Source organism: Bradyrhizobium acaciae (assembly GCF_020889785.1).
GTDB classification, from domain to species: Bacteria; Pseudomonadota; Alphaproteobacteria; order Rhizobiales; family Xanthobacteraceae; genus Bradyrhizobium; species Bradyrhizobium acaciae.
In genome coordinates, this window is record NZ_JACMYK010000063.1 from 1 (window position 1) to 40,851 (window position 40,851).

General features: G+C 64.9%; 39 protein-coding genes and 2 pseudogenes. 27 read left to right on the forward strand and 14 right to left on the reverse strand.

Annotated features, from left to right (window positions below; all coding sequences use genetic code 11):
• On the forward strand, positions 1 to 601 hold a 601-nt coding region (locus H8A92_RS22650), incomplete at its 5' end, for an alanine dehydrogenase (RefSeq protein ID WP_229197818.1).
• Positions 602 to 936: 335 nt separating this feature from the next.
• Here the strand turns inward: H8A92_RS22650 and H8A92_RS22655 are convergent.
• Positions 937 to 1,725 (reverse strand): IclR family transcriptional regulator, encoded by a 789-nt coding sequence (locus H8A92_RS22655; RefSeq protein ID WP_229197819.1) that lies wholly within the window; start codon positions 1,723 to 1,725, stop codon positions 937 to 939.
• A 145-nt stretch (positions 1,726 to 1,870) separates the two neighbouring features.
• On the opposite strand from H8A92_RS22655, the pseudogene leuC reads away from it, so the two are divergent.
• From leuC to H8A92_RS22685, 6 genes and pseudogenes are all read left to right on the forward strand, one after another.
• Positions 1,871 to 3,273 (forward strand): annotated as a pseudogene (gene leuC / locus H8A92_RS22660) (3-isopropylmalate dehydratase large subunit).
• Between the two features lie 2 nt (positions 3,274 to 3,275).
• Positions 3,276 to 3,911, forward strand: a complete 636-nt coding sequence (gene leuD / locus H8A92_RS22665; RefSeq protein ID WP_229197820.1) for a 3-isopropylmalate dehydratase small subunit — start codon at positions 3,276 to 3,278, stop codon at positions 3,909 to 3,911.
• Complete coding sequence (gene leuB / locus H8A92_RS22670; RefSeq protein WP_229197821.1) at positions 3,908 to 5,041, forward strand: 3-isopropylmalate dehydrogenase; 1,134 nt, start codon at positions 3,908 to 3,910, stop codon at positions 5,039 to 5,041. Before leuD ends, leuB begins: the two co-directional genes overlap by 4 nt.
• Positions 5,041 to 6,102, forward strand: coding sequence for an ABC transporter substrate-binding protein (locus H8A92_RS22675; protein WP_229197822.1), 1,062 nt, complete (start codon positions 5,041 to 5,043; stop codon positions 6,100 to 6,102). The genes leuB and H8A92_RS22675 overlap by 1 nt, the downstream gene beginning before the upstream one ends.
• Positions 6,099 to 6,932 carry an ABC transporter ATP-binding protein gene (locus tag H8A92_RS22680; RefSeq protein ID WP_229197823.1) on the forward strand — a complete coding sequence of 278 codons (834 nt, stop codon included), beginning with the start codon at positions 6,099 to 6,101 and terminating at the stop codon, positions 6,930 to 6,932. The genes H8A92_RS22675 and H8A92_RS22680 overlap by 4 nt, the downstream gene beginning before the upstream one ends.
• Positions 6,929 to 7,801 carry an ABC transporter permease gene (locus tag H8A92_RS22685; RefSeq protein WP_229197824.1) on the forward strand — a complete coding sequence of 291 codons (873 nt, stop codon included), beginning with the start codon at positions 6,929 to 6,931 and terminating at the stop codon, positions 7,799 to 7,801. The genes H8A92_RS22680 and H8A92_RS22685 overlap by 4 nt, the downstream gene beginning before the upstream one ends.
• A gap of 44 nt (positions 7,802 to 7,845) precedes the next feature.
• Here H8A92_RS22685 and H8A92_RS22690 read toward each other — a convergent pair whose 3' ends face one another.
• A complete protein-coding gene (locus H8A92_RS22690; RefSeq protein WP_229197825.1) occupies positions 7,846 to 8,022 on the reverse strand; it encodes a hypothetical protein in 177 nt (58 codons plus the stop codon).
• Between the two features lie 218 nt (positions 8,023 to 8,240).
• Here H8A92_RS22690 and H8A92_RS22695 point away from each other — a divergent pair, with 218 nt between their 5' ends.
• Positions 8,241 to 8,501, forward strand: coding sequence for a hypothetical protein (locus tag H8A92_RS22695; protein ID WP_229197826.1), 261 nt, complete (start codon positions 8,241 to 8,243; stop codon positions 8,499 to 8,501).
• Between the two features lie 96 nt (positions 8,502 to 8,597).
• Positions 8,598 to 10,103, forward strand: a complete 1,506-nt coding sequence (locus tag H8A92_RS22700; RefSeq protein ID WP_229197827.1) for a CYTH and CHAD domain-containing protein — start codon at positions 8,598 to 8,600, stop codon at positions 10,101 to 10,103.
• Between the two features lie 28 nt (positions 10,104 to 10,131).
• Here H8A92_RS22700 and H8A92_RS22705 read toward each other — a convergent pair whose 3' ends face one another.
• The 7 genes from H8A92_RS22705 to H8A92_RS22735 all read right to left on the reverse strand — a co-directional run bounded on the left by H8A92_RS22705 (position 10,132) and on the right by H8A92_RS22735 (position 18,658).
• On the reverse strand, positions 10,132 to 10,305 hold the full coding sequence (locus H8A92_RS22705) for a hypothetical protein (RefSeq protein ID WP_229197828.1): 174 nt from the start codon (positions 10,303 to 10,305) through the stop codon (positions 10,132 to 10,134).
• 98 nt (positions 10,306 to 10,403) lie between these two features.
• A complete protein-coding gene (gene garD, locus H8A92_RS22710; RefSeq protein ID WP_229197829.1) occupies positions 10,404 to 11,945 on the reverse strand; it encodes a galactarate dehydratase in 1,542 nt (513 codons plus the stop codon).
• Positions 11,946 to 12,169: 224 nt separating this feature from the next.
• Complete coding sequence (locus tag H8A92_RS22715; RefSeq protein WP_229197830.1) at positions 12,170 to 13,618, reverse strand: aldehyde dehydrogenase family protein; 1,449 nt, start codon at positions 13,616 to 13,618, stop codon at positions 12,170 to 12,172.
• 25 nt (positions 13,619 to 13,643) lie between these two features.
• Positions 13,644 to 14,999: a glucarate dehydratase gene (gene gudD, locus H8A92_RS22720; protein ID WP_229197831.1), complete on the reverse strand. Its 1,356-nt coding sequence runs from the start codon at positions 14,997 to 14,999 to the stop codon at positions 13,644 to 13,646.
• Between the two features lie 31 nt (positions 15,000 to 15,030).
• On the reverse strand, positions 15,031 to 15,972 hold the full coding sequence (kdgD, locus tag H8A92_RS22725) for a 5-dehydro-4-deoxyglucarate dehydratase (protein ID WP_229197832.1): 942 nt from the start codon (positions 15,970 to 15,972) through the stop codon (positions 15,031 to 15,033).
• A 127-nt stretch (positions 15,973 to 16,099) separates the two neighbouring features.
• On the reverse strand, positions 16,100 to 17,005 hold the full coding sequence (locus H8A92_RS22730; RefSeq protein WP_229197855.1) for a LysR family transcriptional regulator: 906 nt from the start codon (positions 17,003 to 17,005) through the stop codon (positions 16,100 to 16,102).
• Between the two features lie 315 nt (positions 17,006 to 17,320).
• Positions 17,321 to 18,658, reverse strand: a complete 1,338-nt coding sequence (locus H8A92_RS22735) for an MFS transporter (protein ID WP_229197833.1) — start codon at positions 18,656 to 18,658, stop codon at positions 17,321 to 17,323.
• A 213-nt stretch (positions 18,659 to 18,871) separates the two neighbouring features.
• On the opposite strand from H8A92_RS22735, the gene H8A92_RS22740 reads away from it, so the two are divergent.
• Both H8A92_RS22740 and H8A92_RS22745 read left to right on the forward strand, forming a co-directional pair.
• Positions 18,872 to 19,903: an alpha/beta fold hydrolase gene (locus H8A92_RS22740; protein WP_229197834.1), complete on the forward strand. Its 1,032-nt coding sequence runs from the start codon at positions 18,872 to 18,874 to the stop codon at positions 19,901 to 19,903.
• Positions 19,904 to 19,917: 14 nt separating this feature from the next.
• Complete coding sequence (locus tag H8A92_RS22745) at positions 19,918 to 20,865, forward strand: fatty acid desaturase (protein WP_229197835.1); 948 nt, start codon at positions 19,918 to 19,920, stop codon at positions 20,863 to 20,865.
• Between the two features lie 4 nt (positions 20,866 to 20,869).
• Here H8A92_RS22745 and H8A92_RS22750 read toward each other — a convergent pair whose 3' ends face one another.
• On the reverse strand, positions 20,870 to 21,481 hold the full coding sequence (locus tag H8A92_RS22750) for a TetR/AcrR family transcriptional regulator (protein WP_229197836.1): 612 nt from the start codon (positions 21,479 to 21,481) through the stop codon (positions 20,870 to 20,872).
• 151 nt (positions 21,482 to 21,632) lie between these two features.
• Here H8A92_RS22750 and H8A92_RS22755 point away from each other — a divergent pair, with 151 nt between their 5' ends.
• The 8 genes and pseudogenes from H8A92_RS22755 (at position 21,633) to H8A92_RS22790 (ending at position 27,988) form a co-directional block, all read left to right on the forward strand.
• Positions 21,633 to 22,658 carry a histone deacetylase family protein gene (locus H8A92_RS22755; RefSeq protein ID WP_229197837.1) on the forward strand — a complete coding sequence of 342 codons (1,026 nt, stop codon included), beginning with the start codon at positions 21,633 to 21,635 and terminating at the stop codon, positions 22,656 to 22,658.
• Between the two features lie 18 nt (positions 22,659 to 22,676).
• Positions 22,677 to 22,844 (forward strand): hypothetical protein, encoded by a 168-nt coding sequence (locus H8A92_RS22760; protein WP_229197838.1) that lies wholly within the window; start codon positions 22,677 to 22,679, stop codon positions 22,842 to 22,844.
• A 51-nt stretch (positions 22,845 to 22,895) separates the two neighbouring features.
• Positions 22,896 to 23,825, forward strand: a complete 930-nt coding sequence (locus tag H8A92_RS22765; protein ID WP_229197839.1) for a Gfo/Idh/MocA family protein — start codon at positions 22,896 to 22,898, stop codon at positions 23,823 to 23,825.
• Between the two features lie 2 nt (positions 23,826 to 23,827).
• Positions 23,828 to 24,898 (forward strand): aldose epimerase family protein, encoded by a 1,071-nt coding sequence (locus H8A92_RS22770; RefSeq protein WP_229197840.1) that lies wholly within the window; start codon positions 23,828 to 23,830, stop codon positions 24,896 to 24,898.
• Between the two features lie 35 nt (positions 24,899 to 24,933).
• The gene (locus H8A92_RS22775) at positions 24,934 to 25,812 is read left to right on the forward strand and encodes an SMP-30/gluconolactonase/LRE family protein (RefSeq protein WP_229197856.1); all 879 of its coding nucleotides are present in this window, start codon (positions 24,934 to 24,936) and stop codon (positions 25,810 to 25,812) included.
• Between the two features lie 57 nt (positions 25,813 to 25,869).
• Positions 25,870 to 26,619 (forward strand): TetR/AcrR family transcriptional regulator, encoded by a 750-nt coding sequence (locus tag H8A92_RS22780; protein WP_229197841.1) that lies wholly within the window; start codon positions 25,870 to 25,872, stop codon positions 26,617 to 26,619.
• A 179-nt stretch (positions 26,620 to 26,798) separates the two neighbouring features.
• A pseudogene (locus tag H8A92_RS22785) lies at positions 26,799 to 27,119 on the forward strand (DUF1932 domain-containing protein); the annotation flags it as partial.
• A gap of 86 nt (positions 27,120 to 27,205) precedes the next feature.
• A complete protein-coding gene (locus H8A92_RS22790; protein WP_229197842.1) occupies positions 27,206 to 27,988 on the forward strand; it encodes an SDR family NAD(P)-dependent oxidoreductase in 783 nt (260 codons plus the stop codon).
• Positions 27,989 to 28,358: 370 nt separating this feature from the next.
• Here the strand turns inward: H8A92_RS22790 and H8A92_RS22795 are convergent, their stop codons facing one another.
• Positions 28,359 to 29,171 carry an enoyl-CoA hydratase gene (locus tag H8A92_RS22795; protein WP_229197843.1) on the reverse strand — a complete coding sequence of 271 codons (813 nt, stop codon included), beginning with the start codon at positions 29,169 to 29,171 and terminating at the stop codon, positions 28,359 to 28,361.
• Between the two features lie 380 nt (positions 29,172 to 29,551).
• Here H8A92_RS22795 and H8A92_RS22800 point away from each other — a divergent pair, with 380 nt between their 5' ends.
• On the forward strand, positions 29,552 to 30,205 hold the full coding sequence (locus H8A92_RS22800; protein WP_229197844.1) for a PilZ domain-containing protein: 654 nt from the start codon (positions 29,552 to 29,554) through the stop codon (positions 30,203 to 30,205).
• 124 nt (positions 30,206 to 30,329) lie between these two features.
• On the opposite strand, the gene H8A92_RS22805 is transcribed toward H8A92_RS22800, so the two are convergent.
• From H8A92_RS22805 to H8A92_RS22815, 3 genes are all read right to left on the reverse strand, one after another.
• Positions 30,330 to 30,605, reverse strand: a complete 276-nt coding sequence (locus tag H8A92_RS22805) for a cupin domain-containing protein (protein ID WP_229197845.1) — start codon at positions 30,603 to 30,605, stop codon at positions 30,330 to 30,332.
• 16 nt (positions 30,606 to 30,621) lie between these two features.
• Entirely contained in the window at positions 30,622 to 31,329 is a 708-nt protein-coding gene (locus H8A92_RS22810; RefSeq protein WP_229197846.1) for a lipocalin-like domain-containing protein, read from the reverse strand.
• A 567-nt stretch (positions 31,330 to 31,896) separates the two neighbouring features.
• A complete protein-coding gene (locus tag H8A92_RS22815) occupies positions 31,897 to 32,601 on the reverse strand; it encodes a hypothetical protein (RefSeq protein ID WP_229197847.1) in 705 nt (234 codons plus the stop codon).
• A gap of 185 nt (positions 32,602 to 32,786) precedes the next feature.
• Between H8A92_RS22815 and H8A92_RS22820 the strand changes: the two genes are divergently transcribed.
• The 7 genes from H8A92_RS22820 to H8A92_RS22850 all read left to right on the forward strand — a co-directional run bounded on the left by H8A92_RS22820 (position 32,787) and on the right by H8A92_RS22850 (position 40,671).
• Positions 32,787 to 33,407 carry a class I SAM-dependent methyltransferase gene (locus H8A92_RS22820; protein ID WP_229197848.1) on the forward strand — a complete coding sequence of 207 codons (621 nt, stop codon included), beginning with the start codon at positions 32,787 to 32,789 and terminating at the stop codon, positions 33,405 to 33,407.
• Between the two features lie 23 nt (positions 33,408 to 33,430).
• Complete coding sequence (locus H8A92_RS22825) at positions 33,431 to 33,841, forward strand: DOPA 4,5-dioxygenase family protein (RefSeq protein ID WP_229197849.1); 411 nt, start codon at positions 33,431 to 33,433, stop codon at positions 33,839 to 33,841.
• A 186-nt stretch (positions 33,842 to 34,027) separates the two neighbouring features.
• Positions 34,028 to 36,370 carry a putative bifunctional diguanylate cyclase/phosphodiesterase gene (locus H8A92_RS22830; RefSeq protein WP_229197850.1) on the forward strand — a complete coding sequence of 781 codons (2,343 nt, stop codon included), beginning with the start codon at positions 34,028 to 34,030 and terminating at the stop codon, positions 36,368 to 36,370.
• A 272-nt stretch (positions 36,371 to 36,642) separates the two neighbouring features.
• Positions 36,643 to 37,635 carry a DUF2778 domain-containing protein gene (locus H8A92_RS22835; protein ID WP_229197851.1) on the forward strand — a complete coding sequence of 331 codons (993 nt, stop codon included), beginning with the start codon at positions 36,643 to 36,645 and terminating at the stop codon, positions 37,633 to 37,635.
• Positions 37,636 to 37,876: 241 nt separating this feature from the next.
• On the forward strand, positions 37,877 to 38,926 hold the full coding sequence (locus H8A92_RS22840) for an aromatic ring-hydroxylating dioxygenase subunit alpha (protein WP_229197852.1): 1,050 nt from the start codon (positions 37,877 to 37,879) through the stop codon (positions 38,924 to 38,926).
• A gap of 5 nt (positions 38,927 to 38,931) precedes the next feature.
• A complete protein-coding gene (locus H8A92_RS22845) occupies positions 38,932 to 39,678 on the forward strand; it encodes a GntR family transcriptional regulator (RefSeq protein ID WP_229197853.1) in 747 nt (248 codons plus the stop codon).
• Between the two features lie 12 nt (positions 39,679 to 39,690).
• Positions 39,691 to 40,671 (forward strand): PDR/VanB family oxidoreductase, encoded by a 981-nt coding sequence (locus tag H8A92_RS22850; protein WP_229197854.1) that lies wholly within the window; start codon positions 39,691 to 39,693, stop codon positions 40,669 to 40,671.
• The last annotated feature ends 180 nt before the right edge of the window (positions 40,672 to 40,851 follow it).

The following is a 40,851-nucleotide window of genomic DNA, read 5'->3' on the forward strand; positions in this document are numbered from 1 at the left end:
GCCCGGCGTGCCGCCGGCGCGGGTTGCGATCATCGGCGGCGGCGTCGTCGGCACCCACGCGGCGCGGATGGCCGCCGGGCTCGGCAGCGACGTCACCATCCTCGATCGATCATTGCCGCGGCTGCGCGCGCTCGACGATCTCTTCATCGGCCGCGTCCGCACCCGCTACGCCACGCTGGAGGCGATCGAGCAGGAAGTCTTTGCGGCTGACGTCGTGATCGGCGCGGTGCTGGTGCCTGGCGCCGCCGCACCAAAGCTGGTGTCGCGCGCACAACTCGCAGGCATGAAGCGCCGTGCGGTGCTGGTCGACGTCGCGATCGACCAGGGCGGCTGCTTCGAGACCTCGAAGGCGACCACGCACCAGGCGCCGACCTACCTGGTCGACGAGGTCGTGCATTATTGCGTCGCCAACATGCCGGGCGCGGTGCCGGTCACTTCGAGCCACGCGCTCAACCATGCGACGCTGCCGTTCGGCCTGGCGTTGGCCTCCAGGGGACTGCGCGCGCTGGTCGAGGATCCGCATCTGCGCGCCGGCCTCAACGTCCATCGCGGCCGCATCACCAACCGCGCGTCGCCGAGAGCCAGCATCTGTCGGCCGTGATGCCGGAGGAAGCGCTGGCGTCGTAGCATTTGCGACCCTTCGCAGCCTTTCCCACCGTCGTCCCGGCGAAAGCCGGGACCCATAGTCCGCGGCGGATGTTGTAGAGGATTCGTCGACACAGCTGAGCAAGACAATAGGCGTTCGTGGTTATGGGTCCCGGCTTTCGCCGGGACGACATTGAGCGTGTTGTGCCGTCGCGTAATCTGGATTGCGCGAAGTCTGTAGCCCGGAAGCAGCGAAGTGAAATCCGGGGCCGCCCTTTATGCTGAGGGACTGGCCCCGGATTGCGCTTCGCTCCATCCGAGCTACGGCTGTGTCATCCGCACGATGGGAAGTCACTTCTTAATGAATCCCGATCCGCCTTCATCGGTCAGTCCCTTCAGCCGGCTCTGCATGACTTCAATGATCTGCGCGCGCTTTGCCGCAATTCGCTCGATGGGGCCGCCGATGCCGATCGCGAGCGGAGCGCGTCGCTTCGGCAGGGGAACGAGCATGCCTATCGTGTTTGCGCCCGGCGTCGTGCGGCCGCCTGTCTCCGAGAAGCCGCGGCGGCGAATGCGCTCGACCTCCTCAAGAAAGACCGCTTCGCGAACGCGCGCCGGCTGACTGGGCTCCTCGGCGTTGTTGCGACGAATGATGCCGCGAATCTTGGTGTTCGGCATTTGGCTCAGCAGCACGTGTCCGAGCGCGGTCCGAACCATCGGTCGTATTTGACCGGCATGTGCGGTGTACTGAAGCTGGGAGCCGCCGGGGACAACGTGCAGATATCGCATCCCGGCCGCGCCGGCTTGTTGCCCGAGCATGACGGTTTCGCCGCCCGTTGCGGTCCAGAGCTCTTCCATCAGATCGGTGAGCTTTTTGTCACGGAACGGAGAACGACGGATCCAGTCACCCAGCAGATTGACCCGGTAGCTCGGCATGAAGCGCCGGGTCTTTCGCTCGTATTCGAGGTAGTTCAATTCAACGAGGCTGCGCAGCAACACGGACGTGCTCGATTGCGGCATCTCCAGCGCGGAAGATATTTCAGTCACGGAAGCGGCGCGCTTCGTTTCCCGAAAGAACTCCAGAACTGCAAACACCCGCATGGCCGATTTGACAATGGCCGTCTTATTCGCGTTCGGCATGGCTGTCTCCGCGGCGGGTCAGGTACCGGGCCTCCATCACATATGTGATGTTAGGCCGAAACTGCTTCACTTGACGACAACTTTGGCACAGATTGGTGTCAATAAGATCAAGTCGCATGGAAACGCAGAGAGCAGGGGAAGGCGGATGCCCGGCCGAAGTTTGCTCGAGAAGATCTGGGACCAGCACGTCATTGCCCGTTTGAGCGATGACACTGACCTCCTTCATATCGATCGCCATCTGCTGCACGATCTCGGCGGCTCGCGCGGCCTGCTCGATCTCAAGAGCCGTGGCCTCAAGGTTCACAATCCCGAGCTGACATTCGCGACGCCGGACCACGCGCTCTCGACGGCGCCCGGCCGCGCCGGAACCAGCAAGATCGGAATGGAATTGCTCGCCGCGCTGCGCGTCGAGACAGCGGCGAGCGGCATCAAATTGTTCGATGTCGATCAGCCCGGCCAGGGCATCGTCCATGTCATCGGGCCCGAGCTCGGCCTCAGCCTGCCGGGCGCGACCATCGTCTGCGGTGACAGCCACACCTGCACCCATGGCGGGCTCGGTGCGCTGGCGTTCGGCATCGGGTCGAGTGAGCTCACCCATGTGCTGGCGACGCAGGCGTTGATCCAGAAGCGTCCGAAGACGCTGCGCGTCCGCTTCGAGGGCAAGCTGCCGCTCGGCGTCACGGCCAAGGACATGATTCTGGCGCTGATCGGGCGCGTCGGCGCGCCGGCGGCACCGGATACGCAGTCGAATATGCCGGCAGTGCAATCCGCGCGCTACCGATCGAGGGAAGGCTGACGATCTGCAACCTCTCGATCGAACTCGGCGCCAAGATCGGCATGGTGGCGCCCGACGAAATGACCTTCGAATTCCTGCGCGGCCGTCCCTATGCGCCGCAAGGCGAGATGTGGGATCTGGCGGTCAAGGCTTGGCGCGATCTGCCGAGCGATCCCGACGCGGTGTTCGACCGCGAGGTCGTGATCGACGTCGAAAAGATCATCCCCCAGGTGACGTGGGGCATCAGCCCCGAGCACGTCGTCGGCGTCGATGGCATCATTCCCGATCCGAAGGCGGTGGATGATCCCGCACGCCGCGCCGCGATCGAGACCGCGCTCGAATATATGGGCCTGCAAGGCGGCGCGCCGATCGCCGGCACGCCGGTCGATTGGGTGTTCATCGGCTCCTGCACCAACAGCCGCTTAAGCGATCTCCGCGCCGCGGCCGAGGTCGCGCGCGGCCGCAAGGTCGCGGCCGGGGTCCGCGCCTGGGTGGTGCCGGGCTCGGAGAACGTCAAGCGCGAGGCGGTAGCCGAAGGGCTCGACAAGATCTTCATCGAGGCCGGCTTCGAATGGCGCGAGCCGGGCTGCTCGATGTGTCTTGCCGCCAATGGCGAGGTGGTGGCGCCCGGGCAGCGCTCGGTCTCGACCTCGAATCGCAATTTCGTCGGCCGGCAGGGGCCGCGTGCGCGGACGCATCTGGCGAGCCCCGCGAGCGCGGCAGCGTCGGCGATTGCCGGCGCGATCGCCGATGTCAGGATGATGGGACGCTGACGATGCCGAAACCGTTCGACAAGCTCACAGCAACCGCTGCGCCGATCATGCGCAGCAATATCGACACTGATGTGATCATCCGCATTGAGCGCCTGGTGGGCAACGGAATCCGCGGCACGCTCGGCAAATGGGCGTTCGGCTCGCTGCGCTACCTGGCCGACGGCTCGGAAAATCCGGATTTCATCCTCAACCGCGAACCCTACCGGGAGGCGGAGATCCTCGTCACTGGTCCGAATTTCGGCTGCGGCTCGTCGCGCGAGGGCGCGGTGTGGTCGCTGCAGGAACGTGGCATCCGCGCCATCATCGGCTCCGGCTTCGGCGACATCTTCTTCGCCAACTGCTTCCAGAACGGGATTTTGCCTGTCGTCGTCGACAAGGCGGTGGTCGATCAACTCGCCGCCGACATCGAGGCGACGCAGGGCGCGGGCAAGGTCTCGATCGACCTGGAGGCGCAGACCATCGTCTCGCCGTCGGGCGCGCGGCATGCGTTCGAGATCGACCCGCGGCGGCGCGAAGGGCTGTTGAAGGGGCTCGACGAGGTGGCGCTGACATTGCAGCGCGACGACGAGATCCACGCCTTCCAGGCTTCCGACCGCACCGCGCGGCCCTGGATTCACTCGACAAGGATATCTGCATGAGCACGCAATCCAACATGGTCAAGGTCGCCGTGGTCGGCGGCGAGGGCATCGGCCCCGAGGTCACCGCGCAGTCGCGCCGCGTGCTCGACTGGTTCTCGGCGAAGCGCAACGTGCCGATGACCTTGCGCGAGGCGCAATACGGCCTGATCCCGTATCTGGCGACCGGCAAGGTGCTGCCCGAGGATACCGCGGAGGCGATGGACGAGGCCGACGCCATCCTTTGGGGCGCGACCGGCGGGCCCGAGACCACCGAAGTGCCCGCAGCCGCGCGCAAGGCCGGCAGTCTGCTCGGGCTGCGCAGCAAATACGACCTCTACGCCAATCTGCGTCCGATCATGGCGAGCCCGGCGCTGTCGGCGTCTGCGCCGCTCAAGCCCGAGGTGCTCGACGGCGTCGATTTCGTCATCATCCGCGAATTGACCAGCGGCATCTATTTCGGCGAGCCGCGCGGCATCGAGACGTTGCCCGACGGCCAGCGCCGCGGCTTCAACACCGAGCAGTACACCACCAACCAGATCCGCCGCGTGGCGCGGTCGGCGTTCGAGCTGGCGCGGACCCGGCGCAACAAGGTGTGCTCGGTCGACAAGGCCAATGTGCTGGAGACCAGCGTGGTCTGGCGCGAGGAGGTGATCAGGCTGCACAAGGAGGAGTTCTCCGACGTCGAGCTGACCCATCTCTATGTCGACAACGCCGCGATGCAGATCGTGCGCGAGCCGCGGCAGTTCGACGTGATGGTGACAGGCAACATCTTCGGCGACATCCTGTCCGATTGCGCGGCGATGGCCTCGGGCTCGCTCGGCATGCTGCCGTCGGCCTCGCTCGGCCCGGTCGACCGCTTCGGTCGGCGCAAGGCGCTGTACGAGCCGGTGCACGGCAGCGCGCCCGACATCGCGGGCAAGGGCATCGCCAATCCGCTCGGCTCGATCCTCAGCGTCGCGATGCTGCTGCGGCTGACCTTGAACCGGCCCGAGGATGCGGACCTGCTGGAGCAGGCGGTGCAGACCGCGCTTGCTTCCGGCGCGCGGACCGCCGACATTGCGGAAGCTGGCGCGAGGAGGCTGTCGACCGTCCAGATGGGCGACGCGGTGCTCAGTGCGCTCGACAAGATATCGGCCAAGGAGCACGCGTGATGCCTGATGTCGCCATGCCCCACATTTCGCGGCGATCCGCCCTGACGGTGATCGCCGCGGGTGGCGCGGCGCTGGCGACAGGGCGGGCATGGGCGCAGGCGGCCGCGGGACGGGCGATCTATCCGGTCGCGGTGCCGGTCTATCAGACGCAGTTCGTCGCTGACCGTATCGGCTACTTCAAGGAGGCCGGGCTCGACTGCAAGCTGGTGCAGGGCGGCAGCGGCGTCAAGACCCGCGAGATCATCGCCTCGTCGCAGGGCGATATCGGGATCGGCGACGTCACCCACCCGATGCAGCTGACCAATCACGGCCGCGGCGGGCGCGTGCTGCTGCCGGTCGACACGCGATCGAACTCGGTGATGTTCATCCTGCGCAAGGATCTGAAGGACCAGGGCATCAACTCGCTGGAGGCCTTCACGCAGTGGAAGCGGCCCGACGGCCGCAAGCCGATCGTCTCGGTCTCCTCGCTCGGCGGCACCAACCATGTCTGGGCGTCCTACTACATGGAAACCATGGGGCTCGACGACAAGGTGACCTGGATCGGCACCGGCAATGTGGACACCATGCTGGGGTCGCTGAAGTCGAAGCAGGTCGATATCCTGGTCAGCTCGCTGTCGCTGCTCAACGAGGCGCAGCAGCAGGGCTGGGGCGAGTTGCTGTTCGACGGTACCGACGAGGCGATCTGGAACAAGCATATCGGCGGAAAGGTGCCGGTGACCGCGCATTTCACGCTGCAGGCCACCATCGACAAGGACCCGGCCAAGATGCAGGCCTACGTCACCGCGTTGTGGCGTGCGTCGCAATGGATCAAGGCGCACAAGCCGGCCGAGGTCTACGACGCCATCGAGCCCTATGTCGGCAGCACCTCGCGCGAAGCCAATCTGCTGGAGATCACGGCGATCCAGAAGGTCGCGGATTATGAGGGCATTGTCGACGCGGCGAGCTTCGCGCGCGGCGAAAAAGTTTGGTTCCGCGAGATGACCGGCATCAAGCCGCTCAAAATCGCGGATGTGGTCAACTCCAACCTCATCGAAGCGGCGCGAAAGGCCTATCCGGGTTGAGCACGCTCGAGACGAGCGCACCCGTTTCGCCGCGGGCCTCGGCCGATCGCCGCGTCGAGGTCAAAGGCCTGAGCAAGTCGTTCCAACTCGCCAGGACCACGATCGAGGCGGTGCGCGACGTCTCGTTCGACGTGCGCCGCGGCGAGTTCGTCGCGCTGCTTGGGCCGTCGGGCTCGGGCAAGAGCACGGTGCTCAACATGATCGCCTCGTTGATCCGCCCAACCGGCGGCGAGATTCTGATCGACGGCAAGCGGGTCGTGCCCGGCAAGGCGACGCCCAATGTCGGCTACGTCTTCCAGCGCGACACGCTGTTTCCGTGGCGGACCGTCGGCGACAATATCGGTTACGGGCTGGAGCTATCGGGTGTGCCGGCGCACGAACGGAGAGAGCGCATCGCCGAATGCGTCGCGCAGGCCGGCTTGAGGGGATTTGAGAACGCCTATCCGTCGGCGCTGTCGGGGGGCATGCGGCAGCGCGCGGCGCTGATGCGGACCCTGATCGTCGAGCCGCAGATCCTGCTGATGGACGAGCCGTTCGGCGCGCTCGACACCCACACCAAGATCGACATGCACGAGGTGCTGCTGCGGATCTGGGAGCGCGAGCAGCAGACGGTGTTGTTCGTGACCCATGATCTCGGCGAGGCGCTGACCTTGGCCGACCGCATCATCCTGTTCTCGGCGCGGCCGGGCCGGATCAAGGACATGTTCGAGGTCGATTTCGTGCGTCCGCGCGATGCGGTGAAGGTGCGCGAGACGGAGCATTATGCCGAACTGTTCCAGCACATCTGGCATTCGCTCGGCGAGGAATTCGTCAAGGGCCGCAGCGCATGAAAAGGTACAGCGCGCTCGGTACGGTCGGCTGGCAGGTCCTGATCTGCGCAATCGTGCTGTCGGTCTGGCAATGGGGCTACGATCTCCGCACCAGATTGCCGTGGCTGGTGCCCGATCTGCTCGACCCATATTTCATCTCGAAGCCGTCGATGATCTTCGACAACTTCCTGATCCAGAGCTGCCTGACTTCGAAGCTCGGCGCCTTCAACGGCTGGTTCAACGGCGATTTTGGAAAGTGCCTGGCGCGCAACGAGAACAATCTCTGGGCGGCGACCGCGATCACGCTGAAGAACACCTTCTTCGGCTTCGTCACCGGCGTGGTCTCCGGCTTCGTCGCCGGGCTGATCCTGGGGCGATCCGACCGGCTCAGTGCCATCTTCCAGCCTTTCATCACCGCGGTGAATTCGATCCCGCGGATCGCGCTGGCGCCGATCATCGTGCTGGCGTTCGGGATCGGCGACATGTCGAAGATCGTGACGTCCTGGATCGTTGTCGTCTTCCTGGTGTTCTTCAACACCTTCGAGGGCGCGCGCTCGATCGACGAAGGTTTTACCAATGCGGCGCGGCTGCTCGGCGCCAGCGAATGGCAGATCACCCGCACGGTCGTGATCCCCTCGACCATGGCCTGGGTGTTCGCGTCGCTGACGCCTGCGATCTCGTTCGCGCTGATCGGCGTCATCGTCGGTGAGTTCATCGGCGCCGAGCGCGGCATCGGCCGGCTCATCATCGAGTCCGAAGCGCGCGGTGAGGCCTCGGGGATGATGGTCGCCGTTGTGGTATTGATGCTGGTCGGCGTCGTGCTGTCGGCGATCATCTGGCGGCTGCAGGCCTATCTGCTGCGCTGGCAGCGGCAGCGCGGCGCCGAATAGGCGAGGCCCGCGGCTGCGTCGCATCTGCCGCCACGGGCCTTCATTCACGCTGCGGTTTGCGATGGCGAGGTCTTACCGTCGAGCCAATCCTGTTCGATTGCCAGCGCGCGCCACGCTGCTTCCATTCGCTTGAAGCGATTGTAGGTCGGCTCGTCGTCGGCGCGCTCGGCAAGCTGCGCGCAGTTCTCGGCATTGTCGAGGAAGTGCTGCGATTGCTTCATGGAACGTCCTCCTGTTGAGGAAGACGTGGGGCATCAAATCAGGCTATTCAACGCATGGAACATGAGCATTTCGCCACACACGTGAAGGCCTGTTCAGCGAAGTTCCACGCGCAATGTTCCGCATCAGCGCGTGAGCATCTGCATCATGATCGACATAGGAACGCTATGTCGCAGCCGACGTTCCCCCCTCGCGTCGCAACTGGAGGAGGAGAGACGTCATGAAAAAATATCTGTTCGCCGCGGTCATGGTGGCTGCGATCGCTTCGCCTGCGTTCGCCGATGAAATCGGTGTTCGTGCCGGTCCCGTCGGCGCCGGCGTGACGGTCGGCCAGGCGCCCGAGTATCGCGACCGCGATCGTGACCGCACCACCGTGATCAGGGAGCGCGAGCCGCGCCGCGACCGGACCACCGTCATCAAGAAGCAGGACGAGTTCGGTAACCGCAGCAAGACGGTCATCCATCACGATGACGACGACTAACAGCCGAAGCGCCGCGTGATCCAAGGTCCGCCGCGGTGCCATCGCGGCGGACTTTTGCTTGTGGGTTGATCGCGGCGTCCGATACGCGGAGAGGCAATGGCCGCTGAGACAGAGCTTAAATTTCGCGTTCCGCCGCGCAAGCTGAAGGCGTTGGAGAAGCCACGGATCGCGGGCAGCAAGAGCGGTGAGCCATCCGGGAGCGATCTGCTCTCGACTTATTTTGATACCGGGAAGTACAAGCTGAAGCGGCATGGACTGACGCTGCGGGTGCGCTGGGACGGCCACGACCATGTTCAGACGATCAAGTCCGGGGCAGGTCCACGGTTTGAACGCGGCGAGTGGGAGACCGGCCTCGCCGATGGCTCGCTCGATCTCGACAAGGCCGAAGGTACGCCGCTCGAGAGTCTCGCGTCAGGCAGGCTGCGCCACAAGCTGAAGCCGGTGTTCGAGACCTCGGTGCGGCGCATCACCGTGCCGCTGCGCACGAAGCGGAGCGAGATCGAGCTTGCGATCGATCGCGGGCAGGCCACGGCCGGTCATCGGTCCCGTCCGATCCAGGAGATCGAGCTCGAACTGAAGCGTGGACGGCTGCTTGATCTGTTCCGGATCGCCAGGGAGCTGGAGCGGCGGTCGGACGCCGAGCTCGACCTCCGCTCGAAGGCCGATCGCGGCTATGAGCTTGCCGGCGGCGAGCAGCATATCGCCGTCTCGGCCGAAAGTGTTGTGCTTGATTCCGAGTGCACAGCTGGCGAGGCCTTTCGGGTGATCGCGCGCTCGGCGCTGCGCCACTTCTCCTCGAATGTCGATGCGGTTCGCGAGGGCCACCCGGAAGGCATCCACCAGATGCGCGTCGGCCTGCGTCGGCTGCGGGCGGCGATTTCGCTGTTCTCCAAGATATTGTCCAGGGCTTCGACTGAAGACGTCAAGGGCGAGCTGAAGTGGCTGACCGGCGCACTTGCGCCGGCGCGCGAACTCGACGTCTTCGTCAAGGAAGAGATCGAGCCCGCAACGCACGATGTGCTGCTGCGACGGGGCGGCCGGGCGATCCGCCAGGAGTTCTCCGGCCGCCGCGATCAGGCTTTCGCGCAGGCGCGGCAGGCGGTCGATTCGCCGCGCTACCGGAATTTGCTGATCGGCACGCTGCAATGGATAGCAACGAACCAAACCATTGCTGCGGCGGATGAGGGGGGCCCGATCGGCAAATTCGCCGTCGCGCTGCTGCATCGCCGCATCAAGAAGCTGCGCAAGGAGGGGCGGCGCCTCGATCAACTATCAGCCCGGCAGCGGCACAAGGTGCGCATCAGGGCCAAGAAGATCAGATACGCGATCGATTTCTTCGAAAGCCTGTTCGATGGCAAGCGCGAGCGGAAGCTGCTTGCGCGGTTGTCCCGGCATCTGAAGCGGGTTCAGGACGCGCTTGGTTCGCTCAATGATTTCGTTGCGCATCGCAAGCTCGCCGTTGACGCGGCGCTGAAGGCTCCGCATCGCAAGGAGCGCGCTCGTGCCTTTGCCTCTGGCGTTGTGCTCGGCCGCGAGGAACAGACGGTCAAGCCATTGATGAAAATCGCTGCAAAGGAAGTGCGCGGACTTGCGAAGTTTTGACGATCGCGTGCCGGCGAATTCCGGGCATCTATGCCGGCGGGGGTGCTGCCAATTGCCTCTCCTGCTCGGCCGCTGCGATCTGGTTGCGGCATTCTTCAGCGTAGGCCCGCAGACGCTCGACGGTGACTTGGTCCATGCCGGTGCGCGCCAGGCGCTCGGCACGGTCGGCCTGATCCTTGAGGTTGCGGGTTGTCCGGCTCATGGTTGCCTCCATGCCCAGACAATTTGAATCGAATTGCGGCGTTCCCCGGCCTCTGGAGGCGTGGCTAACGGACGGTTAATCGGCGTTACGGGCCTGCCTTAGGTCACCGGCGCGGGATTGAACAGCGTCAGGTCGTTGTGGATGCCCCAGCGGTCCGACCACGGCTTGGTTTTTCCGCTGGCGACGTCGAGGATCAGGCGGAACAGGTCCCAGCCGGTCTCCTCGATCGTCTTCTGGCCGGTCGCGATGCAGCCGGCGTCGAAATCGATCAGGTCCTTCCAGCGCCGTGCCAGTTCGCTGCGGGTCGCGACCTTGATGACGGGCGCGGCGGCCAGGCCATAGGGCGTGCCGCGGCCGGTGGTGAAGACTTGCAGCGTCATGCCGGAGGCGAGCTGCAAGGTGCCGCAGATGAAGTCGCTCGCCGGCGTCGCCGCGAACAGCATGCCCTTCTGCCGCGCCTTCTCGCCCGGCGACAGCACGCCTGCGATCGGCCCGGAGCCTGACTTGACGATCGAGCCGAGGGACTTTTCGACGATGTTGGCGAGGCCGCCCTTCTTGTTGCCGGGCGTGGTGTTGGCGCTGCGGTCGGCGCCGCCGCGGGCCAGATACGCGTCATACCAGGCCATCTCGCGGATCAGCGCGCGGCCGACGTCCTCGTTGACGGCGCGGCGGGTCAGCAGCTGGATCGCGTCGCGCACCTCGGTCACTTCGGAGAACATCACGGTGGCACCGGCGCGCACCAAAAGGTCGGCGGCGAAACCAACCGCGGGGTTGGCGGTGACGCCGGAGAACGCATCGCTGCCGCCGCATTGCAGGCCGATCACGAGATCGGCGGCCGGGCAGGTCTCGCGCGTGCGGGCGTTGAGCACCTTCAGGCGGGCCTCGGCCTGGGTCATGATGGCATCGACGATGGCGCCGAAGCCGTCGAAGGCTTCGTCCTGCATCCGCACGATGGCATCGCTGACACCTTCCGGCACCAGCCGCTCGGGCGCAAGCTTCTCGCAGCCGAGTCCTACGACCAGGATCTCGCCGCCGAAATTCGGATTGAGCGCGAGGTTTTGCAGGGTACGGATCGGGACCACAGCATCGGGCGCCGTGATCGCGACGCCGCAGCCATAGGCATGCGTCAGCGGCACGACGTCGTCGACATTGGGATATTTCGGCAGGAGCTCGGCGCGGATGCGCCTGACCGCATATTTCATCGTGCCCTTGACGCATTGCACGGACGAAGAGATGCCGAGGATGTTCTTGGTGCCGACCGAGCCGTCGGGATTGCGGAAGCCCTCGAAGGTGAAGCCTTCGAGCGGCGGCAGCGCCGGCGGCACCGCGGTCGCGATCTCGAGCTGATCGAGCGGCGGTGCGTCCGGCATGCGGATGCGCGCCTCGTCGACCCATTCGCCGGCCAGGATCGGCGACAGCGCATGGCCGATCACCTCGCCGTAGCGGACGATCGGCGCGCCTTCGGCGATATCTTCCAGCGCGGTCTTGTGGCCCTGCGGCACGAAAGCGCGCAAGGTCAGGCCGCAGGCGAAGCGGGAGCCTTTGGGCAGGCCGAAATCATTCACGACGATCGCGACGTTGTCGCGTTCGTTGAGCTTGATGTAGCGGGGCTGCTCCTGCGCGCCGATCGACTGGTCCATGTATGGCGCTCCTCAAGAGTAATGAGAGTTTGGCGCACCGTGGCGCGGCGCAGGTTTACCTCTCCCCATCGGGGAGAGGTCGGCGCGAAGCGCCGGGTGAGGGGGAACAGGTCCCACGAGAGAGCGTAACCCCTCACCCGGAACGCATCTGACGATGCGTTCCGGCCTCTCCCACAAGGGGAGAGGCGGGGACTTCCGTCGTGGCGATGGTCGCAACCTCATGATCAACCCGGGAACGTGTAAGCCGTCTTCACCGTGGTGTAGAACTCGCGGGCATAGGCGCCCTGTTCGCGCGCGCCGTAGCTCGAGCCTTTGCGGCCGCCGAACGGCACGTGGTAGTCGACGCCGGCGGTCGGCAGGTTGACCATCACCATGCCGGCCTCGCTGTTGCGCTTGTAGTGCGAGGCGTATTTCAGGCTTGTGGTGCAGATGCCCGAGGCGAGGCCGAATTCGGTGTCGTTGGAGATCGCGAGCGCCTCCTCATAGTCCTTGGCGCGGATCACGCAGGCGACCGGCCCGAAGATTTCCTCGCGCGCGATCCGCATCTGGTTGGTCGTCTCGGTGAACAGCGCCGGCTGCAGATAGAAGCCGGGCGTTTCGCGGTTCAAGAGCTCGCCGCCCCAGTGCAGGCGGGCGCCTTCGTCCTGGCCGATCTTGATGTAGCGGAGGTCCTGGTCGAGCTGGCTCTGGTCGACGACGGGGCCGACATGCACGCCGCTCTTCAACGCGTCGTCTACCGAAAGTCCCTTCATGCGCTCGGTCATCGCCGCGACGAAGCGGTCGTGAATCCCTGCGGTGACGATCAGGCGCGACGACGCCGTGCAGCGCTGGCCGGTCGAGAAATAGGCGCCGTTGACGGCGACTTCGACCGCGACCTTGACGTCGGCGTCGTCGAGCACGACCAGCGGGTTCTTGCCGCCCATTTCGAGCTGGAACTTCTTCATGGGATTGGAGAGCACGCAGGCCTGCGCGATCTTGCGGCCGGTCTGCACCGAGCCGGTGAACGAAATCGCGGCAACGTCGGGATGATCCAGCAGGGTCTGGCCCACCACCGAGCCCGAGCCGACCACGAGGTTGAACACGCCGGCGGGAATGCCGGAGCGCGCGATGATCTCGGACAGCGCATGCGCCGAGCCCGGCACCAGCTCGGCCGGCTTGAACACCACGGAATTGCCGTAGCAGAGCGCCGGCGCGATCTTCCAGGCCGGGATCGCGATCGGGAAATTCCACGGCGTGATCATGCCGATGACGCCGACCGGCTCGCGGGTGATCTCGACATCGAGACCGGGGCGCACTGACGCACCCTTCTCGCCCATCAGCCGCAACGCTTCACCGGCGAAGAACGCGAAGATCTGCCCGGCGCGCGCCACCTCTCCGATACCCTCGGGGAGCGTCTTGCCTTCCTCGCGGGCGAGCAGGCGGCCGAGCTCTTCCTTGCGGGCGAGGATTTCGACGGAAATCTTGGTCAGCGCGTCAAAGCGCTCCTGCGGCGTCGAACGCGCCCAGGCCGGGAAGGCGGCCTTCGCCGCGGCGATCGCCTTTTCGGTCTGCGCCTTGTCGGCCTTGGCGTATTCGCCGACCACATCCTTGGTGTTGGAGGGGTTGATGTCCCGCGTGATGCCCGTTCCGTCGATCCATTCGCCGGCGATGAAGTTCTTCTGGTGAGCGGTCATGTTTCTCTCCAACCTTTCTTGCTTGTTAGCGCACGAGGCAGGGACGCTTGTCGTCGAAGGTCCAGCCGGGAATCAGGAACTGCATGGCCAGCGCGTCGTCGCGGGCGCCGAGACCATGCTGCTTGTATAGCGCGTTCGCCGCCTCGATGGCACCGCGATCGAGCTCGATGCCGAGGCCGGGACGGTCCGGGATCGCGATCTTGCCGCCCTTGATCTGCAGAGGCTCCCTGGTCAACGCCTGGCCGTCCTGCCAGATCCAGTGGGTATCGATCGCGGTCACCTTGCCGGGCGCGGCGGCGCCGACATGGGTGAACATCGCCAGCGAAATGTCGAAATGGTTGTTGGAGTGCGAACCCCAGGTCAGCCCGTTGTCGCGGCAGGTCTGCGCCACCCGCACCGAGCCCTGCATGGTCCAGAAATGCGGATCGGCGAGCGGAATGTCGACCGCCCCTAAGCGCAGCGCGTGGCTGAGCTGGCGCCAGTCGGTCGCGATCATGTTGGTGGCGGTCGGTAAGCCCGTGGCGCGGCGGAACTCGGCCATGATCTCGCGGCCGGAGAAGCCCGCCTCGGCGCCGCAGGGATCCTCGGCGTAAGCGAGCACGCCGTGCATGTTGCTGCACAGCCGGATCGCCTCGTCGAGCGACCAGGCGCCGTTCGGGTCGAGCGTGACGCGCGCTTTCGGAAAGCGCTTTGCAATGGCGGTGACGGCCTCGATCTCCTGTTCGCCCGCGAGCACGCCACCCTTGAGCTTGAAATCGGCGAAGCCGTAATGCGCCTGTGTCGCTTCGGCGAGGCGCACGATCGCCTCCGGCGTCATCGCCACCTGATGGCGCAGGTTGAACCAGTCGGGCTTGCCGGTCTCGCCCTCGACGTAAGGCAGGCTGGTCTTGCTGCGGTCGCCGACGAAGAAGAGATAGCCGAGCGTCTCGACGCTGGCGCGCTGCTGGCCTTCGCCGAGCAGCGCTGCGACCGGCAGATCGAGATGCTGGCCGAGCAGATCGAGCAGCGCAGATTCCACCGCGGTCACCGCGTGGATGGTGACGCGGAGGTCAAAGGTCTGCTTGCCGCGGCCGCCGGCGTCGCGGTCGGCGAAAGTCTGGCGCATCGACGCCAGGATGTTGTTGCAGGCGCCGATGGTCTGGCCGACGACGAGGTCGCGGGCGTCCTCCAGCGTCTTCCTGATCTTCTCGCCGCCCGGCACCTCGCCGACGCCGGTATGGCCGGAGTTGTCTGTGAGGATGACGAGGTTGCGGGTGAAGAACGGCGCGTGTGCGCCGCTCAGATTGAGGAGCATGCCGTCGCGGCCGGCGACCGGGATCACCTCCATCGCCGTGACGACGGGGGCGCCGGCAAAGCCGGTGCGGATCGTGTCTTGAATCATCTGCTCCTCCGTTGGTGCTTTTCCATCCGGTCTATTCTGCCGCCTGCCGGGTCGCGGCCTGCGGCAGCTTCGCCACCAGCGCCGCGAGCTCGGCGATCTCCGGCTCGGTGAGATCGGTCAGCGGCGGGCGCACCGGGCCGGAATCGCGGCCGATCACCTTCATGCCGGCCTTGATGATCGACACCGCGTAGCCCTTCTTGCGGTTGCGTATCGCGATCAGCGGCAGGATGAAATCCTTCAGTCCTGCTTGGATCGTCTGATGGTCGCGCCGGCGCACCGCGGCATAGAACCTGGTGGCGAATTCCGGCACGAAATTGAACACCGCCGACGAGTACGTCGTCACGCCCATGTCGAGATAGGGCAGGGCGAAGGTTTCCGCGGTCGGCAGGCCGCCGATATAGGTCAGGCGGTCGCCGAGCCTGGTGTAAACCCGGGTCATGAGCTCGATGTCGCCGATGCCGTCCTTGTAGCCGACGAGGTTCGGGCAGCGCTCGCAGAGCCGCGCCAGCGTGTCGGGCTGCAGGATCGCATTGTCGCGGTTGTAGACGATGACGCCGATCTTGACCGACGCACAGATAGCCTCGACATGGGCGGCGAGGCCGTCCTGTTCGGCATGCGTCAGATAGGGCGGCAGCAGCAGCAGGCCGTCGGCGCCGGCCTTTTCGGCGCCGATCGCGATCTCGCGCGCAATCGCGGTGCCGTAGCCGGTGCCGGCCAGCACCGGAACGCGGCCCTTGGTCTCGTCGACCGCGATCTTCACGACGTGGGGAACTTCAGCCGGCGTCAGCGAGAAGAACTCGCCGGTGCCGCCGGCGGCGAACAGGCCGGCGACCTCGTAGCCACACAGCCAGTCCATGTTGGCGCGATAGGTCGCCTCGTCGAACGAGTAATCCGCGTTGAACGGGGTCACGGGGAAGGACAGGAGGCCGCCACCGATTCTCGCGGCCATCTCCTGAGGGGTCATCTTGCTCATGGCGCCACTCCTTGAATGTTTCTGGGATAAGGGATGCGCGAGCAGCGCGCGTCCATGGCGGAGTTTCTAGGAAATGCTTCGATGCGCGTCCAAGCCAAACGCGGTATCGAGCGATGCGCAATCTGCATCAATCGCCGCGCAGATGCGGGGCGGCGATTTCGGTTGCGATCTCGATCAGTGACGGCAGCAACTGGTTCTCGTGATCGCGTCGCCACACCATGAACAGCTCGACCGGCACCGGCGTGCGCAGCTTCAGCGGCTTCAGCCGGACGTCCGCGATCTTCAGGCTGGCAGCGGCCTCCGGCACGATGGCGACGCCGAGCCCGGCGCGCACCATCGCGAGGATTGAGTGGATCTGGCTGAGATGCTGCACATAGCGCGGCAGCACGTCGGCGCGGGTGAACAGCGACACCAAGAGATCGTGGAAGTAGCGTGCCTCATAGGGCGAGTACATCACGAAGGGCTGGTCGTCGAAATCCTTGATGCTGACGGTCTCGACTGTTGCCAGCGGATGCTTCTTCGGGACCGCGGCGAGCAGCGGCTCGGCCACGACGCGCCGGCTGGCGAATTCCGGCCGCGCGATCGGCGGGCGCAGCAGGCCGACATCGATCTGGCCTGTCGTGAGCGCCTCGAACTGTTCGCCGGAGACCATCTCCTTCAGCGAGAAATCCACTTCGGGCAGGCGGGAGCGAGCGGCTGCGATCAGGTCGGGCAGGAAGCCGTAGGCCGCCGCCGCCGTGAAGCCGATCTTGAGCGAGCCGGTCTTGCCGAGCGCGATGCGGCGGGCGACTTGAGACGCGGATTCCGCGAGCTTGAGGATGCGTCGAGCTTCGGGCAAGAAGCTGCGTCCTGCCGGCGTCAGCCGCACCGAACGGCTGGTGCGTTCGAGCAGCGGTGCATCGATGATGTGCTCGAGCACCTGGATCTGCCGGCTCAGCGGCGGCTGCGTCATGTTGAGCCGCGCCGCGGCGCGGCCGAAGTGCAATTCCTCGGCCACCGTGACGAAACAGCGGAGCTGGTTCAGGTCGAACATCGATGCCAGCCTGGAATGGATCGCTTTAGGATTTGTCCGTTCTAGCATCGATGCCTCCCACTGGCCAAGAAGACAAACAAGACGAAGACGGCGGCCGCAGCCGCCGTTTGGTTTTCTGCTCCCTCTCCCCGTTCTTACGGGAAGGGTTGGGGTGAGGGGCTCTCTCTGCGCAACGGCCGCCTCGATGTGCACGCGCGATCCGAACGAGTCGGAAGGACTGTCTCTGCGGAGACGTGTTGCTTCGCCCCTCACCCGAAATTCGCTGCGCGAATTTCGACCTCTCCCCGCGGAAGGGCGGGGAGAGGTGAAGCGCGTTCAGGCCGCCTTCAGCTGCACCCGCTTGATCTCGCCGACGATGAAGAGGTAGGCGATCGCCGCGACCAGCGCGTTGGCGCCGACGAACACCAGCGCGCCGTTGAACGAGCCGGTGGCGGCGAGGATGTAGCCGATGATGATCGGCGTCGTGATCGAGGACAGATTGCCGAAGGTGTTGAACAAGCCGCCGGAGACGCCGCCGGCTTCCTTCGGCGAGGTGTCCGAGACCACGGCCCAGCCGAGCGCGCCGATGCCCTTGCCGAAGAAGGCCAGCGCCATGAAGCCGACCACCAGTGCCTGGCCGTCGACGTAGTTGCAGGCGATGATCGACATCGATAGCAGCATGCCGCCGACGATCGGGATCTTGCGCGCCATGGTCAGCGAGCCGGTGCGGCGCAGCAGATAGTCCGAAATCACGCCGCCGAGCACGCCGCCGATGAAGCCGCACAGCGCCGGCAAGGTCGCGACGAAGCCGGCCTGCAGGATCGAGAGTCCGCGCTCCTTCACCAGATAGACCGGGAACCAGGTCAGGAAGAAGTAGGTCAGGGTGTTGATGCAGTACTGACCGACATAGATGCCGAACATCATGCGGTTGGCGAGCAACTGGCGGATGTGCTCCCAGCGCGGGCCGCTGTCCTGCGCCTTGCCATCCTTCGCCGCGTCCATGTCGACCAGCGCGCCGCCCTCTTTGATGTAGTCGAACTCGGCCTCGTTGATCCCAGGATGGTCCTTCGGCTCGTAGATCGTCTTGATCCAGGCGATGCCCATGATGATGCCGAGCCCGCCCATCACGTAGAACACGTGGCGCCAGCCATACTCATGAGCGATCCAGCCCATCAGCGGCGCGAAGATTACGGTTGCGAAATACTGCCCGGAATTGAAGAAGGCCGATGCGGTGCCGCGCTCATTGCCGGGGAACCAGGAGGCGACGATGCGGGCGTTGGCCGGGAATGACGGCGCCTCGGCGATGCCGACCAGGAAGCGCAGTCCGAACAGTAGGATCACGGCCGTGCCCGCGGAGAGGAACCCGACCAGGCCCTGCATCGCGGTGAAGATTGACCAGACGATGATGCTGATCGCGTAGACCCATTTGGAGCCGTAACGGTCGAGCAGCCAGCCGCACGGCACCTGGGCGATCACATAGGACCAGCCGAAGGCCGAGAATACGTAACCCATCGCGATCGGGTCGAGATGCAGTTCCCTGGAAAGGGACGCGCCGGCGATCGAGAGCGTGGCGCGATCGGCATAGTTCACGGTGGTGACGAGAAACAGCATCGTCACGATCAACAGCCGGACGCGGGATCGCCGCGCATCCGTGGCGGACACAATTGCGCTCATTCGCGCCTCCTTGGAAATTTCCTCGGGGTCTGTCCTAGAGAGATGACGACAATGGGTCCAAGCCGAAACGGGTATTGATCCATACCGATTTTGAATGGATCGGCCCGGTGTCATTCCACCTTTGCCGCTCTTGCGTCGTCTGCTAATTAGTGTACTATTCGTACAGTTAATGAGGGTGCAGCGTCGTGCCTGGCTGCTCGAGGTCGAAAGCGCATGACCCCGTCACGCGATTATGAGGTGTTCGAGGCAGGTCCAGTGACCTTGCAGGGCGGCGCCGTGTTTCCGCAGCTCAGGCTTGCCTATCAGACCTACGGCACGCTGAACGCGGCCAGGGACAACGTCATCCTCTATCCGACGTCGTTCGCCGCGCAGCACTATGACATCGAATGGCTGGTACAGCCGGGCGGGGCGCTCGATCCCGCGCGTTACTTCATCGTTATCGCGAACCTGTTCGGCAACGGGCTGTCGTCATCGCCCTCGAATTCGGCCGAGGTGCTCGGCGGTGCGCCGTTTCCGGCCTTTACGTATCACGATGCGGTCGCCATCCAGCGTCGGCTGCTGGTCGAGCGGTTCGGCGTGACCAGGCTCGCGCTGGTCTACGGCTGGTCGATGGGCGGCATGCAGGCCTATCACTGGGCCGCGCGCTATCCTGACATGGTGGAGCGCGCGGCGGTGGTTTGCGGCAGCGCAAGGTGCTCGCCTTACAACCATGTGTTTCTGGAAGCTGTGAAGGCTGCACTGACCGCCGATCCGGCCTACCGGGATGGCCGCTTCGTCAGCAAGCCTGCGGCGGGCCTGCGCGCGATGGGACGCGTCTATGCCGGCTGGGCGATGTCGCATGAATTCTATCGCGAGGAAGTCTGGCACAAGGCCGGCTTCAACTCGCTGGAAGACTATCTCGCGGGATCATGGGACGGCGCCTTCGCGCGGCGTGATGCGAATGACCTGCTGGCGCAGGTTGCAATCTGGCAGGCCGGCGACGTCAGCCGCTGCGATGAATTCGGTGACGACTTCGACCGCGCGCTGGCGGCGATCAAGGCACACATGCTGCTGATGCCCGGTCGTACCGATCGCTATTTCGATCCACGCGACAATGAGGACGAGCTCGGCCGCCTGGTCAACGCGCGATCCGCCGCGCTGCACGCGATCCCCTCGATCCACGGCCACCGCGCCGGCAATCCGATCAACAATGCCGAAGACCGCGCCTTCATCAACGCCGAAATCTCGGCGCTGCTGCAACGCTGACAAATGAGACCGCCATGAGCACCGCAGAGACCAGTGATGCCGGACCCCGCCTGAAGCCGCTCAGCCCGCTGATCCTCCGCGATCTGTCGACCAAGTCGAACCTAGCCGGCGCGGTGCGCGCGGCAAGCCATTACGGGATGATCCTGATCGGCGGCGCGCTGATCTGGCTGGTGTCGTCGCGCTATGGCCTGCCATGGGCACTGCCCCTGATCGCGGTGCAGGGCTACTTCGTCGCGTTCTTGTTCATGGTGGTGCATGAGACCGCACACAAGACCGCGTTCCGCAGTCCTGCGCTCAACCTTGTGGTCGGCAATCTCTCAGCCTTCATGATCGGGTTGCCCTATCAGTACTACTGCCTGTTTCACTGGGACCATCATCGCTACACCCAGGATCCGGAGAAGGACCCGGAACTGATCGTCGGTCCGAAGCCCGCGTCGGACACGCAGTTGGCGATCGCCTATTCGGGGCTGTTGCAGGTCTTGGTCCGTATCCGGCTGATGATGCGGCATGCACTCACCGGGAAGGTGGCCGTGCCGTGGATTCCGGAACACAAGCGCGCGGCGATCGTGCGGGAAGCGAGACTCTATCTCACAGGCTACCTGCTGCTGCTGGCGGCATCGCTCGCGCTGCACAGTGCGATATTGCTGTGGGTGTGGATCGTGCCGCTGCTGGCCGGTCAGCTCATCCTGCGTCCGTATCTCTATGCCGAGCATACCGGTTGCGAGCGGACGCGGAGCGCGTTCGAGAATACGCGTACCACGATGACCGGCCGGATCATGAAATGGTTCGCCTGGAACATGCCTTACCATGTCGAGCACCATGCCTATCCCACGGTGCCGTTCCATGCGCTTCCGAGGCTGAATGCCATCGTCGATGGCCACATCGTGTATCGCGGCAGTAACTACCGCGCCGTGACGCGCGAGACCTGGGCCTGGTTTCGCCGACAGCGGCAGCGCGCGTGATGGTTCAGGCGTCGGCGCGCGGCCGCAGCACCAGATTGACGAGATTGCGGGCATAGGCCGGCGTCAGCGGCTTGATGCCGAAGACATAGCGATAGAACAGGCTGCCATAGATCGCGTCATAGATGTCGCCGGGCACGCCCGGCGCGCCGATGCTGCCGTCCTTCTGGCCGGCGGCGATGATCTCCAGCATCCTGCTGCGGCGCAGGCCGAGGTAACGCTCGTAGAACAATTCCGCCGTGCCGGTCTGCGAGATGCACTCCGAGATCACCGCGAGTTGTACCCGCCCGAATTCACCCTGCAACGCTTCGACATAGGTCGTGACATGGCGGCGGATGCGGGCCACCGGATTGCCCGCCTCGGGCAGCGGCACCGCGCGCGAGGCCTGGTCGAGGAAAGCATCGATCAGCAAGGCTTCGCGCGACGGCCACCATTTGTAGATCGTCATCTTCGAGACGTTGGAATGTTTGGCGATCGCGTCGATGGTGGTGGCGGCGAGGCCGGTAGTCGCCATCAGCGTATAGGCGCTTTGCAGGATCGCGGCCGTGGTCGCGGCGGAGCGCGGCCGGCCCCGCCGTCCCGTCGTCGCATCCTCGGTCTCCGCCTTGCTGCCCGCCATGGCCGGAATTTTTGTCCTGCGTCTTTGAATCATTGCGTTGCATGCGGACATAGCATGAAATCGCGCTTGGTTTCAGATCGTCGCTGCCGCTGATACTGTGCAATTCGCCAGCGAAGTCTCAGCTCAACTGCTCATCGATCAGGAGTGTCCCGTGAAGGCCGTCTACAGTGATCTGCACCGCAGCCATGATCCGCAATTCTTCCTGGTCCGCGGTGTGATCCAGCGCACCACCGAGCAGCCCGAGCGCGCCGACCGCCTGCTGGCGGGCCTGAAGGCCGGCAAGCATACGCTGATCGAGCCGACCAGGTTCGGGCAGGGTCCACGGGCGCGCGTCCACAGTCCGGAATATCTGAGCTTCCTCGCGGGAGCCTGGGACGAATGGTCGGCGCTCGGCAATGCCGGACCGGAGATGATCGCGAACATGCATCCGGTGCGCAACGCCGGGACATACCCCACCCATATCGTCGGCAAGCTCGGCTGGCACACGGTCGACACCGCCGCCCCGATCGGTCCCGGCACCTGGGCAGGCGCCTGTGCCTCGAGCGATGTCGCGGTCACCGCGGCGCAGATGGTGCTCGACGGCGAGGACGCCGTCTACGCGCTGTGCCGTCCGCCCGGTCACCACGCCTATCGCGATCTCGCCGGCGGCTTCTGCTTCCTCAACAACAGCGCGATCGCGGCCGAACATCTGCGCCAGAAGCACGAGCGCGTCGCGATCCTCGACGTCGACGTGCACCACGGCAACGGCACGCAGGGCATCTTCTATGAGCGGCCAGACGTCTTCACCGTCTCGATCCACGCCGATCCGTCGTTCTTCTACCCGTTCGTCTGGGGCTATGCGCATGAGCGGGGCGCCGGGTCCGGCCTCGGCACCAATCTCAACATTCCCCTGGCCAAGGGCACCGGTGACGACGAGTACATGACGGCGCTCACGGCAGCGGAGCGGGCGATTCGTTCGTTCGCGCCGACCGCGCTCGTGGTCGCGCTCGGTCTCGACGCCTCCGAGAAGGACCCGCTCGCAGGTCTCGCCGTCACCACCGACGGCTTCCGCCGGATCGGCGAGGGGCTGGCCCGGTTCGGACTGCCGACGGTGCTGGTGCAGGAAGGCGGCTATCTTTCCGACATCCTCGGCGTCAATCTGACGGCGGTGCTCGGTGGATTCGAAGCCGCGCGCTAGCGCGGTTCGAGCGAGGCCGTGACCGGCTTCGAGCGAAGAAATCACGGCAAAACAATAGCCTGGAGCATCGATTTCGATGGGTCAGAACCGATGCCCCGGCTGCGCGCCGCACAACAACGCGTGGCGGAGTTGCGTGTCTGCAACCAAACCCGGATCATGCCGTTGGTATTCGGCGCCGGCTTATGATCTCGCCTGGCGGCATCGGCCGGCCGGACGGGCAGCAACGCGAGGACGGCCATGAGCGACCTGCTTCGCATCGCCATCGTCGGTTTCGGCGAGATCGCGTGCCGGCAGCACGTGCCTGCAATCGCGAAGACATCCGGCGCCGCACTCGTCGCGGTGGTCGATCCCGCCAAAACCCCGCCTGGCCTGCCGCACTTCCGCGATTTGCAGGAGTTGTTGCGTGACGGACCGGAGATCGATGCTGTCGCGCTGTGCACGCCACCGCAGTTGCGCCATGCGCTGGCCGCTGCCGCGCTCGCCGCAGGCAAGCATGTGCTGCTGGAGAAGCCGCCGGGATCCACGTTGAGCGAACTCGCGCCGTTGATCGCTGCCGCGCAAGAGGCGAAGCGGACATTGTTCGCGGCATGGCACTCGCGCTATGCGCCCGCGATCGGGCCGGCGCGGAAACTGCTCGCGAGCCGGACCATCAACAAGGTGACCATCGTCTGGAAGGAAGACGTCCGCGTCTGGCATCCCGGTCAGGCCTGGATCTTCGAAGCCGGCGGTTTCGGCGTGTTCGATCCCGGCATCAACGCGCTCTCGATCCTGACCGAAATCCTGCCGCAACAGGTGTTTGTCAGGAGCGCGGTGTTGGACTTTCCCGCCAATCGCGAGGCGCCGATTGCAGCGGACCTCGAACTGTCCGATGAGGACGGTTTGCCGATCCGCGCCGAATTCGATTTTCGCCAGACCGGGCCGCCGAGCTGGGACATTGTGTGTGAGACCGAGGCCGGGCCTGTGACGCTGTCGAAAGGCGGAAGGCAGCTGCGTGATGGCAACAGGTTGGTGGTCGATGCCACCGATGAAGAATATCCCGCACTGTACCGCCGCTTTGTCGCGCTGACGTCGGAAGGAAAATCCGACGTCGACCTCGCGCCCTTGCGGCTGGTCGCCGATAGCTTCATGCTGGGGCGACGGCGCCTCGTCGAGGCGTTCGAGGACTGAACATGACATCAGCCGGCATTGCGCGCGCGCCCTTCGGCACATTGCAGGACGGCACCGTGGTCGAGCGCGTGACGTTGCGCGGCGAACACGGCTTTGAAGCCGCCATCCTTCCCTTCGGCGCCGCGCTGCAGGCGCTGCTCACGCCCGATCGCGACGGGCATTGCGACGACATCGTGCTGGGCCATGACGAGCTCGACGGCTATCTCGCGCAGCGCAAATTCTTCGGCGCGACCATCGGGCGCTATGCCAACCGAATCGCCGGCGGACGTTTCGTGCTCGATGGCGAGACGGTGAAGCTCGAGGCCAACAACGGTCCCAACGCACTGCATGGCGGCCCGCAGGGGTTTGATCGCAAGCTCTGGCGGATCGTCGAACTGTCAGATGATGCGGCGCCGACGTTGGTGCTGGAACGCGAGAGCCCGCATGGCGAGGAGGGCTATCCGGGCCATCTCACGACGCGCGTGACCTATCGCGTCCGCGGTCCGATGGAACTCGCGGTTGCCTACGAGGCGACGACCGATCGGCCGACTTGCCTCAATCTCACCAATCACAGCTTCTTCAATCTCGAGGGCGCCCGTTCGGGCGGGCAGATCCTCGATCATCGATTGACGATCGCGTCCGACCACTTCCTCGCGGTGGACGCCACCGCGATCCCGCTGCCGGGCCCGCCGCGGCCGGTCGACGGCACGCCGTTCGACTTTCGCAAGCCAACGGCGATCGGCGCGCGGATCAGGATGGATGACGAGCAGCTGCGGCTCGGGCGCGGCTATGACCACAATTTCTGCCTGGCCTCGGGGACGAGCGTTCGCCTGGCGGCGCGCCTCGAGGCGCCGAACAGCGGCCGCGTGATGGAGCTGTTCACCGATCAGCCGGGATTGCAGTTCTATTCCGGCAATTTCCTCGACGGTTCGACCGCCGGCAAGGGCGATCGGCTGTGCCGGCAATCCGACGCGCTGTGTCTCGAGCCGCATGCCTGGCCGGATACGCCGAACCGGCCTGACTTTCCGTCGGCGCGACTCGATCCCGGGCAGATCTATCGGCGCAGCATCGTCTACCGCTTTTCAACCGTATGAGTGACGCAATGACCGACCGAACCGCCGAGCCGCCGATCGAACAGGTGCCGACATCCGTGCTGTCGGCCGAGCGCTGTCACCTCGGTGAGGGCCCGACCTATGACGCGGCGACCGACACCGCGTGGTGGTTCGACATTCGCGAGCCTCGCCTGTTCGAGCATCGTTTTGCCAGCGGCCGCACCGTCATTCACGAGTTGCCGAAAATGGCGAGCGCGTTGGCGCGGATCGATGGCGAGCGGCAGCTGATCCTGACCGAGGATGGGCTTTATGTTCGGCAGGTCGCGAGCGGCCGCCTGGAGCTGTTCGCTGCGCTCGAGGCCGACAATCCGGTGACGCGCTCCAACGACGCACGCGTGCATCCGTCGGGCACCTTCTGGCTCGGCACCATGGGGCGTCAGGCCGAGCAGGGCGCCGGTGCGATCTACGCGCTGCATCGGGGGCGCATCACGCGGCTCTATCCCGGGATCACGATCCCGAATGCGATCTGCTTTTCGCCTGCCGGCGATGTCGGCTATTTTGCCGATACCGCGACCAACGTGCTGCATCGCGTGCCGCTCGATCCATCGACGGGGTTGCCGACCGGCGAGCCGATCGACCTGATCAGACATCGAGGCCCCGGCGGGCTCGACGGCGCGATCGTCGATGCCGACGGCATGATCTGGAACGCGCGCTGGGGCGGCGGCTGCGTAGATGTCTACGATCCCGTCGGCCGGCATCTGCGCTCGCTGCTCGTGCCGGCCAAGCAATCGAGCTGCCCGGCCTTTGTCGGCCGCGATTTCTCGCACGTGCTGGTCACCTCGGCCTGGCAGGACATGGACGAGGCGCAACGCGCGGCCGATCCCGGGCATGGCCAAACCTTTCTGCTCGATGCCGCCGCGCACGGCCGCGCCGAGCCTGAGGTCAAACTGTCCTGACCGGGGCTCGTCGCCGCCTTGTTGACGGGAGCTGAATTCTTGGACGATGGTACAAATATGGTCCGCAAACCCGCCAAGTCCGACGTGAAGCCTGACGCGAAGGCCGCCGCCAGCACCCGCAAGCCGAACATGCGCGAGGCGATCCTCGCGGCGGCGGAGGAGTTGTTCTCGACCTATGGCTTCAACGCCGTCTCGGTGCGCGACATCGCGCACGCAGCCGGCGCCAATCCCGGCAGCGTGACCTATCACTTCAAGACCAAGGACGGTCTGCTGCTCGAGATCTATCGGCGCCATTGCGGCCCGATGAACCGGCGGCGCTCCGAACTCCTGGCAGCGGCACGGCGGGTGCGCGATCTGCAGGACCGGCTGGAGGCGATCGTGCGCGCCTATGTGCTGCCGGCCTTCACCTCGGGCAGCGATCTCGCCGGCGGCGGGACGCGGTTCACGCGGCTGCGCGCCATCATGTCGGCCGAGGGCAACGAGGTGGTGCGCAGGATCATCGCGCAGACCTTCGACGACACCAGCCATGCCTTCATCGACGCGATCCATGAAAGCCTGCCGCACATCCCGCGCACCGATCTGGTGTGGCGCAGTCACTTCCTGCTCGGCGCGCTCTACTACACGCTGGTGATGCCGGAGCGCGTCTCGCGCCTGTCGCGCGGCGGCGCCGACGGCACCGATACCGGCCACGCCATCGAGGAACTGGTGCGCGCGACTGTCGCAGCCCTGCAGGCCGCGCCGCTCGAGCAGGGGACGCTCGCGCCGCGCAAGGCGCCGGGCACAAGTCCAGGGCGAGTGCTGACCTGAACCCGCGGAGTTCGTCGCCATGGAGAAACTTCGGCTGTGCACGTGCTTGGCAATCACCCGCACATCCAGACGGTGAAGGCGGTGAGCTGCGCTCTGAGCTATTCGATCTCGACTTCACCGAGTTCACGCCGACCAACCCCGCGTTCAAGCCGATGGTGCGCGAGCAGGCGTTCGACGTCGCCTATGGCGTCGAGGATGCGGTGCTGGCTTCGCTCAAGGGGACCTTTCCCGGCATCGATTGGGAGAAGCAGGGCGCCTATTTCTTCGAGCGGGTGATCGAGCACGGCCGGCGGCGTGCGGAGGAGGTGCGCGAGGTGGCGGAGACCGTGCGCGAGGCCCACCTGACGCCATGGTCCGCCCCCGGCACCGCCGAGCGGCAGGGCTGGATTGCCGATCTTGCCGATGAGGGCGTGTTCGGGCCCAAGGGCACGCCGGACTTCGCCCGTAGCGCCGATCGGCGCACCGAGGCCGACCGGATCCTTGCGCGCATCAAATCCTGAAATCTCGCGCGGAGAATCCGCCGCGTTCCCTGCCGGCGCGCAATGCGCTATTGCTCCGTGAACAGTTTTGCTCTGGAGGCACTCCCATGAAGAATTCGAGCAAGGTCGTCGCCATCACCGGCGCGGCGCGCGGCATCGGCAAGGCCTGCGCCGCGCGCTTCCTGTCCGATGGCGCCAGGGTCGTCATCTCGGATGTCGACGCTGCCGGGCTCGTCCACGCCGCCCGCGAACTCGGACATGAGGATCGGTTGCGGGCGGTCGAGGCCGATGTCAGCAAGCGCGCCGATGTCGATCGCATCGTCGCCACGGCGGTGAAGGAGTTCGGCCGGCTCGACGTCATGGTCAACAATGCCGGCGTCGCACGCAACCGCGATTTCCTCGACATCAGCGAGGCCGAGTTCGACGACGTGATGGGGATCAACCTCAAGGGCGCGTTCTTCGGCGTCCAGGCCGCGGCGCGCCAGATGATCGCGCAGGGCGGTGGCGGCGTCGTCGTCAACATGTCCTCGGTCAACGCGCTGCTCGCGATCCCCTCGCTTGCGACCTACGCGATGTCGAAGGGCGCGATGAAGCAGCTCACCTCGGTCGCCGCGGTGGCACTGGCGCCGCACGGCATTCGTGTCGTGGCGGTCGGGCCCGGCACGATCCTGACCGAGATGGTGGCAACCGCAATCTTCTCGTCGGAGGACGCGCGGCGCAGCGTGCTGTCGCGCACCCCTGCCGGCCGCTGCGGCGAGCCGAGCGAGGTCGCCTCCGTCGTGGCCTTCCTCGCCAGCGACGATGCCTCCTACATCACCGGCCAGACCATCTATCCGGACGGCGGGCGGTTGATCCTCAATTACACGGTGCCGGTGCACGAGAAGAAGTAGGGCGCGGCCAAAATATCGAAAACAACCCCATGCAAAGTAGCCGCCGGCGGCTGGCCGGGCGACCAGGCGACTTGACGCGTCGGGCAACTCAGGGATATATTTCCAATATTCCGAAATCGTACAGGCGAGATCCTCATCCTCACCTGTCATCGCCCGGTTCAACCGGGCGATCCAGTACGCCGCGGCTTCTCGGTTCAATAACAATCGTCTCTGGAATACTGGCTCGCCCGGTCAAGCCGGGCGATGACAGTTTGTTGCGTGGCGGCAGCGTCGTGCGCTCTGATCCGGTACCGGTGCGCAGCCACGCGCCGCCGCCACCGCATCCGGCGCGGTCATTACCCGCGAAAGCATGCGCGGGTGCACCGGATGGCTACCGGCCCTTGAACTGCGGCTTGCGCTTTTCCATGAAGGCGTTGCGGCCTTCGCGGAAATCGGCGCTGTCCATGCAGTCGATGCCGATCTGCCTGATCGCGGCCATGTCGCGATCGGCGGGATCCTTCAGCACCTGCGCGATGGTGATCTTGGCGGCCTTGATCGCCAGCGGCGCGTTGCCCGAAATGGTCCGCGCGATCTCCATGGTCGCGTCCCAGAGCTCGGCATCCGGCAGCACGCGATCGACGAGGCCGATCCGCAGCGCTTCCGCGGAGTCGATCCGCATGCCCGTATACATGATCAGCCGCGCCCAGGACGGGCCGACCAGCGACACCAGATGGCGCAAGCCGTCATAGCCATAGGCGATGCCGAGCTTGGCGGCGGGAATGCCGAACTGGCCGCTTGCGCCGGAGATGCGGATATCGGTCAGCATCGCGACCTGCATGCCGCCGCCGAGACAGAAGCCGCGGATGCAGGCGATCGTCGGCTTCGGGTAGTCGGCGAGCAGGGCGCGCTGGGCGGCGCTGCGCCGTGAATATTCCTCGGAGGCTTCCGCGTTATGGCGGGTCTTCTCGAACTGGCTGATATCGGCGCCTGACACGAAAGCCTTGTCGCCGGCGCCGACCAGGACCACGACGCGGACATCAGGATCGTCGCGCAGCGCGGTCAGCGCCTCGCCGAGCCCGCCCCACATCTCCAGCGACATCGCATTGCGCTTGTCGGGATTGTTGAAGGTGATGACGCCGACGCCGTCGACCACGCTTTGCAGGATCTTGCCGTCGGCAAGCGATCGATCTGGAATGTTTGGCATTTGAGGGTCCGGTCTGATTTCGTCCAAACCTAGCACCCGGTCGCAAACCGAGGCAGGCGGTTTAGGGCACGGCGCGATTGCATCGGCGTGCGGCAACTCTCCCGGTAGTTGTACGGCTCGCAAAATAAACTGCTGCGAAAGGGTTGCGCCATAGAGTGCACCGCCGCGCTCCGTCGCGGTTTAACTTTTTCCTAGTCTTTCGACGGTACGACTGTACGCACCTGCGCGCCAGGGCGATCCCCGCGGCGCGCTGGGACGCATCGCGCAGCCTTCCCGCTGCAATCGCGTCGGTAGCGGATGTCCCCACCACCAGACCGACCCGGGATGTCGGTCAACCCCCGACCTCCGTGCACTCACATCGCCTCGGGCGAGGTCCAGTCGTGTCCGTCGAGAAGTTCCTCAAGCAACGCGCAGTCAGGATCACGGTCAACGGCAGCTACACGCTGCCGAACTGGTATGATGCGCAAGGCAAACTGCGCACCTTCGCCTGCCGCACCACGCGCGTGTCGCCGTTCCGCATGATCGTTGACGTTCCGGTGGTCGGCAAGATCGGCGACCGGCTGACCTCGTATTTCGAGGAATTCGGCAAGTTCGAGGGCTGCATCACCGACACGATGAGCCGCAGCTTCCTGCTCGAGCTCGAGATGACGCATGCGATGCGCGAGAAGTTCGCCGACAAGCTGACCTGGATCGAGAAGAAGCAAAGGGATCCGAGCGTCCGCGAGGCGCGCAACAATCCGCGGTTCGTGCCGGTCGCGCCGCATGCGATGCTGACGCTGGCGGACGGCACCATGCAGAGCTGCTTCATCATCGACATGTCGCTGTCGGGCGCGGCGGTGTCCTCCGAGGTGCAGCCGCCGATCGGCATGCCGCTTGCGATCGGCGCCTGCGTCGGGCGCGTGGTGCGGCATCTGCCGAACGGCTTCGCCATCAAGTTCGTCGAGACCTACAAGCAGGGCGAGCTGGGCCGTTTGATCGCGCGGAAGTCCAAGGAACTGTTGGTGGTGTCCGCCGATGCGGACCCTGTTGCCTAGGGCGAGCACTCAAAAATCTGGTGCGTGCGGGCGGGAATAGCGAGGTCCGAGTTGCCCTCCAGAGCAGACATCGACGGACGCTTAAGTGAATGTCCGCAACAGAAGCGGACGTCAGTTTCGCCTTCTATTTTGGCGCTGGCTTGTCGTAGAGGGGCTTGCCTTTATCGACGATATGCACCGTCAGAATTTTCAGCGTCTTGTCGCCGACCACCTTGTAAGCCCCATGAGGCACATCCCGAACATTCATCCCGACGGCACCGGTCGGAATCGGCACCTGCTTCCCATCGGGTAACTCGATATGACCACCCTCAAGGAAGTAGTATGACTCATCACCATGATGGATATGCAGCGTCGAAGTCTCGCCGGGCTTTATCTCGCTGATGCTGGTGACGATTTCCATGTTCGTGCCCGTTAGGTCACCTCGCTTCAACTCCTTTCGAAATGGGGAGTCCTGTGCACTTGCTGTAGTCACGAACATTGAAGCCAAAGCGGCTGCGATTATGATCTTCATGGAAAGTATCCTCTTGTAAAAAATGCGGCTTGTCTGGGTCTGCGCTTCCCAGCTTGTCGGAATTTACACCTATCGGCAAAGTAGTGCTGGAGGGCCAGTGCCCCGCGAAGGCAGCTTTCAAACTTCTATTTCGTTTTTCGAACACAAGGAGGCTCCTCTGCATCCCCCTATCTGCCCAATTGGGCATTATTCGCCACGTCGAGGTGACCTGAAGGCGATCACCGTCTAATTTGAAGAAGCGTGTTTGCTCAGTGCCCACCCATTCAGGGTTCCAAGCAACATCGACCTTCGTAATCCATTTGTCGCCTTCGAGACGGTAGATGCCGGTGTAGGCAGCCATGCTGTTTAGCAGATCGGCGCGATCTTCGACTGTTTGTGGCGGCTTGCGCCCCTCTCCGGTCAGGACAAACATTACCCGCCCCTCGGCCGTGAAAATCGCGTATCCCGTAGGAGAACGTCCGAAGACGGGTTCTTTCTGCCCGGTGGCTTGAATTTCAATCTCTTGAGAAACCAGTTTCCAGATGCCGATCACCTTTTCACGGTCTTCGGCGAAGCTCGGATACGCTGGAATAAGCCACCCAGCGAAGGCAACAAGGCATTTCAACTTAGACATAAGAGGTCCCCCTCCAATGCTCTGCCCTTCTTGATACTCAGTAGCCTGATATTAGCGCAGAAATTGAGAAGCTGGAATGTCCGTTCAGGGTCAAACGCTGTCCTCGGGCAGGCAGCACGCCCTTCGTCGGGTCATCTCTTGGAAGCGGACATCGCCAGGCTCCGGGCTGAGGTCAGCCATGGGCCAACAGGGTGCATATACTCCCACTCGCACAGTCTGAAGTGCCGTCGATGGGCACGGTTTTGGAGAAACTGTCGAAGGGGCGCTTTGACGCCCGCCGAGTTTGATAAGACGTATCCGGCCCGCTTGAAATCAGAAATCTACTAATCCGACGGGTCCGTAATATAACGACAGCCGGGCTTTGCTATTGCCACGATCCAGGTCTGCATCAACCCGGTCGAGCGGACGGCACGGCGTCCGTTCCCTTGTCGATGCGAATGGCAACTTCGGGGTTCAGGTGGCGACATCCCTGTGGTCGGGGCCGCGAGTCCGCTTGCCTCTCGAAAGCGGGCATCCTGAATTTAGGAGCACACACCCTAGCCTACGGCCGCTCGTCCGATTCGCGCATTACGCCAGCTGTTCCGGATCATCGGCTGCGCGCATGCGCGAGATATTGTCCTCGGTCGCCGCCGTGCCGGCCGCCGCGATCGCGATCTCCCGCGCCAGATTGGTGCATTCGGCCCATAGCAGGAAGAACACCAGCGGCGGCCGTTCGCCCGCCTCCAGCATCTGCCGGCAGCGCTCCGCCGCGCCGTCGAGTGCCCACCATTGCCGGGCGACCACCATGACCTTGCGGAAACTTCGCAATGTGCCGGAGAATTTCTGCGGATCGGCGCTCACGAGGGCGCCGCAATGGTTCAGCCAGTTCAGCGCCGCATAGATCGCGATTCCGTAGTCCTCGATCGCGGTGCCCGTGAAATCCACCACGGTGTTGTCGTGCGCGCGCTGGCGCAGGAAGGCATCGATCATCTCGGGTTGCCGGGATGGATCGGCCAGCAGCGAGGTGTCTTGTCGCGGCACCATCGGAATATAGCGCATCGCTTCGAGCCGGGTGTGCTCCCAGATCGCTCTGCTATCGCCGAGCAGGTCGCCGGACTTGCGCTTGCAGGCGGGATAGACCAACACGCCGTTGTCGGCGAGATCGAGATAGCGCGGCACCACCTTGTCGAGCGCGGCGAGAAACGCGCAGGGATCGGTGAGGCCGCGCAAGTCGCTGGCGGCGTCCTCCGCGGGTGAAGGCTTGTTGACGCGTGTCCAGCCGAAGTTGGCCATCCCCGGGCGCCCCGATCTCAACCTGTGCGTCAGGTTAGAGGGAAAATGCGGCGATGCAAATGCGGCATTTGCGGTCGCGCCGCAGCGCGTGCCTGGTGCTGCCGGTTGACGCAGGAAACCGCCGCGCCTAGCTCATGGTTAATCGGGCGCAACGCAGGTTGCTGCCGCCGTCGGGACTGATCGCCATGACCGCTTCTGATCGCCAATCGCATTGGCAGACCGTCTACCAGACCAAGGGCGAGCAGCAGGTGAGCTGGTCGCAGGCCGACCCGCAGCCATCGCTCGGCCTGATCGAATCCATCGCGCCGGACCGCGACGCGGCGATCATCGACGTCGGGGGCGGGGCCTCGCGCCTCGTCGATGCGCTGCTGGCGAGTGGTTTCCACGATCTGACGGTGCTCGACCTCTCCGAGGCGGCGCTGGCGAGCGCGCGGGAGCGGATCGGCGCGGCAGGCGCAGCCGTGCGCTGGATCGCCGATGATGCGACGGTGTGGCAGCCGCAGCAGGCCTTCGACATCTGGCACGATCGTGCAGCATTTCATTTTCTCGTCGAGGAGACCGATCGCATGGCCTATCTCGACCGGCTGCATCGCGGCGTCAGGGCGGGCGGCCACGCCGTGATCGGCACCTTCGCGCTGGACGGACCGGAGAAGTGCAGCGGTCTTCCGGTCGAGCGCTATGATCCCGCAACGCTCAGCCGGACCATTGGTCCGGCGTTCGAGCTGATCGCCGAGGTGCCGCATCGGCACGTCACGCCCTGGGGCGCGACGCAGTCGTTCCAGTTCAGTGTGTTGCGGCGGAAGTGACCGACCGCCGAAGGAGAGGTGAGATGACGGACGCGCCACGGATGATCGGCGAGATCGCGAGCTATCACGCCCATGTCTATTACGACCCTGCCACCAGCCGGGGCGAGGCCGAGCGGCTGCGCAACTGGATGGGTGAGCGCTTCCTGGTCACCCTCGGGCGCTGGCACGACGTCAAGGTCGGCCCGCACGATCAGGCGATGTACCAGGTGGCGTTCGCGGCCGAGCTGTTTCCGACCCTGGTGCCGTGGCTGATGCTGAACCACGGCAGCCTGAGCATTCTGGTCCATCCCAACACGACCAATCCGCGCCGCGATCATCGCGACGATCCGCTCTGGATCGGCACGCCGCTTGCCGTCCATGCCGACAAGCTGCCAGAAGAGGCCGAGATGGAGCAGGCGCCGGTGCCGAACACGTCGCCGACATTGCGCCCCTGAGCCTCGCCGCAGGGATCGGCGGGGTTCGTAAAGTTTGACGCAATTGTACTACAACCAAGTCGTTTCAAACTCATCGCGTTTTGCAACGTGAGGTTAAGTCGCCATTCCTAGGCTGACCCGACAATTTCAGGGTCGGGCGCATTGGGCATGTTTTTTTCGTTTCGAAGCTGGTCACTGTGGCGCGTGGTGGGGCCTCTGCTGGCCATCGTGCTGCTGCTGGGCGGCCTGACGGCCGGCAGCCTGCAGGTGATGTCCGCGGTGCGAGCCTATGTTGCCGGCGAGAGCCTCTGGTCGAAGGGGCAGAAGGACGCCATTCACGACCTCCAAATCTATATCAGCACCGGCGCGCCGCTCTATCTGCAGAAGTTCGATGCCGCGATCGCGGTGCCGCTGGCCGATCGCACGGCGCGGCGCGCCCTGGAAGCGCCAGGCGACAACGATGCCGTGGCCAGGGTCGCGTTTGCCAAGGCAGGCAATCATGATGACGACATTGGCGGCCTGATCTGGCTGTTCAAATATTTCCGCGCGATGCACCACGTTGCCGGCGCGGTGACGGCATGGCGCAATTCGGATGCGCTGCTCGATCAGCTGATCGAGATCAGGAACGATGCCGCGAACGACGCCGCGCTGCACGATCCGTCGGCTGCGACGATCAAGCATTGGGCCGAGCGGATCGGCACGGTCGACGCCGCGATGACCACGCTCGCCGTCGATTTCTCCGATCATCTGGGGAAGGCGTCGCGCCAGGTCTCTGCGCTGCTGCTGCTGGTCAATCTCGTGATCGCGGCCTGCCTTGCCGGGATCGTGCTGGTCCATACGCGGCGGATGCTGTGGCGGCGCTGGCTTGCCGAGACCGCGCTTGCCGTCGAGAAGGAGCGCGCCCAGCTCACGCTGGCCTCGATCGGCGACGCCGTCATCGTGACCACGCCGGACGATCGCGTCGGCTACATGAACGCCGCCGCACAGCGGCTGATCACCTCGGGGCAGGACGTGACCGGCTGGCAGCTTTCATCACTGTTCAGCATCGCCGAGCAGCCGGTGCAGGGATCGTTCCAGAGCGCGGATGTCGATGGCGAAAGCCGCCCGCAGCAGCGGCTGCTGGTCCGCGCGGATCATTCCAGCGTGCCGGTCTCGGTGGTCGAGACCCCGATCGTGCACGCCGGCGAGCCCGCCGGCCGCGTCATGATCATTCACGACATGACCGCCGAGCGGCGGCTGGTCGAGGAATTGGCGTGGGCCGCCTCCCATGACGCGCTCACCGGGCTCGCAAACCGGCGGCAATTCGAGTTCGAGCTGCACAAGACGATGTCGGGCTCGCCGGTCGCCGGCGCCGATCTGATGCTGATCGACCTCGATCAGTTCAAGATCGTCAACGACACCTGCGGCCACATGGCGGGCGACCGGCTGCTGAAGCAGGTGGCGAGGTTGCTGGCGGCCGAGGTCGGCGGCAGCGGGCTGGTCGCGCGGCTTGGCGGCGACGAGTTCGGCATTCTGCTGCGCGACGACGGCTCTGCCGCGCATGAGGCGGCTGCCGACGTCGCGGAGCGGATCAGGGCAGTGGTCGAGCAGTCGAGCTTCGTCCATGAGGGCTCGAGCTTCCGGATCAGCGCGAGCATCGGCCTGGTCGGGCTCGCCGACAGCGCCGGCGTGCAGGACGCGTTGCGGCTCGCCGACGTCGCCTGTTTCCTCGCCAAGGACAAGGGACGCAACCGCGTCCAGGAGCACCGTCCGTCGGATACCGGCATGGCGGTGCGTGTTGCCGAGATGAGCTGGGTCAATCGTATCCGCAAGGGATTGGACGAGGGCCGCTTCTGCCTTTACGAGCAGGAGATCCGCCCGCTGAACGGTATGCTGAAGAGCAACGATCGCCGCGAGCTGCTGCTGCGCCTGCGGGACGAAAGCGGCGCCCTGGTGCCGCCCGGCAGCTTCCTGCCCGCGGCCGAACGCTACGGGCTGATGCCGCTGATCGATCGCTGGGTGGTTCGTCGCGCCTTCGAGATCATCGCCGAGCGCAAGCATCACCCGCGCAAGATCGCGAGCTACGCGATCAACCTCTCCGGCGCCACCATCGGCGACGGCGACTTCGTCGACTTTGTCGCCGGGCTGTTTGCCGAGCATGATGTGTCGCCGGCTTTGGTGTGTTTCGAGATCACCGAGACCAGCGCAATCTCCAATCTCGACGAGGCGCAGAAGTTCATCGCGCGGTTGCGCGAGATCGGCTGCAGCTTCTCGCTCGACGATTTCGGCACCGGCATGTCCTCGATCGCGTATCTGAAGCACCTGCCGGTCGACATCATCAAGATCGACGGTTCGTTCGTGAAGGAGATCCTGAACAGCAAGGTCGATCGCGCGATGGTCGAGATGATCACCAAGACCGCGAAGATCATGCAGAAGCAGGTGGTCGCGGAATTCGTCGAGAGCCTCGCGATCCTGGACGAGCTGCGCCAGATCGGGGTCGACTACGCCCAGGGGTACGCGATCGGGAAGCCGGTCCCGGTCCTCACCCTCCGGGAAGAAAAGATAGCCTGAGTCGCCGGAATTGTCCCGAATCGGGACCTTTTTGGCCGTTTTAGTCCGCCCGGGGCTGATTCAAGGCTGATTCCCCGGCACTTTCCATCCGAAAAACGTTTAAAAAACCTGTCGTTGCCGGTTTCGTCTCGATTATGCCTTACTCTAATTCCCTGATATGATGAGTGATCGGTGAATCCCACGTGGGCCGGGTAACAGGCTCCAGAGCACCGAACTTGGGGATGATGGGTCAACGTACGACGAAAGCTGCCGGGCGTAAGTCGAGCCGCGGCATGTCTCTGGTGGGCAGCACGACGTTCGCCGTGAGCGCGCTCGTCCTGTCGTCTGGCCTTGCCGCCTGGATGGCCGGCATCGATCCCACCGCTTGGCTTCACGGACCGGCATTCGCCAACACCACCGCCTCATTGAATTTCGACGATCGCTTCGGCTCACGATCCACGATCAACACGGCTTCGCTGTATTACCCACTGCGCCGCGGATTCCGTTCGAGCCGCGGCGATTTCAATTCCGAGTTCGGCCAGATCGAAGAGGCGCTGGGCGGCCAGCTGCGCGACACGCAGACCGAACTGCCGAGCAGCGAGCCGGCGACGGCGTCGGTCGCCGCCACGACCACGGTGACGACGACGTCCGCAGTGCCGATGCCGCGGTCGCGGCCGGCCGAGGCCAATCTGCTCGCGCGGAACGATCAGCCGCCGCCACCGCAAGCGCCGGTGCAGCAGGGCGACAACCGGACGTTCCTGCAGAAGATCGCCGACATGATGCCGGGCAAGCTGCAGCTCGCGTCGATCGATCCGAATGACGGATTGCTGTCCGGTCCGAGCCCCGATCTCGGCAAGCTCGGTTATGACAGCACCACGGCGGTCTACGACATCACCGGCCGCATCGTGTACATGCCCGACGGCACCAAGTTCGAGGCGCATTCAGGCCTCGGTAATCTGCTCGACGATCCGGCGCATGTGAATGCCCGCAACGCCGGTGCGACGCCGCCCGGCGTCTATGAGATGAAGCCGCGCGAAAAGCTGTTTCACGGCGTGCCCGCGCTGCGCATGACCCCGGTCGATGGCAGCGATCCGTTCGGCCGCGTCGGCCTGCTGGTCCACAGCTACATGCTCGGACCGAACGGCGACTCTAACGGCTGCATCTCGGTCAAGCATTACGACAAGTTCCTGCAGGCCTATCGCAGCGGCACCGTCAGGCGCATCGCCGTCGTGATCAGCATCAAGGACGTCAAGTCCGCCTCGACCCGCGCGGCGTCAAACTCGTAACCCGCGCGCCGGCGCCGTTCGGCGCATGAAGCCCGTCAACATTCAGTGTCTCCTTAGCCTCCGGCGCGAAAGCGTCGGGCGATGCGACATGGCGTGATGGAAACGCACCGGCTCTCATGACCCTTTAGCCGAATTTATGCATACTGAATTATCTTTATAAAGTATTATAATGCCTCCATTTGCAAATTTTTGCACCAAATGTATACATAAAGTATCCAAGGAGATGCTGAAAGGGCGACCGATGTCAAAGTCGTTTCCAATGAACGCTTGGTACGCGGCCGGCTGGGACGCCGAGATCAAGCACGCGCTGCTGCCGCGGACGATCTGCGGCAAGCATGTCGTGATGTACCGGAAGGGCGACGGCGAGGTCGTGGCGCTCGAGGATGCCTGCTGGCATCGCCTGGTGCCGCTCTCCAAGGGCCGGCTCGATGGCGACACCGTGGTCTGCGGCTATCATGGCCTGAAATACAATGCGCAGGGCCGCTGCACCTTCATGCCCTCGCAGGAGACGATCAATCCGTCGGCCTGCGTGCGCGCCTATCCCGTCGTCGAGCGTCACCGCTTCATCTGGCTCTGGATGGGCGATCCCGCGCTCGCCGATCCGGCGCTGGTGCCCGACATGCACTGGAACCACGATCCGGCCTGGGCCGGCGACGGCAAGACCATTCACGTCAAATGCGACTATCGCCTCGTCGTCGACAATCTCATGGACCTGACGCACGAGACCTTCGTGCATGGTTCGAGCATCGGCAATGATGCGGTCGCCGAAGCGCCGTTCGACGTCACCCATGGCGAGAAGACCGTCACCGTGACGCGCTGGATGCAGGGCATCGAGGCGCCGCCGTTCTGGGCCAAGCAATTGCAGAAGCCGGGCCCGGTCGATCGCTGGCAGATCATCCGCTTCGAGGCGCCGTGCACCGTCAATATCGACGTCGGCGTTGCGCCGGCCGGATCGGGCGCGCCGGAGGGCGATCGCTCGCAGGGCGTCAACGGCTATGTGCTCAACACCATCACGCCGGAGACCTCGAAGACCTGCCATTACTTCTGGGCCTTCGTCCGCAATCACCGCATCACCGAGCAGCGTCTCACCAGCGAAATCCGCGACGGTGTTGCCGGCATCTTCCACGAGGACGAGATCATCCTGGAAGCGCAGCAGCGCGCGATGGACGAGAATCCGGACCGCGTGTTCTACAATCTCAACATCGATGCCGGCGCGATGTGGGCGCGGCGCGTCATCGACCGCATGGTGGCGAAGGAAAACCCGCCGCAGCAGCTGCAGGCAGCGGAGTAGGCGGCATGGCGGAGCGCGAAGCCGAGCGTTCAGTGTCGCAGACGGTGCACGCGCAACTCGCGCTGCGTGAACTGATCGTTTCGGGCGGCCTGCGGCCGGGTGAGCGCATCTCGGAATTGCAGGCCGTCGAGGTCACCGGGGTGTCGCGCACGCCGGTGCGGATGGCACTGGTCCGGCTGGAGGAGGAAGGCCTGCTCGAGGCGATCCCGTCCGGCGGCTTCATGGTCAAGGCATTTTCCGAGCGCGACATTCTCGATTCGATCGAGCTGCGCGGCACGCTGGAGGGATTGGCCGCACGCTTTGCCGCCGAGCGCGGCGTCTCGTCGCGCGATCTCGAGCCGCTGAAGCAATGCCTCGATGAGATCGACGGCCTGGTACGGCAGGAGCCGATTTCGATGGAGGCGTTTTCGTCCTATGTCGCGCTCAACGCCCGCTTCCACGTGCTGCTGGCCGAGCTGTCGCGCAGTCCGCCGCTGATCCGGCAGATCGACCGCGCCTCGGCGCTTCCGTTCGCCTCGCCGAGCGGGTTCGTGATGGCGCAATCGGCCTTGCCCGAAGCGCGTCAGATCCTGCTGATCGCGCAGGACCATCATCGCGTGGTGGTCGACGCCATCGAGAACCGCGAGGGCGCGCGCGCCGAGGCGATCATGCGCGAGCATGCCCGGCTTGCGGCACGCAATCTGCGGCTGGCGCTGCGCAACCGCACCCATCTGGATCTGCTGCCGGCGCTGGCGCTGATCTCGACCGGCTGAACGGAGCGCATCATGCGATTCATCGAAACCTGGACATCCGCCACGCTGCTCGCTGTGCGCGACCTCACGCCCGGCATCCGCGAATTCCTGCTGCGGCCGGACGATTTCGCCGGCACGCCCTATCCCGTCGGCAGCCATATCGATATCGGCGTCACCATCGACGGCCAGCCGCAGACCCGATCCTATTCGCTGGTCGGCGAAGTCGATCCGCAGGGTTTCCGGATCGCGGTGCGGCACACAGCGGATTCCCGCGGCGGCTCGCGCTACATGTGGTCGCTCGCGCCGGGCGCGCGGCTCAACATCACGCAGCCCGCCTCGCTGGTACAGCTCGACTGGACGCGGCGGCAGTTCTGCCTGATCGCGGGCGGCGTCGGCATCACGCCGATCATTGGCGCCGCGCAGGCGCTGGTCCGCCGCGACGTCGGCGTGACGCTGCACTATGCCGTCCGCACGCGCAGCGATGCGGCCTATCTCGATACGCTCGAGCGTCTGCTCGGCGAGCGTCTCGTCGTCCATGCCGGCGACGAGGGCAGGCGACTCGACCTCGACGGCGTCTTCGCAGGTCTACCGCAGGATACGATGGCATTGTTCTGCGGCCCGATGCGGATGCTGGATGCGGCGCGGCGCGCCTGGGAGGCGTCAGGCCGCCCGCTGACTGATCTGCGCTACGAGACCTTCGGATCGAGCGGACTGCTGCCGACCGAGGCGTTCCGCGTGCGGCTCAGGGACGAGGGAACGGAGTTCGTGATCCCGCGCGACCGCTCGATGCTGGACGTGCTCAACGAGGCCGGCCATGAGGTGATGAGCGACTGCCGGCGCGGCGAATGCGGCGTCTGTGCGCTCGATGTGGTCGCTGTCGATGGCGAAATCGACCATCGCGACGTCTTCTTCAGCGACCACCAGAAGCAGCAGAGCCGCAAGATCTGCGCCTGCGTCTCGCGCGCCCGCGGCACCATCACGGTGGATACTCTGCATCGCGCCGACGCGCTCTGACGCGCGCACTCGCGGCGCGACCGTTCGATCGGGGCTAAAGCGTGATCATATTAGGTTGAGCTGGAACGGCGAAGGATCACCTCTCCCCTGGGAGAGGTCGATTTGCGTAGCAAATCGGGTGAGGGGTTACGGTCTAACGAGAGAGCAAGAGCCCTCACCCGGATTGCTTCGCAATCCGAC

What these genes read in the sequence shown, in the direction of transcription:
- H8A92_RS22655 (WP_229197819.1), bottom strand. Translation starts at nt 1,725, where the DNA reads ATGCCGAACGCGAATAAGACGGCCATTGTCAAATCGGCCATGCGGGTG.
- leuD (WP_229197820.1), top strand. Translation starts at nt 3,276, where the DNA reads ATGCCGAAACCGTTCGACAAGCTCACAGCAACCGCTGCGCCGATCATG.
- leuB (WP_229197821.1), top strand. Translation starts at nt 3,908, where the DNA reads ATGAGCACGCAATCCAACATGGTCAAGGTCGCCGTGGTCGGCGGCGAG.
- H8A92_RS22675 (WP_229197822.1), top strand. Translation starts at nt 5,041, where the DNA reads ATGCCTGATGTCGCCATGCCCCACATTTCGCGGCGATCCGCCCTGACG.
- H8A92_RS22685 (WP_229197824.1), top strand. Translation starts at nt 6,929, where the DNA reads ATGAAAAGGTACAGCGCGCTCGGTACGGTCGGCTGGCAGGTCCTGATC.
- H8A92_RS22690 (WP_229197825.1), bottom strand. Translation starts at nt 8,022, where the DNA reads ATGAAGCAATCGCAGCACTTCCTCGACAATGCCGAGAACTGCGCGCAG.
- H8A92_RS22695 (WP_229197826.1), top strand. Translation starts at nt 8,241, where the DNA reads ATGAAAAAATATCTGTTCGCCGCGGTCATGGTGGCTGCGATCGCTTCG.
- H8A92_RS22700 (WP_229197827.1), top strand. Translation starts at nt 8,598, where the DNA reads ATGGCCGCTGAGACAGAGCTTAAATTTCGCGTTCCGCCGCGCAAGCTG.
- H8A92_RS22705 (WP_229197828.1), bottom strand. Translation starts at nt 10,305, where the DNA reads ATGAGCCGGACAACCCGCAACCTCAAGGATCAGGCCGACCGTGCCGAG.
- garD (WP_229197829.1), bottom strand. Translation starts at nt 11,945, where the DNA reads ATGGACCAGTCGATCGGCGCGCAGGAGCAGCCCCGCTACATCAAGCTC.
- H8A92_RS22715 (WP_229197830.1), bottom strand. Translation starts at nt 13,618, where the DNA reads ATGACCGCTCACCAGAAGAACTTCATCGCCGGCGAATGGATCGACGGA.
- gudD (WP_229197831.1), bottom strand. Translation starts at nt 14,999, where the DNA reads ATGATTCAAGACACGATCCGCACCGGCTTTGCCGGCGCCCCCGTCGTC.
- kdgD (WP_229197832.1), bottom strand. Translation starts at nt 15,972, where the DNA reads ATGAGCAAGATGACCCCTCAGGAGATGGCCGCGAGAATCGGTGGCGGC.
- H8A92_RS22730 (WP_229197855.1), bottom strand. Translation starts at nt 17,005, where the DNA reads ATGTTCGACCTGAACCAGCTCCGCTGTTTCGTCACGGTGGCCGAGGAA.
- H8A92_RS22735 (WP_229197833.1), bottom strand. Translation starts at nt 18,658, where the DNA reads ATGAGCGCAATTGTGTCCGCCACGGATGCGCGGCGATCCCGCGTCCGG.
- H8A92_RS22740 (WP_229197834.1), top strand. Translation starts at nt 18,872, where the DNA reads ATGACCCCGTCACGCGATTATGAGGTGTTCGAGGCAGGTCCAGTGACC.
- H8A92_RS22745 (WP_229197835.1), top strand. Translation starts at nt 19,918, where the DNA reads ATGAGCACCGCAGAGACCAGTGATGCCGGACCCCGCCTGAAGCCGCTC.
- H8A92_RS22750 (WP_229197836.1), bottom strand. Translation starts at nt 21,481, where the DNA reads ATGGCGGGCAGCAAGGCGGAGACCGAGGATGCGACGACGGGACGGCGG.
- H8A92_RS22765 (WP_229197839.1), top strand. Translation starts at nt 22,896, where the DNA reads ATGAGCGACCTGCTTCGCATCGCCATCGTCGGTTTCGGCGAGATCGCG.
- H8A92_RS22770 (WP_229197840.1), top strand. Translation starts at nt 23,828, where the DNA reads ATGACATCAGCCGGCATTGCGCGCGCGCCCTTCGGCACATTGCAGGAC.
- H8A92_RS22780 (WP_229197841.1), top strand. Translation starts at nt 25,870, where the DNA reads ATGGTCCGCAAACCCGCCAAGTCCGACGTGAAGCCTGACGCGAAGGCC.
- H8A92_RS22790 (WP_229197842.1), top strand. Translation starts at nt 27,206, where the DNA reads ATGAAGAATTCGAGCAAGGTCGTCGCCATCACCGGCGCGGCGCGCGGC.
- H8A92_RS22795 (WP_229197843.1), bottom strand. Translation starts at nt 29,171, where the DNA reads ATGCCAAACATTCCAGATCGATCGCTTGCCGACGGCAAGATCCTGCAA.
- H8A92_RS22805 (WP_229197845.1), bottom strand. Translation starts at nt 30,605, where the DNA reads ATGGAAATCGTCACCAGCATCAGCGAGATAAAGCCCGGCGAGACTTCG.
- H8A92_RS22810 (WP_229197846.1), bottom strand. Translation starts at nt 31,329, where the DNA reads ATGTCTAAGTTGAAATGCCTTGTTGCCTTCGCTGGGTGGCTTATTCCA.
- H8A92_RS22815 (WP_229197847.1), bottom strand. Translation starts at nt 32,601, where the DNA reads ATGGCCAACTTCGGCTGGACACGCGTCAACAAGCCTTCACCCGCGGAG.
- H8A92_RS22820 (WP_229197848.1), top strand. Translation starts at nt 32,787, where the DNA reads ATGACCGCTTCTGATCGCCAATCGCATTGGCAGACCGTCTACCAGACC.
- H8A92_RS22825 (WP_229197849.1), top strand. Translation starts at nt 33,431, where the DNA reads ATGACGGACGCGCCACGGATGATCGGCGAGATCGCGAGCTATCACGCC.
- H8A92_RS22835 (WP_229197851.1), top strand. Translation starts at nt 36,643, where the DNA reads ATGTCTCTGGTGGGCAGCACGACGTTCGCCGTGAGCGCGCTCGTCCTG.
- H8A92_RS22840 (WP_229197852.1), top strand. Translation starts at nt 37,877, where the DNA reads ATGTCAAAGTCGTTTCCAATGAACGCTTGGTACGCGGCCGGCTGGGAC.
- H8A92_RS22845 (WP_229197853.1), top strand. Translation starts at nt 38,932, where the DNA reads ATGGCGGAGCGCGAAGCCGAGCGTTCAGTGTCGCAGACGGTGCACGCG.
- H8A92_RS22850 (WP_229197854.1), top strand. Translation starts at nt 39,691, where the DNA reads ATGCGATTCATCGAAACCTGGACATCCGCCACGCTGCTCGCTGTGCGC.